Below are 57671 nucleotides of genomic sequence, written 5' to 3'. Positions count from 1 at the left end.
GCATGACGGAGCGCTCCAGCAAATACCTGTTCCATATCGTTGAAGAGCTGGAGCGGCGCGGCATGCCCACCGAACTGGCCCTGCTGCCCTACATTGAAAGTGCCTTCAACCCCCAGGCGGTCTCCAGCGCCAAGGCGGCAGGCATGTGGCAGTTCATGCCGGCCACGGGCAGCTATTTCGATTTGAAGCAGAACGCGTTCCGCGATGACCGGCGCGATGTGCTGGCCTCCACCCGCGCCGCGCTGGACTACCTGCAAAAGCTCTACGGCATGTTTGGCGACTGGCACCTGGCTCTGGCGGCCTACAACTGGGGTGAAGGCAGCGTGGGCCGTGCCATTGCCCGCAACCAGAAACAGGGTCTGGGCACCAGCTACACCGACCTGAACATGCCGGCAGAAACACGCATGTACGTGCCCAAGCTGCAGGCCGTGAAAAACATTGTGGCCAACCCGGAAGCCTTCAAAACCGAGTTGCCGGTGATTGAGAACCACCCCTACTTCCAGACAGTGGACATCACCCACGACATTGACGTTGCACTGGCGGCCAGCCTCGCGGGGATTCGCGAATCAGACTTCCGGGCACTGAACCCCTCCTTCCACAAGCCGGTGATCCTGGCAGCGGGCACGCCGCAGATTCTGCTGCCCTGGGACAACGCCAAGGTGTTCCAGCGCAACCTTGAAGCCCACAAAGAGGGGCAATACGCCAGCTGGACGGTGTGGCCCGTTCCCACCACCATGACCGTGGCCGAGGCTGCGCGGCGCACGGACATGAGCGAAAGCGATCTGCGCAGCGTGAACAACATTCCACCGCGCATGATGATCAAGGCGGGCTCGGCACTGATCGTTCCACGCAGCGCCACCACCCGCCAGGACGTGTCTTCACACCTGGCCGACAACGGACAGGTGGCCCTGGCACCCGAGATCGTCACGCGCCGCGCCTCGGTGCGGGCGGGCAAGGGCGAAACCGTGGCCACACTGGCCAGGCGCTACAAGGTCAGCGCAGCGAACGTGGCCGACTGGAACGATGTGAAACTGAACGCAGCCTTCAAGGCGGGCCAGCAAGTCGTGATGTACCTGCCAGTGCGCCAGGCATCAGCGCCTGCGCCACGGGCACAAGCACGCAGTGCCCCTGGCAAGGTGGTCTCTGCATCCACCCCCAAGCGCCGTGGCGGTACGCCATCAAAGGTGCGGAGGCGCTGACACAGTCGTTCGGGCGGGCTGGCCAGTCACCAGCCTTGCCTTGATTGAGTGTGTGCGGAGCAACAACCCCCACACCGACACCTCTAGGTGCTCAGAGGCGCATGGACGCCATGCCCATCAGGCCCAAAATTCCCATGATGATCAGGTACAGCGCCACGATGGTGCTGAGCAGCCGTGGCATGACCAGGATGAGAATGCCGGCGATCAAGGACACCAACGGGCCGATGCTGATACTGAGCGACATGCGCGGTTCTTTCTGCGAGTGGAAAAACCGCTATCTTGCCCCAGCCCAATCGCCCGGCGGCATCAAACGTTGAATTTTTGCCGCGCCTTGCGCACCCAGTCGTTCGAGAAGGTGCGAGCCAGGTCCACCTTGGTGGCGGCAAGCTCCGGGTAGGCCAGCGTGAGGGCACGCAACGCCACTGCGGGGGCATCGTCCGGCATCATCCCGTTGGGCGAAAACGTTTCGCGGATACGGTGGAACGCTGCCAGATACAAAGGCCGGTCGGTGGCCAAATACGAGGCGGGTAATGCTTTGACGATATCGGCTGGCTCGGCGGTCTGCAGCCATTTGAGGGCGTGGACCATGGCGTTCACCAGGGCCTGCACCTGATCGGGGCGCTTTTGTACAAAAGGCTGCGCGGCATACAGGCAGCTGGCCGGCATGGTGCCGCCAAACAGTTCATGAGAAGCCTTGATCGTTCGCGCGTCCACCACCACACGCAAGCCCTGCTTCTGCTCGGCCTGCGCAATGATGGGGTCGGAGTGGCACAGCGCATGGATCTGCCCTGCGCGCAGCGCGGCCATGGCCGCCGTGGCAGAGGCCATTGACACATACGTCGCACCCTGCGGGTTCAGCCCTTCCCGGGCCAGAATCCAGCGGGCAAACGAGTGGGTGGAGGAACCCGGCGCAGACACGCCAATGCGCTTGCCCGCCAGGTCACGCACCGATTCATACTGGGGCAGCATGCGCGGCAGAATGCCCAGCGCAATCTGCGGCGCCCGTCCGTGCAGCACCACCGAGCGCAATGCGTATCCATTCAGCTGCTGCCGGATGGTGTGCTCGTAAGAGCCCGAGACCACATCTACCGAGCCATCCTGCAACGCCTGCAGGGCCAGAGCACCGGCAGAAAAGTCGCGCAGCACCACATCCAGCCCTTCGGCCTTGAAAAAACCCAGCTGCTCTGCCAGCAGCACGGGCAAGTGGTACATCTCGCCCTGCCCCGCCACCGCCAGTGTCAGGCGATCACCGAGTGCTGCCGCGCGCGAGCGGGCCGCCAGCAGGGGCGCGAACACGCCCGCTGCACAGGCGGCAGACATGATCCCGAGAGTACGGCGGCGAATCAAAGCACGCGGCATGAAGGTAAAGATGTGAAGGGAATGAATTGCTGCACCGCAACAATTGTGCAAACACCCAGCAAATGAAGCATCAGGGAACACCCCTGAGGACTTTTACGTACTGCCGTGCTTTTTCAGCCAGTGAGGGCAGCTAGTGCCCATGGCATGCAAAAAACCTGCCCACCGCAACTCAGCGATAGCCCACGAACAAGATCGCGACATTCACCATGAACGCCCCGGCCCAAACGGCGCTGCGGGCTGTGGGCACGTTGGAGACATACATCATGATGTAGAACATGCGCAGCATGACGAACAGCATGGCCAGCAAGTCCAGCCAGGTCTGCCGCGCCCCAAGCTGGTGCGCAATGATGACGGCGCCAATGAAAAAGGGCAGCGACTCAAAGCTGTTGGCCTGCGCGGCATTGGCGCGGGCGCGCCAGTCACCCTGGCGGGCGAGCCAGCTGCGCGGGTCGCTGTTGTCATAGCCGCCCTGAGCGGGCGGCTTGCCCAGGGTGCCGCTCTTGGCGATCCAGGCGCACACAATGGGCAGCAACGCGGCCACCAAAACGCACCAATAGGCCACGGTGAATCGGGCCACTTGCAGGGATGTATTCATTTGTAAGCCTTTTAGGACCCAAAGCCCCTGTGTATCAGCGCAAGCCGCTATGATTTTGGGAGTATTCTACCTGCGCAAGCGAGGCCAAATGCCCTGCCAATTCAGCGGCGATCGACCAGCGCGTGCGCAATCGTGCCCAGGTCCACATACTCCAGCTCGCTGCCCACGGGCACCCCGCGCGCCAGCCGCGTCACATGCAGCCCCCGGTTCTTGAGGGCCTCGCTCAACACATGCGCCGTGGCCTCACCCTCGGCATTGAAGTTGGTGGCCAGAATCACCTCCTGCACCACGCCATCGCTGGCGCGCTCCATCAGCTTGTGCAGACCAATCTCTTTCGGACCAATGCCATCGAGCGGGCTCAGCCGCCCCATCAGCACAAAGTAAAGCCCTTTGAACGCCCCCGTACGCTCCAGCGCCGACTGGTCAGCCGGGCTCTCCACCACGCACAGCCGCGATGCATCGCGCTCCGGGTCCAGGCAGGTGCTGCAGATATCGTCTTCGGTGAACGTGTGGCAACGCGCGCAGTGGTGCACGTTTTGCACCGCATCATGCAGCGCATTCGCCAACGCCGCCGCCCCCGCCCGGTCATGCTGCATGAGGTGAAACGCCATGCGCTGCGCAGACTTGACCCCCACCCCCGGCAAACGGCGCAGCGTCTGGATCAAGACCTCAAGGGCGTTGGTGGAAGACATGAGAGAGGATTTGAGAAAAAAGTGGAAGCAGTGAACGAACCATCTTCAACAGGCGCAGCCCGAGAGGCAGCAACCCCGGCTTTACTGGCTTTCACACCCCGCCCTCAAGGGCGTAGCGAGCGGGATGAGCTGCTAGGCGGCCGGAGCACAGCAACCGGAACGTACTTGAAGTACGTGAGGATTGCGAGCACCGCCCAACGACGCAGATCGCCCGCTCGGTAGCCAACCCCCTCAGAAAGGGAATTTCATGCCGCCGGGGAGGCCTGGCATCCCTGCTGTGAGTTTGCCCATCTTCTCCGCCGAAGTCTCTTCAGCCTTGCGCACTGCCGCATTGAACGCAGCCGCCACCAGGTCTTCCAGCATGTCCTTGTCTTCGGCCAGCAGGCTGGGGTCGATGGTGATGCGCTTGACGTCGTGCTTGCAGGTCATCACCACCTTGACCAGGCCCGCGCCCGATTCGCCTTCCACTTCGATGAAAGCCAGTTCGTCCTGGGCCTTCTTGAGGTTGTCCTGCATGGCCTGGGCTTGCTTCATCAGGCCGGCGAGTTGTCCTTTATTGAACATGGATGGTTTCCTTTGCTTTCTTTCTGGTTGATCGATTCCCACGTAGGGACGGAAATTCAGTATCCGAAATTCACGGTATTGTGCTTTGCGCCGTTAGCGGCCATCGAAACCGCCGCTGCCCAGACCAGTGCTCCCGCGCAAGGGCCGCCAAGCCGCGTAGGCGGCGCTTCGCTCGCGTGCGCTGGGAGCGTCCCCCTCCCGCGAAGCGAGAGAGGGGGAAGGCGCCGAAGGCGACTCAGGGGGTGTTTCATCTCACGCGGGCTTGATGCTGCCCGGCACGATCTTCGCGCCGTGCTCACGCATCAGCGTCTGCACATAGGGGTCGTTCATCACGGTCTCTTCGGCCACGCGCTGGCGCTCGGCGGCAGCAGCGGCGTTGCGGCGGGCGGGGCTGTCGATGACTCGGCCCACTTCCACGCTGATCTGCGTGGCGTGGCCCGCAGCCTCGAGTGCGGCGCGCAGGCGCTCGCGGGCCGTGGGCTGGTTCAGCGATTCGCGCTCCACCCGCAGCAGCCAATGGGCGCCATCGCGGGCCACCAACTGGGACTGCAAGGCCAGCTCGCGCACCAGGGCCGTAATAGCCTCGGCCGCCACCAGTTGCTGCACCGTGGCGTGCCACACATCGCCCTCTTCCGTGGGCGTGTAGCGCGCGGAAACCGGTGTGGGCGCTGACAGGGGCAAGGGCTGCAGACGCTCGCTGGGCTCGGACGCCTCGCGCACCGGAATTGCTACCAATTCAGGAGCTGCCTGCGCTTTTTCTGCTTGCGCTGGAGGCAGATTTCGCTCTACCTCTTCAGCCATACGCACAGGCGGTACGGCAGGGGTAGCGGGCACCGATCCATCGTCCGCATCGGGCCATGGAGGGGGTTCGTTGCTGTTGTCTTCTTCCCAAGGCGGTACAGACTCTGCCACCGGAGCAGGTGCTGCAGCGGGCTGCACAGGTGCCGGGACCGGGAGAGCGGGTTCGGGTGGCTGCGCAACGGCCGGGGCCACAGCTGCCACCGGGGCTGCAGCAGCAAAGGGAGCTGGCGCCAGGGCAGGCGCCGGTGGCAGCGCCACTGGCAAGGGGGCGGCTACAGGCTGCGCCGCAGTCACCGGAGCCGGTGCGGGCGCAGCCTCAGGCCGCGTCAGAGTTTTTTTTTCAGCCGGGCCTGCAGGGGCTTTGAAGGCCAGCAGGCGCAGCAGCACCATAGTGAGCGCGGCGTACTCGTCAGGCGCCAGGCCCAGCTCGGCGCGGCCATGCAGGCACAGGCTGTAGAGCAACTGGGTTTCGTCGGCGGGCATCTGGGCTGCGAGCCGCGCGGTCTCTACCGCCTCGGGGTCATTGGCATCCACGGCCTGCGCCATCTGCGGCACGGCCTGGTACACGGCCATGCGTTGCAGCACAGCGCTCATTTCTTCCAGGGTCGATGCGGCCGACAGGCCGTTCATGCGCAGGGCATCGGCCGTTTCCACCACGGTTTTGCCATCGCCCTGGGCCAGCGCGTCGATGAGGCGGAACACGTAAGAGCGATCCACCGCGCCCAGCATCTGGCGCACACCCGCTTCCTGCAACTGGCCGCTGCCAAAGGCAATGGCCTGATCGGTGAGAGACAGCGCATCGCGCATGGAGCCCCGCGCGGCGCGCGACAGCAGACGCAGCGCCTGGGGTTCGGCGGGCACGTTTTCGTTGGCCAGCACGCGGGTGAGGTGGTCCAGCACCGTCTCGGGGGCCATGGGGCGCAGGTTGAACTGCAGGCAACGGCTCAGCACCGTGACCGGCACCTTCTGCGGGTCGGTCGTGGCCAGCACAAATTTGAGGTATTCGGGCGGCTCTTCCAGCGTCTTGAGCATGGCGTTGAACGCCGTGTTCGTCAGCATGTGCACCTCGTCGATCATGAAGACCTTGAAGCGCCCCTGCACCGGCTTGTACACGGCCTGCTCCAGCAGGCTTTGCACCTCATCCACGCCGCGGTTGGAAGCCGCGTCCAGCTCGGTGTAGTCCACAAAGCGGCCGCTATCGATGTCGGTGCACGCCTGGCACACGCCGCAGGGCGTGGCAGTGATGCCGCCGTTGCCATCAGGCCCCTGGCAGTTGAGCGACTTGGCCAAGATGCGCGACACCGTGGTCTTGCCCACGCCGCGCGTACCCGTGAACAGGTAGGCGTGGTGCAGGCGCTGCTGGGTCAGCGCATTCGACAGGGCCTGGACCACATGCTCCTGCCCCACCATTTCGGTGAAATTGCGGGGGCGGTACTTGCGGGCGAGCACGAGATAAGACATGGGGCCGGATTCTACGGGCTGGGCAGGGGTCGCCCTTTTCACGGCAGCGATAAATCCCCGCGCTGGTCGATGGGGCCCGGCATCCGCAGTACAATGCGCGGTGACGGGCCTCCCCGCATGGCAAAGCAGCCAACCGGGTCAGGTGGGGAACCAAGCAGCCCTAACTGTGGAGTCAGTGCCGGGGGTAAGGCTCGTCACCTCATTCAATGGGATGCCATTGCATCCACGCCAGAAGGCACCCGTAGGTGCCGAATTTCTCCCCCCACTTCCTGATATCGCGGATACCGCACTTGGTTTCAGGTGCGCTGGGCTCAGCCGCGCCGCACGCCGGACTCGCGCATGAACTTCTCCATCTCCTGCAGCGTGGAGACGATGGTTTGGAGCTCGGTTTCCTTTTCACGCAACTCGGCGATGGCGACTTCGTGGGTGCGGATTTGCTCCTGCAACTGCGCAATCTGCGCCTGCATCTCGGCAATGGCGGGGCCGTTGGACGTGGTCATGCGAAAAATCTCTTTCCGTTGGGCCAGGGACATCGTACCCGGCCATTCTGCTCGCTTGGCTCACCCGCTATCAAATCGATAGCTTCTGGCGCTTCACCATCAAGCGCTGCGCCCCAAAAACGCCAAAACCCCCTGCCCCGCACGCACGCCGCTGGCCAGGCTGGCGGTGAGCAGGTAACCACCGGTGGGGGCCTCCCAGTCCAGCATCTCGCCCGCGCAGAACAGGCCGGGAACGGTCTGGGCCATGAGGTGCCCATCAAGCGCCTCGAAGGTCACCCCCCCGGCGGTGCTGATGGCCTCATCGATGGGCCGGGTGGCCGCCACGGTGATGGGCAGCGCCTTGATGGCGTGGGCCAGGGCCACGGGGTCGTTCATGCCGTCTTTACCCAGGTGTTCGTACAGCACGCCCGCCTTGATGCCATCGAGCCCCAGGCGGCTTTTGAGGTGGCTGGACAGTGAACGCGAGCCACGCGGGTGGCGCACCTCGACCAGCACGCGCTCGGGGCTGTGGTCGGGCAGCAGGTCGAGGTGAAAGGTGGCGTGGCCGTGGGCCTCGATCTCATCGCGCAACAGATGTGACACGGCGTACACCAGGCTGCCCTCGACCCCCGTGACCGTGGCCACAAACTCGCCCCGGCGTTGAAAGTGCTGGCCGGTGCTGCTGGTAAAACTCAGCGCCACCGACTTGAACGGCTGGCCCGCAAAGCGTTCTGCGAAATGCGGCGTCCAGCCCACCGGCACGGCGGGTGTGCGGCCCAGCAGCTCTTGCAAAAAGGCGCGCCGCGTTTCGCCCGCAGGGGCGTTCATGCCCGCCACGTCAAAGCCGCAGTTGGAGGGGCGCAGCGGTGCCACGGCCACGCCTCGCTCGGCCAGCAGGGGCACCCAAGCACCATCGGAGCCGAGCCGCGCCCAGCTGCCGCCGCCCAGGGCCAATACCACGGCGCGGCAGGTCACCTGGCACTCGCCCGCAGGGGTGGCAAAGCGCAGCACCTGGGCTGACGATGGCGTGAAATCAAGCGCTTGCTGCGCAGGCTGCGCGGCTTGCGCGGCATCGTGGTCGTTGGCCCAGCCCAGCCAGCGGTGGCGCATGTGCAGCTGCACGCCCTGCCCGCGCAGGCGGTGCAGCCAGGCGCGCAGCAAGGGGGCGGCCTTCATGTCGGTGGGGAAGACGCGGCCCGACGTGCCCACAAAAGTCTCCACCCCCAGGCCCTGCGCCCAGGCGCGCACCTCGGGGCTGCCGAAGGCGCGGATCAACGGCTCGATCTGCGGCTTGCGCGCGGCATAGCGGCTGGCAAAAGGCTCGTGCGGCTCAGAGTGCGTGAGGTTGAGCCCGCCCTTTCCCGCCAGCAGAAACTTGCGGCCCACCGAGGGCATGGCATCAAACAGATGCGCGGCCACGCCGCTTTGGGCCAGCACTTCTGCCGCCATGAGCCCGGCGGGGCCACCGCCAATGATGGCCACATCGCAAGAGATTGCGGAAACGGCAGAAGTGGCGGGGGCGGAGGATGGGGCTTGGGACACGGGAGGCCTTTGGGTCAACGTCGAGAAGATAGCAAGAGCAGTGCAGATCAGAACAGGGAACCCTGCCTGGAATCGGGCACCGTTGGTGCAGCTTTGGCGGCACCAGGACGAGCGGCAGGCGCTGCGGGCAGCGCGGGCACATCCGTCGCCGCAGTGCCGGGGGCGGGAGTATGCCCCAAGGCGGAGGCGGCAGAGGCTTCGGTGCCACCCGCCATGACCATGCGCCCATCGCCCGTGAGGAACGCGGCATGCACCACCTCGCCGGGCATCAACACAGACACGGCCTCGCGGTAGCGCTGCAGCTGCGCCACCAAAGCCTGCTGGCGCTGGGGCTGCGTGGCGCTTTTGTAGTCCAGCACCCACCAGCCCGCCAGGGCGTCATCGGCCTGGACGGCGCGGCGCTGCACCAGCCGGTCAATGCGCAGGCTCTGGCCCTGGTAATGCAGCGGGGCTTCGTTGATGGCGGTCTGGATCAGTGCCGCATCCCACGCCCAGGCGCCCTCGCCCGCCAGAATGGCCTGCGCCATGCGGGCGGCCTGCTCGGCGGCGGCGGGGGTGATGTCGTGGTCTGCAGCCAGGCGGGCCAAGCGCGCGGCGGGCCAGCCATGGGCACGCACATCGGCCAGCGGGGCACCGGCCACACCGGCCTGCTCCAGCAGCTGGTGCATGGCATCGCCCTGGCGCGACAGCGGGGTCGATTCCGCATCGCCCGGCATGGCCACGGGGGCGTCGCCCTCCAGCCCGGCGGCGGTGTGCACGCGGGCGGTCTGCAGCGCCTCAGGCAGCGCGGGCAGGCTGGGGATGGTGAAGGTTTCCGGTGCATCAGTGGGGGCAGCGGCTTCTGCGCCATGCCCTGCTGTGGCCTGGGCTTGCAGATCGACTTCCGTGACCAGCGGAGCCAGCCGGTTCCACCAGCTGCCGGGGGCCGAGTTGCTGGGCTGCACCGACGACAGCGCCAGGCAGTGCTTGGCGCGCGTCATGGCCACGTAGAGCATGTTCAGCTCCTCGCGGCTGCGGGCCTGCTGCTCGGCGGCCAGCGTGGCCTCGGCGCTGGGGGGCGGGTTGGACTCGCTGGCCAAAAAGATGAACGCTGAGGGCGCAGGCTGCTCGCCCGGCCAGTCCACCAACACGCCCATGGTTTCGGCCTTTTGCGGGCGGGTGTCGGTGTCCAGCAGCAGCACGCAATCGGCCTCCAGCCCCTTGGCCCCGTGCACCGTCAGCAGTCGGATGGCCTGCGCATCGGCCCGGCCGGGGGCGCGCACGCCGCCCTTCTTCATGGCCCGCACAAACGCATAGGGCGTGAGGTAGCGGCCCCCGTCGTGCTGCAGCGATGCCGCCAGCAGCGCCCGAAGGTTGGCCTGCACGGCCTGGCGCTGGGTGGCGGGCGCGGCGGCGGCAAAGCGGGCCAGCACGTCGCCATGTTCGTAGATGGCGTGCAGCGCATCGTGCGGCGGCAGGCGCTGCACCCAACCCTGGTATTGCATCAAAATAGGCCCCAGCGCTTGTAAATCGGGCGCAAGCAGCTCACTTTTCAATAGCAAATCAAACCAGCTGCAGCCCGCATGCTCGGGCTGGCGGCGCAGCACGGCCAGGGCCACCAGCGCATCGTCGCCCAGACCGAACAGCGGCGACTTGAGCGCACGGGCGAGCGACAGGTCGTGCGTGGGCGAGACCAGCACATCGAGCAGCGCCACCATGTCCTGCACCTCGGGTGCGTCGAACAGGTCGGCCTTTTCGGGCTGCACGCAGGGCAGGTGTAGGGCGCGCAGGGCCTCCTGCATGGTGTCCAGGCGGTCGCGCTTGCGGGCCATCACCAGCACCTCCTTGGGCGGGGTGCCGCTGGCGATCTGCGCGGCCACCCAGGCGGCGGCCTGTGCGCATTCACGCATGCGCTGGGTTTCTTCGGCCTCGTGGCGGGGTTCGGTCAGGCTGTCGCGCCAGGCCAGCGGGTCGCGGGCGGTGCTGCTTCCATCGCTCGCATCGTCGTCATCGGTGATGGCGGGCAGGCGCAGCAACTGGCCTGGGTGTTTCGATTCGGTGGTGTGGTCGCGGAAGCCTGTGGTCTCGTGCTGCGCCTGGGCTTGCCCCATGACGGCGTTGACGGCGGCAATCACGCCCTGCGCGTTGCGGCGCGTGTGGTCGCAGCTGAGCAGGTCGCCGCCCAGCCCATCGCGCACAAAGGCCTGCGCGGCGATGAACACCTGCGGCTCGGCCCGGCGAAAGCGGTAGATGCCCTGCTTGGGGTCGCCCACGATGAACACGCTGGGCGCAGCCGAGCCACCGCCCGAGCCCGCATAGCCCGCCAGCCACGCGTGCAGCGCCTGCCACTGCAGCGGGTTGGTGTCCTGAAACTCATCGACCAGCAGGTGGCGAATGCGCGCATCCAGCCGCTCTTGCACCCAGCCAGAAAGGATGGGGTCGGCCAGCATGACCAAGGCCGTGCGCTCCACATCGTTCATGTCCACCCAGCCGTGCTGCTGCTTGACGGCGGCAAACTGCGCAATCAGGCAGCGCGCCAGCCGGGCCATGCGCTGCTGGTGCTGCCAGGCCTCGTGCTGGCGGCGGGCGGTGAGCAGGCGCTGCAGCTCGGGCTCGGCCTCTTGCGCGGCGGGGAACTTCTCCAGGTTCTTCGACAGGCGGTCTTCCTTGGCCACGAACATCGCTTTGCGCAGCATGTCCAGGCGCTGGTTCAGGTCGGGGCAGGCCAGCGCGTCGATGATGGCGTCCGCCGCCTTTTGCGGGGTCTTGTTGGACTCAGCGCCCAAAGCGCTGGCGCGGCTGCGCCAGCGCTGCAGGCAGGCTGCATCCTGCAAGGCCTCGGCAGGCTCGGCCCACGCGGCCAGTTCAGGGTAGGCCTGCTGGAACGGTGGCACCGAGGCATCGACTACGCCCGCGTCGTCGGCCAGATCAAACTCCACCCGCTTGGCCAGTGCCGCCGCCAGCGCCTTGTGCGTTTGCGATCGGCCATGGCGGGCCACCACGGCTTCGTAGTCGGCGCGCAGGCTGGCGCTGTCGGCCACGGCCTGCAAAAACGGGGGCCACACCTCACGCACGGCCTCGGCATCGTCCTCCAGCAACTCAAAGTGCGCGGGCAGCCCTTGCTGCTGCAGCAGCGCCAGCGGGGCCGTGCCCAGCAGCGCGGCAAACCAGCTGTGGAAGGTGCGGATCTGCACCGGGCGGCCCGCCTCCAGCAACTGGCGGTATAAATTTTGTAGCGCCTCGCGCTTTTCCAGTGCGCCTTGGGGGCTGATTCCGCGTGCAATCAGCTCGGCAGTGAGTTCATCGAGCGGCTTGTGGCTGAACTGCTCCAGCCACTCTTGCAGGCGCTGGCGCATCTCGCCCGCGGCCTTTTTCGTGAAGGTGATGGCCAGGATTTCGTGCGGCGCGCAGCCATCGAGCAGCGCCCGCAGCATGCGCGAGACCAGCATCCAGGTCTTGCCAGCGCCTGCGCAGGCCTCCACCGCCACGCTACGGGCAGGGTCGCAGGCAATGGCGTAGAAGGCCTCGCGCGAGACGGGGCGGCCGTTGTGTTCGTAGGCGGCCTGGGTGGCGGGGGAAGTACTGGCGGTCATGGCGTCTCTGGCGCGAGCAATGCCTGCTCGGCATCTGCCCAATAGTCTTTGCGGCACAGGCCGCGCACGGCGCAGAACTCGCACACCGAGCCCTCGCCCAGCGCGGGCAGCGGGGCGCCAGCGGCAATGCGGGCCATGTCGTGCTGGATGCCTTCAATCAGCACATCGCGCAGGTGCACCACCTCGTCCTGTTCGTGCAGTTGCGTCTCGCCGCGCTCGCCCACGTTGACGTAGGCGGCGCGCAGCGTGTCGTGGTGCAGCAGGGCGGCGTAGAACGGCAGCTGCGTGTCTTCCGCGCCGCTTTGGATGCGCTGGCGGGTGACGCTGTCGCTTTCGGTTTTGTAGTCGATCACCAGCACCGTGGGCTCGCCCGTGCTGGAGACGCCGTCGATGCGGTCGATGGTGCCGATCAGCTCCAGGTCGCCCAGCGGTTGCTTGGCCTTGACCTCGGCCTGGCGGAACATTGCGCCTTGCTGTTCGTGCCCGGCCAGCCAGTGCAAATAGCCATCGCGCAGTTGCGCCCAGCCTGCGGCAAAGGGCAGAAAGTCGCCTTCTTGCAGGCGCTGCTCGCGGGTCACGGCTTCTGCAGCGACGTCCATGCGGGCGCTGCGCTCACTGGCGTCGTCGGTGGGCTGATCGCGCAGGTCTTCATGAAAGCGCTGCAGTACCGCATGCAGCCAGTTGCCAAAGTCGCGCTTGTCCACCTCGGCGTCCAGCTCGTCGGCCTCGCGCAGGCCGAGCTGGCGCTGGGCAAAGAAGCGGTAGGGGCAGTGGCGCAGGTCGGAATACGCGGTGGACGAAAGCTGCTGCACGGGCAGGGCCTGGCCCACGGGCAAGGGGCGCAGCGTGGGGGCGGCCTGCACGTTGCGGGGCGGGCGGGCGTCAGCACCCTGGGCCGCGTCGCCTTGCAGTTGCAGGGCCAGCACCAGGGCGCTGGCGAGCAATGGCTCCCCGCCCTCATCGCCGGTGCGCCACAGCACATCGACCACGGGCGTGCGCAGGGCATAGGCCCAGGCGGCCCGCTGCGCGGCCTCCAGCGACTGGCGCGTGGGCAAACCCCAGGCCTCGCGCTGGGCCTGGGACCAGTCTCCGGTGGGCTCTGGAGCGGCCTGCAGGCGTTTCTCATCGCAACCGGGGAGCACGGCGGCCGCAAAGGGACGCCCCAGCAATTGGGGCAGCGGCAACACCACCACGGGCGCATCAGCGGCCTGCGAGGCCACGTAGCGCCCAGCCTCCAGCACGTCCTTCACCCACCGGGTGAACTCCGCCAGCGTCATACGGCGGCCCGCACTGTCACCCCAGCTTTGCAGCTCCGCTTGCTGGCCGTCTTGCAGGCGCAGCGCCGCCAGCACGCGCATGCCTGCGGGGTCGGCCTGCAGGCCCTGCCATTGCCCCGCTTGCTCCAGCACGGCGCGCAGAGCGGGCAGCCACTGCGCCAAGGGACGCGCAGCGCGCAAGGCGTCGCGCCAGGTCTCCACCGTGGCCACGGTGCGGGCCAGGTGGGGTTGCGCGCTCAGGTCCTGGGCAGAGGCTGCGCTCCAGTGCTGTAACACGCCTTTGCGCAGCCACAACTCCAGCCGGTTGATCTCGCCCGGCGTCAGCGCTGGCGTGTGCTTGAGCCAGTCCAACACTTCGTTGGACGAGGCATTCCACGCGGCGGCCTGCAGCGCGGCCATGACGCGAGACGCCGCACGGGTGGTGGACAGAATCCATCCACTTTCATCACGCACCAGCACACCGCTGCTGTCCAGATGGGCCAGCACACGGCGAATGAGCGCGCGGTCGGTGGCTGCCAGGGCCACAGGTACCCGGCCATGGCGGATGTGGCTGAGGACACAGGCGGCTGCGCGGTGGGCTTCGTCTTCGGCGTCGGTGGCAGCATGCAAGGCCCATTGGGGTGGCGCCGAAGCATCTTCCAGCAGCGATGGCAGCACGATGCAAGCGCCCCGTTCGCCCCAATGGGCCAACAGGGCCTGGGGCAAAGCGTCGAACTGAGAGCCCTCCAGCACCACCAGCGCGTCCACGGCCTCCCGCACACCGGGCTCAAACAACACATCGGTGGCATGCCGTGAGGCCAGCACCCATTCCAGCGCCAGGCGCGCTACCAGGGCCTCGTAGTGCAGGCTGCTGCCTTCATCCGCAGTGGCCAAGAGTTTGCGGGCCTCATCGCCCCAGGTCGCCCGCTGCGCCGGGGGCACGGCCGCCACGGCGGGTGCCAGCTGGGCGGCGGCTTCTTGCAGTGGCGTGGCCAGCATTTCACGCAGGGCGCCCTGCCCCACGCGGTCCAGCAGGGCGCGGGCTGTGAGGGTGTCGCGCGCAGCGTCGCCCGCAAAATCATCGGCCGACGGCTCAAAACCCTGCAGCTGGCGCGCCCAGTTGCGGGTCGTCTCGAAACGCGGAGCAAAGCCCTGCGGAAACTGCTGCCCCCACAGGCGCTGCCCCCAGGGCATGAGCTGGGCATAGGGCACCAACACCACGGTGCGGGCCAGATGAGCGCCCCGGGCACTGGCATGGGCCGCCACCTGGGCCAGAGCGCGTTGCCACAGGTGCAGGCTCCAGCCTGCGCCATCATCGCTTTTCGCTATGACAGTCATAGCGTCGCAGGCCCCGGCCATACCGGTGAATGGGGGATTGGTTTCTGTCACAATGCCCAGACTTTATACGTACACCGGTCCCAACCTGATCAAAAACAAGGAATCCGCCATGGCCAGCGAACTCATCAAACATGTCTCTGACGCCAGCTTCGAAGCCGACGTGCTGAAAACAGGCACCCCCGTGCTGGTGGACTACTGGGCCGAGTGGTGCGGCCCCTGCAAGATGATTGCCCCCATCCTCGACGAAGTCGCAGGCACCTACCAGGGCAAGCTGCAGATCGCGAAGATGAATGTGGACGAGAACCGCGAGATCCCCGCCAAGTTCGGCATTCGCGGCATTCCCACCTTGATGCTGTTCAAGGACGGCCAACTCGCCGCCACCAAGGTCGGCGCGATGAGCAAGGCCCAATTGACCGCCTTCATCGACCAGCAACTGGCCTGACCCCCTCTCCAAAGCCCCTCGGCAACACCGCCGCTGGGGCTTTTTTCGTTGAGCGATAGACCTGCGGGTAAATAACAAGCGGACAGCCGTGCAAGGCAAGGCGTTGCGCATCTGAAGCCCCCGCATTTTTCCTGTCATAATTCCCACAGATCACCGGGCTGCATGCATTGGCAGCCGGACCAAGATCCCTGGCGAGCCGGACCTGCAAACAGCAGCCCATCCGGCATCAGCCCACCTCCCCCAAGATTCATACCAGCTCCGCCAAGGAGTCAATCCATGCACTTAAACGAACTCAAGGCACTGCACGTGTCTGAAGTCCTGAAGCAGGCCGAAGAACTCGAAATCGAAAACACGGGCCGCATGCGCAAGCAGGAGTTGATGTTTGCGATCATCAAGAAGCGCGCCAAGGCGGGTGAGCAGGTGTTTGCGGATGGTGTGCTGGAAATCCTGCCCGACGGTTTTGGCTTCTTGCGCAGCCCTGATACCAGCTTCACGGCCAGTACGGACGACATCTACATCAGCCCCAGCCAGGTGCGCCGCTTCAACCTGCACACCGGCGACATGATCGAAGGCGAAGTGCGCACGCCCAAGGACGGCGAGCGCTACTTTGCCCTGACCAAGCTGGATTCGGTCAACGGTGGCCCGCCAGAGCAGAACAAGCACAAGGTGATGTTCGAAAACCTGACGCCCCTGTTCCCCAAGGAACAGATGCGCCTGGAGCGCGACATCAAGGGCGACGAGAACATCACCGGCCGCATCATCGACATCATCGCGCCCATCGGCCGCGGCCAGCGCGCGCTGATCGTGGCCCCGCCCAAGAGCGGCAAGACGGTGATGATGCAGCACATCGCCCACGCCATCACCGCCAACAACCCCGACGTGCACCTGATGGTGCTGCTGGTGGACGAGCGCCCTGAAGAAGTGACCGAAATGCAGCGCACGGTCAAGGGCGAAATCATCGCCTCGACCTTCGATGAGCCCGCGGCCCGTCACGTTCACGTGGCTGAAATGGTGATCGAGCGCGCCAAGCGCCTGGTGGAGCTGAAGAAGGACGTGGTGATCCTGCTGGACTCGATCACCCGCCTGGCCCGCGCCTACAACAACGTCGTGCCGTCGAGCGGCAAGGTGCTGTCGGGCGGTGTGGACGCCGCTGCTCTGCAGCGCCCCAAGCGCTTCTTTGGCGCAGCCCGCAAGGTGGAAGAAGGCGGCTCGCTCACCATCATTGCCACGGCGCTGGTCGATACCGGCAGCCGCATGGACGAAGTGATCTTTGAAGAATTCAAGGGCACTGGCAATTGCGAAATCCACCTGAACCGCCGCCTGTACGAAAAGCGCGTGTTCCCCGCCATCGAGCTGAACAAGAGCGGCACACGCCGCGAAGAGTTGCTGCTGGCGCCCGAGATCTTGCAGAAGACCCGCATCCTGCGCCAGTTCATGTACAACATGGACGAAATCGAGTCGATGGAGCTGATGATCAAGAACATGAAGGCCACAAAAACGAATGTGGACTTCTTCGACATGATGCGTCGGGGCGGCTGATTTTTAGTGCCCTGCCTTGCACCCCGACTTGCTTCAAAGCGATGAACGGGGCATCTGAAAACAAGGCAAACAACAGTCTGTGCAATAATGGCGGGCTTTTTCTTGCGGAAAGTACATCGGACTGGCCGATGCGGCTCCCGCAGCTGACTCAAGGAAGATCATGAAAGAAGGCATTCACCCCAATTACCGCGAAGTGCTGTTCGTGGACCTGTCCAACGGCTTCAAGTTCGTGACCCGTTCCTGCGTGAACACCAAGGAAACCGAAACCTTCGAAGGCAAGGAATATCCTCTGTTCAAGCTGGATACCTCCTCTGAATCGCACCCCTTCTACACTGGCACACAAAAGTCGGTGGACAACATGGGTGGCCGCGTGGAGCGCTTCCGCAACCGTTTCGGCAAGACCGCAGCGAAGTAATTCGCGGCAATCCGCCAAAAAGGCAGCCCGGGCGACCGCGCTGCCTTTTTCTTTGGTTTTCCCTATATTCTTGGCAACCGCTCTGCCCGTTGCCCCGCCCTCCCCGTGACTCCACCCAACCCCGCCATCGTCAGCCAAAAAGCCGTACAGGCATTGCCACGCTGGGCGCTGTTGCTGCTGTGCCTGGCGTATGTGGTGCCCGGTTTTGTAGGGCGCGACCCGTGGAAAAGCGCAGACGTCACCGCGTTCGGCTACATGCTGGAGCTGGCCCAGGGCAAGACCTCCTGGTGGAACCCTCTGCTGGGCGGCATGGCGCCAGAGACAGACGGGCTGCTGCCCTATTGGCTGGGAGCGCTGGCAATCCAATGGGCGCCTGCAGGGCTCACCCCCGATATGGCGGCACGGCTGCCCTTCGCAGGGATGCTCGTACTCACGCTCATAGCCACCTGGTACGGGGTGTATTACCTGGCCCGAAGCCCTGCGGCGCAGCCCGTGGCGTTTGCTTTTGGCGGCGAGGCCCAGCCTACCGACTACGCCCGCGCGATGGCCGACGGAGGGCTGCTGGCCCTGCTGGCCTGCCTGGGGTTGGCCCAGCTGTCGCACGAAGCCACCAGCTACCTGGTGCAACTGTGCTGCACCACGCTGGTGTTCTTCGGATTTGCCGCGCTGGGCTTCCATACCGTAGCCCCTGCCCTGGCGCTGGCCGCCGGGCTGGCCGGGCTGACCCTGGCGGGTGCCCCTGCCCTGGCGGCCATGCTGGGCCTGGGCGGCGCTTGGCTGGTATGGCGCAGTGCCAGTGTGGACATTGCCCACCAGCGCAGATGGGTCGCAGCAACTTTGATTCTGGTGGCGGCTGCAGCGCTGATGGCGTGGCAGCTCGACCTGTGGCGCTGGCGACTGGTGGGCACGGATGCGGGCGGCAAAGAGTGGGCTAGCCTGGCCCGGCTGCTGCTGTGGTTTGGCTGGCCTGCGTGGCCCCTGGCCATCTGGACACTGTGGCGCTGGCGCAAGCAGATTGCCAGCACCCAATGGCACCGCCACCTGTGGTTGCCACTGTGGTTCTCGCTGGTATCGGTGGGCGCCACCATCAGCACAGCACCGGCAGACCGGGCTTTGCTGCTGGGCCTGCCCGCCATGGCCACGCTGGCAGCTTTTGCCCTGCCCACACTGAGCCGGGCGGTGGCTGCATTGATTGACTGGTTCACCCTGCTGTTTTTCAGCATCTCCACCTTGGCCATCTGGGTCATCTGGATCGCCATGCAGACCGGTGTACCAGCCAAACCAGCGGCCAACGTGGCCAAGCTGGCGCCTGGGTTCAGCCCATCGTTCTCGCTGTTCGCATTGCTGGTGGCGCTGGCAGCCTCGGTAGCGTGGTGCAGTTTGGTGTGGTGGCGTGCATCGCGCGACCGTGCCCCGATCTGGAAGAGCCTGGTGCTGCCCGCCAGCGGCGCTACCCTGGGTTGGCTGCTGCTGCTGACGTTGTGGCTGCCCTTGCTCAATTACGCGCGCAGCTACGCACCGCAGGTGCAAAACGTGGTGCGCTTGATGAATAACGCGCCCCAAGGCTGCGTACAAACCTACGGCCTGAGCCGTGGACAGATCGCGGCTTTCCAGTACCACGGCGGCATGAACCTGCAAGCGGCAGACCCCCAGGCCCACTGCGACTGGCTTCTGGTGGATTTGAACGCCTGGCCCGCCCCCCCAGGCATTGCCAAGACCAGCGACTGGGCAGAAGTGGCCATCGTGCCGCGCCCCACGGACAAGAACGACCAGCTTGTGCTGCTGCGCCGCGCGCAGGCCCCGCAATAAGCCGGGGCAGCTGCCAATCTGTAGCGCGGTAGCCCCATGGGCGCGTCTGCGCCGGCATTGCGCTGAAAATCAGCTGCTGCCATTCGCCATTGAGAACACAACCAACGCGCACCTTTCCGCAGCCCAGTGGGCTGCCAGCGCCGCCATTGAACCAACGCATGACCACGCCCCATCCGCGCCTTACCGACCAGTCTGCCGACCTGCCCAGCATTGCGCGCCATGCGGGCACCGTGCTGGCAGGCCAGTTGGCGGTGATGGCCTTTGGCGTAACGGACACCCTGGTGGCAGGCCGCGATGGAGAAGCCTCGCTGGCGGCGCTTTCGGTGGGCTCGGCCATCTTCATCAGCATCTATGTCGGGCTGATGGGTGTCTTGCAGGCGCTGATGCCCGTGTGGGCCCAGCAACGGGGTGCGGGCGATCTGCAGGGCATGGGTTTTTCGGTGCGGCAGTCGCTCTACCTGTGCATGGGGGCGTCGGCACTGGGCATGGCGGTACTGCTGTTTCCCGCACCGCTGCTGCGCTGGACGGAAATCCCTCCTGCCCTGCGTGCCGAGGTGGAGCAATACCTGGCCGTACTGGCCTTTGCGCTGCCTGCGGCGCTGCTGTTTCGGGTGTACAGCACCCTCAACCAGGCGTTGGGCAAACCCCAGCTGGTGACCTGGCTGCAAGTGGCATCGCTGTTCATCAAGGTCCCTTTGTCCATCTGGTTCACGCTGGGCGGCGCAGGCTTGCCCGCACAGGGCGTAGTGGGCTGCGCCTGGGCCACGCTGGTGGTCAACTACACCATGCTGGCCTTGGCGATATGGCTGCTGCGCACCCAAAGCATCTACACACCCTTGCAGCTCTGGCGCCCGCTGGAGCGGCCCCATGCCTCAACGCTGTCCGGCTTTTTGCAACTGGGCGTGCCCGCAGGGCTGGCCATCATGGTGGAAGTCACTTCCTTCACGCTGATGGCCTTGTTCATTGCACGCCAGGGCACCACGGCCGCCGCAGCACACCAGATTGCAGCCAACATGGCCGCATTGCTGTACATGGTGCCGCTGTCGCTGGCCATCGCCACCAGCACCCGCGTGAGTTACTGGCTGGGCGCTGGCCAGGCTCTGCGTGCGCAGCGCGTGGTTTATATAGGTTTTAGGCTTGCAGCGCTTACTGGAATTGCGCCAGCAGCTATATTATTTATAGCAAACCAAGAAGTTGCGTCTGTTTATTCCGACAGCCCCGCCGTGGCAGGTGTGGCGTCAGGGCTGCTGCTGTGGGTGGCGGCCTATCACCTGGCGGATGCATCGCAAACGCTGTGCGTCTTCGTGCTGCGAAGCTATCGCATCACCGTCGCCCCCTTGGCGGTGTATTGCGTATTGCTGTGGGGGCTGGGGCTGGGCGGCGGCTACCTGGTGGCCTACAGCGACACGGGGGTGTGGAGCAGCATGGCAGCATCACCCGCTGCGTTTTGGGCGTGCAGCGCCTTGGCACTGCTCGTCACCGCAGCGGCGTTTATGGTGATGCTGGCCAAGGCAGCAGCGCGTTCAACGCACCATGCATCAGCGTAGGCGGTTTGCGGGAAAGGTGACCGAAAAGGTGGAGCCTTTGCCCAGCTCGCTGGTGATATCGAGCGATGCGCCATGGCGTTGCAGTACATGCTTCACGATGGCCAGCCCCAGGCCAGTGCCACCCGTTTCGCGGGAGCGGCTGCGGTCCACGCGATAGAAGCGCTCCGTCAAACGCGGAATATGCTCGGGCGCAATGCCCGGGCCTGTGTCGCGCACGGAAAACCGCACCGCTCCGTCATGGGCCCGCTCCCAGGCCACGGTGATGGTGCCACCCGCAGGTGTGTAGCGAAGCGCGTTGCTGATGAGATTGGACAGCGCACTTTGCAGCTCTGTTGGAACGCCAGCGATCTCTCCCAGCGCACGCAGCTGTTCGGCTGGCGGAAATTCCAGCACATGCGGGCGCGCCTGGCTTTGTGTGAGCAATGCGGACAGCCCACGCGCCTCGTCCTCGCAGCGCTGCATCAGCGCCTGCACGGGCGTCCATTCAGTCATGCCCGGCAACGGGCTGCCTTCCAGCCGGGAGAGCGTGAGCAAGTCCTGCACCACGCTTTGCATGCGCGAGGCTTGCTGCGACATCATGCCCAGGTAGCGGTTGCGCTCCTGCGGGGAAAGCGGCAGCGTCTGAAGGGTTTCGATGAAGCCGATGAGCACCGTCAGAGGTGTGCGAATCTCGTGGGACACGTTGGCCACGAAATCGCGGCTCATGGCGTCGGCCTGCTCCAGTGCAGTGACGTCGCGTGAGAGCAGCAGCTTGCGCCCGTCGCCATACGGATGCAGGTGCACCGAAATGCGAACCGGTCTGGAAGGCTTGCTGTCGCGCCCCTGCAGCACCACGTCACGAGAAAAATCATGCGCCGCGTAATAGGCGCTGAAGTCAGGATCGCGCACCAGATTGCCAATGGACTGCATCACATCGCGCTGGGCGTCGATGCCAAACTGGCTGGCAGCAATCTGGTTGCACCACTCGATGTGGCCTTCGCTGTCGAGCAGCACCACCCCGTTGGGCGTGGCCTGCAGGGCCGCCAGAATCTCTTGCAAGCGGCTGTGGCTGTCTTGCTCCTTGGCCTCGCTCTGGCGCAGCAAGCGGCGAGCGCGGTCTGCAGCCTCACCCCACATGCCGCGCATGGAGGGCGCCGTAGCCAAGTCACCCGTCCGCAGCCACCGCAGCACCCGGGCGCCGCGCGACAAGTCCCACAAAAACCAGGCCCATGCGGCCACGGCAGCCCCCAGGGCCGCACCCCAAGGCCCCGCGCGCCACCAGCCCAAAGCACCACCTGCCAGCTGCCAAGTCAGAAAAAATACGAAACGCCAGAACATGGGGGACGCACAGCTTTCTCAAAAATACGCACAACCTCTACAGGGGCGCTTCCACCGTCCAATACTCAGGCCCGCAAGCACCACCGCGCCGAGAGGCCATGCCCCTGGCAAGCCATGCGCCCAACCGTGGTGATGAAGCACCCCAACAAAGGCCGCTGGGCCTGCTCAGGCGCGCAATAACGCCTGGGGTTGGGCGGTCAAACGATAACCCGCGCCCCGCACGGTCTCCACCATGGCCCCTGCGGCACCCAGGGCCTCGCGCAGACGCTTGACGTGAACGTCCACCGTGCGCTCTTCAATGAAAACGTGGTCGCCCCACACCTTGTCGAGCAACTGCGAACGGCTGTGCACACGCTCGGAGTGCTTCATCAGAAAGTGCAGCAGTTTGAACTCCGTGGGGCCCACCTTGAGGGGCTGTCCCTGGTAAGTCACGCGGTAGGTGGCCGCATCCAGCACCAGCTCACCAATCGTCATACTGTCGTTGACCTGCTCAGGCGCACGGCGGCGCAACACCGCGCGGATGCGGGCGAGCAATTCCTGCGTGGAAAACGGCTTGGTGATGTAGTCGTCCGCACCCGCATCGAGCCCGGCCACCTTGTCGGGCTCATCACCGCGCGCGGTGAGCATCAGGATGGGAATGGGCTTGAGGCGGCTGTCAGCACGCCACTTGCGGGCCAGCTGCAGCCCGCTTTGGCCGGGCAGCATCCAGTCCAGCAGGATGACGTCGGGCAGCACGGCGTCCAGCTCACGCTGGGCCGATTCGCCATCTTCTGACCAGATGGGCTGGAACCCGTTGTGCCGCAGGTTCACGGCAATCAACTCGGCAATCGCAGGTTCATCCTCAACGATCAAGACCCGGGGCATTTTCTTCATGGCTCTGCCCTTCCCTTACTGCAGCACAGCCGATTCAATATCGTTCATCGCGACGTGGCGCACGTCCTTGCCCTTGACCAGATAAATGATGAGTTCGGCCACATTTTTCGAGTGGTCACCGATGCGCTCAATGGCCTTGGCCAAAAAGAGCAGGTCCAGGCTGGCCGAGATGGTGCGGGGGTCTTCCATCATGTAAGTGACCAGCTTGCGCACAAACCCGTCGAACTCCTTGTCAATGAGGTCGTCTTCTTTCAGGATGTCCAGCGCCGCCTTGGTGTCGAGGCGAGCAAAGGCATCGAGTGCCTTGCGCAGCAGGCCGGAGGCAAGATCACCTGCCATGCGCAGGTCGCTGGAGGGCAACGAACGGGCTGCACCGCTTTCGATGATGGACTTGACCATGCGGGCCATCTTGTGCGCCTCGTCGCCCATGCGCTCCAGGTTGGCCGTGGCCTTGGAGAAGGCAATCAGCAAACGCAGATCGCGCGCAGTGGGCTGACGGCGGGCAATGATGGAGGAGAGTTCGTGGTCGATCTCCACTTCCATCGCGTTCACACGCTGCTCTATGGAGGCCACTTGCTCCACGGCTTCCATGCTGAATTGGGACAAGGCGTAAATCGCCTGGCGAATTTGCGACTCCACCAGGCCGCCCAGCTCCATCACGCGGGAAGAAACGCTGTTGAGCTCGCTGTCAAACTGGGTGGAGAGATGTTTTTCTGGCATGGTGTCTCCTCAGCCGAAACGGCCGGTGATGTAGTCTTCGGTTTCCTTGCGCTGGGGCTTGAAGAACATCTGCTCTGTTTCTCCAAACTCCACCAGATCGCCCAGGTACATATAGGCGGTGTAGTCACTGCAACGGGCTGCTTGCTGCATGTTGTGCGTCACGATGACCACGGTGTAGTCGTTCTTCAGCTCGGCAATCAGCTCTTCCACCTTGGCGGTAGAGATCGGGTCCAGCGCCGAGCAAGGCTCGTCGAGCAGCAACACTTCGGGCTTGATGGCAATGCCGCGCGCAATGCACAGGCGCTGCTGTTGGCCGCCCGAGAGGCTGGAGCCGCTCTGGTTGAGCTTGTCCTTCACTTCATTCCACAGCGCCGCCTTGCGCAGGGCCCACTCCACGCGGTCATCCATGTCGGTGGCGTTGAGGCTTTCGAACAGCTTCACACCAAAGGCAATGTTGTCGTAGATGGACATGGGGAACGGCGTGGGCTTCTGAAACACCATGCCCACCTTGGCGCGAACCAAAGCTACGTCTTGCTTGCTGGTGAGCAGGTTTTCGCCGTCCAGCACGATCTGGCCTTCAGCGCGCTGCTCGGGGTACAGCTCGAACATGCGGTTGAACGTACGCAGCAAGGTGGACTTGCCGCAGCCTGATGGACCGATGAAAGCCGTGACCTTGTTTTCGGGGATGTCCAGGTTGATGCCCTTGAGGGCGTGGAACTTGCCGTAATAGAAATTCAGATCACGAACCGTGATCTTGGCGTTGGCAGGAGCGGATGCTTGGATGGTGGAGGGCATGAATGTCTTCCTTGTTTATTTCTGGCGGGTCAAGACGCGCGCCAGTATGTTGAGACCGAGAACCGCAACCGTGATCAGGAACACGCCGGCCCATGCCAGCTCCTGCCAGTTCTCATACGGGCTCATCGCAAATTTAAAAATCGTGACCGGCAAGCTGGCCATGGGTTTGGACAGGTCAGCATTCCAGAACTGGTTGTTGAGGGCAGTAAACAGCAAAGGCGCTGTCTCGCCCGCAATACGTGCCACAGCCAGCAACACCCCAGTGATCACGCCAGCGCGTGCGGCACGCAAAGTGACCATGGTGATAACGCGCCACTTGGGTGTGCCCAGGGCGTAAGCCGCTTCGCGCAGGCTGGCAGGCACCAGCAACAGCATGTTCTCGGTGGTGCGGATGACCACCGGAATCACGATCAGCGCCAAGGCGAGAACGCCTGCGTAGCCTGAGAAGCTCTTGAAACGGGCTACCACCACGGCGTAGACGAACAGACCGATCACGATACTGGGAGCAGACAGCAGAATGTCGTTCACAAACCGGGTCGTGGCCGCCAGCCAGCTGCGCGACTCGTATTCAGCCAAGTAGATGCCGGCCATGATGCCGATGGGCGTGCCCACGAATGTGGCCAGCAACACCATGACCACGGAGCCGAAGATCGCATTGGAGATACCGCCGACCTCATTGGGCGGCGGCGTCATCTGCGTGAACAGCGCCACGCTCAGGCCACCCAGACCCAGGCGAATCGTCTCCCACAAAATCCACACCAGCCAGAACACGCCGAACAGCATGGCGGCCAGCGACAAGGTCAAGGCGATCTGGTTGACACGCTTGCGGCTGTTATAGCGAGCCAAGCGCGTTTGCGACAGCTCTGCCGCAGAAATCAGACGTTGAGAAGTACTCATGAGCGTGCCCCTTCACCCTTCTTGAGCTGCGAGAGCAACAACTTTGACAAAGACAGCACCACAAAGGTGATGAAGAAAAGAACCAGACCCAAGTAAATGAGCGAGGCTTGGTGGAGGCCCTCGCCAGCTTCCGCAAACTCATTGGCCAGCGCCGACGTGATGCTGTTGGCGGCTTCAAACACAGACAAGGAATCGAGCTGGTTCATATTGCCGATGACGAACGTCACGGCCATGGTCTCACCCAATGCGCGCCCCAGCCCCAGCATGATGCCGCCGAGCACGCCAGTCTTGGTGAAGGGAAGCACCACCTTCCACACCACTTCCCAGGTGGTCGCACCCAGACCGTAGGCAGATTCTTTGAGAAGCGCAGGCGTGACCTCGAACACATCACGCATCACCGACGCAATGAAGGGGATGATCATGATGGCCAGAATGATGCCGGCCGACAAAATGCCGATACCCACAGGTGGACCAGAGACAAAGGCACCCAAATACGGAATGCCGCTGAAAGCGGCTTGCAATGGCTGCTGGACAAAGCGCGCCAAAATCGGGCCAAACACCATGAGCCCCCACATGCCATACACGATGGAGGGCACCGCCGCCAGCAATTCAATGGCCGTGCCCAGGGGGCGCTTGAGCCAGGCGGGCGAGAGTTCTGTCAAGAAAAGCGCGATACCGAAACTCACCGGCACCGCAATCAGCAAAGCAATGGCCGAGGTGGCCAGGGTGCCGTAAATCATCACCAGGCCGCCGTACTCATTTTGTACGGGGTCCCAGACGCTTCGGGTCAAAAAGCTCAGACCATATTTTTCAATCGATGGCCAGGCCCCAAGCACCAACGAGACAAGAATGCCAATCAGCAGCAACAGGGTCAGCACGGCAGCGCCACGGGCCAACCAGCCAAAAATGCGGTCGGCCAGCATGCCAGAAATCAGAGGACGTGGGCGAGGTGGAGTGGTCCGTTGAGTACCACGTTCCGCCTGAGACGGGGGGGTTTGCGGGACCGGCAAGATAGTGGACACGTTGAGAGCCTTCTATGAACGCAATCAAGGGACTGGCTGGGCTCAATGCCCAGCCAGCCCGCACAGATCACTTGTAAGCGATAGCCTTGCCGGAAGTATCCTGGATAGCTGCCCAAGACTTCAGTATGGTTTCCTTCACGCTGTCAGGCATGGGCACATAGTCCAGGTCAGAAGCGGTCTTGTCACCTGTCTTGTAAGCCCATTCAAAGAACTTCAACGATGTAGCGGCTTGCACAGGCTTTTCTTGTGACTTCTGCATCAGAATGAACGTAGCACCAGTGATGGGCCACGATTCCTTGCCAGGCTGGTTGGTCAGGATCTGATAGAAGCTCTTGGCCCAATCAGCGCCCGCAGCGGCAGCCTTGAATGCGGAGTCATCAGGCGAAACAAACTGGCCTTCAGCATTTTGCATCTGCACGTAAGTCATCTTGTTCTGCTTGACGTATGCGTACTCCACATAGCCAATGGAGTTGGGCAGACGGCCCACAAATGCAGCCACGCCTTCGTTGCCCTTGCCACCCGCGCCGGTAGGCCAGTTCACAGCCGTGCCCTCACCCACTTTGGACTTCCACTCAGCGTTTACCTTGCTCAGGTAGTTCGTGAAGATGAAGCTGGTGCCGGAGCCGTCAGCGCGGCGAACCGGAGCGATCGAAGCGTCTGGCAGAGCCACGCCAGGGTTGAGCGCCTTGATAGCAGGATCACTCCAGTTGCTGATCTTGCCCAGGTAAATGTCACCCAGCACTTGGCCGCTGAGCTTGATCTGACCAGGAGCAATGCCCTTGATGTTGACCACGGGCACAACACCACCGATCACCGTAGGGAACTGAACCAGGCCCTTCTTGTTCAGGTCTTCGTCCTTCAAAGGAGCGTCAGAGGCACCAAAATCCACTGTCTTCGCCTCGATTTGACGCAGACCAGCGCCAGAGCCCACCGATTGGTAGTTGATCTTCACACCGGTGGCCTTGTTGTAATCAGAAGCCCACTTGGAATACAGAGGGGCAGGAAAGCTGGCTCCCGCGCCTGTTGCCTCTTGTTGCGCGAATGCGCTGGAAAAAGCACCTGCAGCAACCACACCGGCAACCAGAACTCGAATCGCGGACAGTTTCATGGATAAACCTCTAGAGTAGGTAAGTTGGGATATCCGTACTCTAGGAGCGCTCTATGACAGTGTTGTGACACAAAAAATGGATGTCACAAACTTTCGCTGCCGCATATTGCCCTGCAGCCCCCTCCTTCGAAAGCTTGCATCCTATCCAACCGAGCACCGTCAGCCCTCTTCCACAGCCGGCAGGCGTCACGCTACTGACACAAAGCCTCACTAACCTGCCGCCTATAGCCAAGCCCTCCCGCAGCGGAAGGCGTTGTGCCCCCCCAACCCTCCTTCGGCTCTTCCAAAGCACGCCACCCCATGCCCCACGTTGAGCACCCTCTTCCTCGCGCCGTCGCGCAGAACACTGCATCGCAAAAAACCTTGAACAACCGGAACACCCCCGCACCCAAGGGAAAAGACGCAGGCACCCGCGCACCCCTTTGGGGACGACGAGACTGGCTGCGCAGCACTTTAGCGATAGGAACCACCACTTTTGGCAGCAGTGCCTGGAGCCAAAGCGATAGCACCCGCAGTATTACCGTGGCGCAGGTGGTGGATATGTCGGCCACCCAGCAGGACATCAGTCGTGACTTTCTGACGGGTTCGCGTGCCGCGTGGGTGGACCTCAATGCCCGAGGCGGGGTACAGGGCAAGCCCGTGCAGCATCTGGTGCTAGAAACCGACGGCACCACAGCCCAACTGCAATCGGCATGGAAAACGGCACACCAGCAAGCCTCATGCGTTGCCTTGTCGGGCTGCGTGGGTAACGCAGCAACGCAGACGTTGGCACGCTATCAACTCGCGAGCGAAACCGCCTCCCCCCTGCCCTTGGTTGCCCCCTGGTTGCACCAGGCCGTGGAGGAAAAATCGACAGACACTGTTTTCGATGTCTTTGCCGACCTGCGGGCCCAAATCACCCATGCATTGAAGTCTCTGGCCTCCATGGGCGTACCAGAACTGGGCGTGGCCTATGCGACAGGCCAGGATACAGCCCTGGCGCAGGCAGCCGTTCGGCAGGCGGCACAGGAGCAGTCTGTCAAGGTCCAGCGCGTCCACAGCGCAGCTCAACTGACGCAGCCCATCGTGCTCTTTGTCGGAGGGACCCCAGAACTGCATGCTTTTGTGGGGCAACTGAAATTGCCAGCAGGGCGGCAGTGTTACGTGATTGCGCTGGCCGACGTCAATCTGCAGGTGCTGGCGCAGATGGGCAACCTGCCAAAGCGGGTGTCAATCATCGCCACACAAGCCGTTCCTCTGGTCTCGGCCAGCCTGCCCGTGGTACGCGCCTACCGCGAAGCACTGGCCAAGTTGTACGACGAACCCCCCTCGCCCCAAGGCTTGGCAGGTTTCATTGCAGCGCGGTACACGGCGGAGGTGCTGCAACAAATGACAGCACCTCTTACCAGGGCGAATGTTCTGGCTGCCTTGCAGCAACGTAAAGCACTCAATGTGGGCGGGTGGATACCCCCTTACCAAGACAAAAAACGCTCGGCGGCATTTGTCACCCAAAGCATGCTGTCGTCTGACGGCCGCATCGTAGGCTGAGCCAGGGACGCTCGTACGACCCAGGTGCTATGCTGGCTGACATCAACGCCAGAGAGACTTCGCGCACTGCGCCACCCCATGCAAAACGGAACACTGCTCGCCGCTGTGGATCTTGGATCCAACAGCTTTCGCCTGGAAATTGGCCGCTTCGAGCACGGTCACATACAACGTGTGGAATACCTCAAGGAAACCGTTCGCCAGGGCAACGGACTGGATGAAAACCGCAACCTGACGCAAGACGCCATGGAGCGTGGATGGGCATGCCTCGCAAGGTTCGCGGAGCGACTGGCAGGTTTTCCCCGCGAGCACGTCCGCGCCGTGGCCACGCAAACCCTGCGCGAAGCACGCAATCGCGAGGAATTTTTGACACGCGGCAGCGCCCTTCTGGGCTACCCGATTGATGTGGTTTCGGGTGTGGAGGAAGCACGCCTGATCTACCAAGGGGTGGCCCACATGCTGCCCCAGTCTGACGAGCGCCGTCTGGTGGTGGACATCGGGGGACGCTCCACGGAGTTCATTCTGGGACAGCAGTTCTCAGCCAATGCCGTTGCATCCTACCGGGTGGGTAGCGTGGCATGGTCTTCGCGGTATTTTCCTGACGGAGCATTCACGCCGCAGGCCTTCCTGGCTGCAGAAATTGCTGCCAAGGCGGTAATGGACGAAGCACTTTCCGTTTTCCAGAGAGATGCCTGGGAGGTTGCTTACGGATCTTCGGGCACAGCAGGTGCGGTTGGGGACATCCTGACGGCCATGGGTGGCCCCAAGGGACTGATCACCCGAGCGGGGTTGAATGCTCTGCAAGAAAAGCTCCTGCGCGCCCAAAGTGCCGACCGCGTGCGCATGGAGGGGCTGAAAGAAGATCGACGTGCGGTGATTGGAGGGGGTATTAGTGTGCTCCGCGCCGTGTTTGATTTGCTCGAAATCGAAGAAATGCAAGTGGCTCAAGGAGCATTGCGCCAAGGCGCACTCTACGACTTGCTGGATCGCGAGCAACCGGAAACAGACCTGCGCACCGCCACCGTGAATGCGCTCATGCAGAGATTCGCAGTAGATACCGCCCATGCCGAGCGCGTGGCAGCCACGGCCTGCGCGCTGTTCAGGCAAGCCGCCGCCCCAGACAGCGAAAGGGCCGAAAGAAAACTGGAGTGGGCAGCCAAGCTCCACGAAGTGGGGTGTCGTATTTCGCACAGCGACTACCACCGGCACGGCGCTTACATACTGGACAACACCGATGCGGCAGGCTTTGCCTTGCCGGAACTGCACCGTTTGGGCATCCTGGTGCTGGGGCAGCGCGGCAAGGTGCGCAAGCTGGAAGCAGATCTTTCGGACGCCTCCTTTGCTTTGCAATTGATCTGCCTGCGACTGGCAGTAGCGCTGTGCCACGCCAGGCGCGCGCCCGACATCACAGAGATGCAGTTGCGCATGGAGCCAGGGACCTTCACCCTGAAGATACCTTCGCGATGGCCCCAGGCATTCCCGCAGTCAGCGCATTTGTTGCAGGAAGAAATGGTGGCCTGGCAAAAAACGCCGTGGGAGCTGCGCGTGCAGGCTGATTGATGCGAAGCTTTAAACGGTATAAACTGTTTATACCGTTTAAGGAGAACCTAATGACCACTGCACCCGCTACAACGCCAACTGTTGCTGACAAGGAGCCCGTCAAGGCGGCAAAGCCCGTCGCTGCTGCCAAGCCCAAGAGCACTCCACTGACCACGACGACACCCAAGGTGGTCAAGGCAGAAGGCAGCAAAGTGACTGCCGTCAAGAAGCCTGCGGTTACCCCCAAGCCAAGCCCCGCCAAAGATGTGAAAGCCAAGAAGCCCAAGCTAGTGCGGGACAGCTTCACCATTCCCAAAGACGAATACGCGGTCATCGATGCTTTGAAAGAGCGCGCAGTGCGTCTTTCCCGCCCCGTCAAAAAAAGCGAACTGCTTCGCGCTGGACTGAAGCTGCTGGCAGGCCTTTCAGACACAGCGCTGTTTACCGCACTGGAGTCTGTGCCATCCATCAAGACCGGTCGCCCTACCAAAGAACCAGAGGCCACAGCGCAAGTCAAGCCTGGCAAGGCCCCCGCCAAAGCCAAGGCGCCATCCAAAGCGCGCTCGAAGTAACAAGGGCTGGACTGGGCCAGTTAAGAAGCTGGCCCGGCACTCCAGTCCTGTTCACGCACTGACGGGCGTTGGGCGAAAAAGAGGACTCACCGGCCTTCGAGGTCTTTCCAGGCCCTTTGCACTCAAAGATACTCTGGCGACTGCACTGTCATCAGCACGGTCTGGCTCTGCTCCAGGCGCTGCCGCTGGCGCAGCCACCACACCGCCCCCTTTCGCACAGCGCATTCTGGCGCTTGCATGCCCAGCAACTGCGCAATCACCTGCCCGAGCATAGGCTGATGGCCCACAACGAGAATTGAGCTCCGGGCGTTGGGCCATTGGGTCAGATCGAGCAGGTCTTGCGCGGTGCCACCTGGCAACAGTTCTGCACGCATTTTGAATTTACGGCCTAGTGCGGCCGCGGTTTGCTCCGTACGGCGTGCAGGGCTTGCAATGACCCTCAGGCCTTCTGGCAACTGCCGATCCAGCCAAGCCGCCACCTTCGCCGCCTGCTTTTCACCGCGAGGTGTCAACGCACGGGTCAGGTCATCCATTCCCTCACTCAACTCTTCAGCTTCGGCATGGCGCCACAAAATCAGATCCATTCGCGCTCCTTCATGCTGCAGCAGACGCTGCAGGGCCGTAGCGCCCCATCAGTGCGTTCTGCGCCCCGCGCCCTGTCGTTGGATGTGGCGCCCGTTGGTAAACACCGTTGGCAGCCTGTGTCCAGGCATCGCGGTCATCGTGCAAATAGGCCACCAAACACTCGTCAATGATCTGCTGGCGCAAGGCTGGATCGTTGACAGGCCACGCCAGTTCCACCCGCCGCATCATGTTGCGGTTCATCCAGTCAGCACTCGAAAGGTACAGGTCTTCTTGCTGAGCCACCCTGAAATAGAACACCCGGGTGTGTTCAAGAAAACGGCCAATGACAGATCGCACGCGGATGTTGTCGGTCAGGCCCGGAACCTGGGCCGCCAGCATGCAGGCCCCCCGCACAATGAGATCAATGCGGACCCCGCATTGCCCCGCCTTCACCAAAGCACGGATCAAGGCCTCGTCCGTCAAGGCGTTCATCTTGACGACTATGCGCGCATCCTCGCCACGGCTGGCAGCCTGGGCCACTTGGTCAATTTTCTCCAGCATGCGCCGCTGCAGATGAAAAGGCGCCAAGATCAGCTGGCGCAACTTGGGCGGACGGTTCTGACTGGCCAGATGGCTGAAGACACCATCCATGTCCGCAGTGATTTCCTCATCGGCAGTCAAGAAGCTCAGGTCCGTATACAGACGCGCCGTGCGCACGTTGTAGTTGCCGGTAGACAGGTGCCCATACCTGCGCAAACGGTTGCCCTCGCGGCGGGTCACCAGCAGCATCTTGGCGTGCGTCTTCAACCCGACAACACCGTAGACCACCTGGGCGCCCACCGACTCCAAAGCCTCTGCCCAGTTGATGTTGGCTTCCTCGTCAAAACGCGCCTTGAGCTCCACCACCGCCATGACTTCCTTGCCCCTGCGCACCGCTTCCGCCAGCAACTCCATCAGTTCGGAATCAGCACCCGTTCTGTAGATAGTCTGCTTGATCACCAGCACATGGGGGTCGTTCACCGCCTCGCGAAGGAAGGCTAACACCCCATCAAAGCTCTCGAAGGGCTGGTGGATAAGCACGTCCCGCTGACGCAATTGCTCCAGAATCGACACACCCGATTGCAATTGGCGAGGCCATGAGGCGCTCCAGGGCGGAAACAGCAATGCCGGATCGTTGACCAAATCCACCAGCTGACTCAGTCGCACCAAATTGACAGGCCCAGGGACGCGAAACAGAGTAGCTGGTGGCAGCGCAAATTGCTCTAGCAAAAAGTCTGACAGAAAGGCGGAGCAGCCTGCCGACACTTCCAGGCGCACGGCCTGACCGTAGTGCCGCTGCTGCAGCCCTTGCCGCAAAGCGGTTCGCAGGTTGCGCACGTCTTCTTCGTCCAGCGCCATGTCTGAATGACGGGTCACACGGAACTGTGAAAACTCGGTCACCTCACGTCCAGGGAACAGATCATCCAGATGGGCGCGCACGATGCTGGACAGACTGACAAAGCACATGCCAGTCGGTGTCACCTTGTCAGGCAGACGAACCAGCCGCGGCAGGGAGCGAGGCACTTTCACAATGGCGACCTCGTTCTCGCGCCCAAAAGCATCAGGGCCTCGCAGGCGCACGATGAAATTCAAGGACTTGTTGGCAACCTGCGGGAAGGGATGGGCGGGATCCAGCCCCACCGGAATCAGCAGAGGACGCACCTCTTTTTGAAAGTACTCCTGCACCCACCGCCGCTGCACTGCGCTGCGCTCCCCGTGGGGAACGATGCGAATTCCCTGGGCCGCAAACGACGGGCTCAATACATCGTTGTACAGCGCATATTGACGCATGACCAGTTGGTGAACAGCTGCCGAAAGCGACTCCAGAGAAGCCGGGCTGTAGATGCCTTTGGTGTCACCGGTCTTGGCCGCCGTGACATGCGGGGCCACCCGCACCTCAAAAAACTCATCCAAGTTGGATGAAACTATGCACAGATAACGCAGCCGTTCCAAAAGCGGTACGTCGGCACGCGCTGCCCAATCGAAGACACGTTCATTGAACGCCAGAATGCTCTGATCCCGATCCAAGAGCACATGCAAAAGATCGGAAGTTTTACGGCTTGCCGCTGGTATACCTCCACCGCGCGACACCCCTGCCTCTACCTCACCTGTGTGTCCGGGTTGATTCAAAGGCTTGTCCAAAGGCAGAGGAAGCATGGCGAAAGTAATCGGAAGCAGTCAATCCAGTGCAGGATAGGCTATTCAGATGACAAAGGTGTGACAGGTTTTGTGACGAATTTTTTAGGTGTCACAAAGCCATTTGCTGGCACGAGATGATCCAAAAACTGCTCTGCCGCAGTCTCCCAGGTGAAATGCATGGCACGCTGACGGGCTTCATGGCGCGGTACTCGCAGCGCTTGTTGACATGCTTGAAGCAGGTCTTCGTCTAACACCCCACCCTGGGGTTTGGCGCCTTCGTGAGCGCCAAGGACTTCCCTGGGCCCTTCTACGGGAAAAGCTGCCACAGGCGTTCCGCAGGCCATGGCCTCCAGCATCACCAAGCCGAAGGTTTCAGACCGACTCGGAAAGACAAAGACATCGGCGCTCGCGTACACCTCAGCCAGCGCTGTCCGATCAAGAATTCCCAGCCACCGCACGTGGGGGTAACGGGCACGCAACCCAGCTTCAAGTGGCCCCACACCACACACCACCTTCGTACCGGGCGTCTCCATTTGCAAAAAAGCTTCAATGTTCTTTTCGTACGAAACCCGCCCAACATACAAACAGACTGGATGTGCGAGCGGGCCAGTCAGCGTAGACACCTTGGTAGCTGGCTCAAAAGGAAACAACTGGGTATCTACCCCATGCGTCCATGAACGCAAGTGGCGAAAGCCGCGCCGCGCCAACATGTTCAGTACCTCCCGTGTGGGAACCATAACCCCTGCAGACGGACGGTGAAAATGTCGAAATAACGCATAGCCCCAGGCAAGCGGAATCCGCAAAGCAGCGTGCAAAATTTCGGGGAATCGGGTGTGGAAAGCCGTGGTGAACGAAAGCCCGTTGCGTATACAGTACTTGCGCCCGGCCCACCCCAAGGGGCCTTCTGTGGCCAGGTGGATGGCATCAGGGTGCCACTGCTCCAATTGCATGGCCAATTTTTTGAAAGGTCGCACGGCAAGATCAATTCCCGCGTAGCCTGGGCAGGGGCGCGTACGAAAGAGACCCGGATGAATGACCCGCACCTCATGCCCACGCTGCTCTAGCTGCCGCACCAACTCCACCAGCGTGGTCACCACGCCGTTGACCTGGGGCATCCATGCGTCTGTGACCAGGGCGATTTTCATGCCGACACCCCTTCTTGCCCCACAGGGGCTGTGAATCCGGCCGCGAGGTGCTGATGCCAATGCACCAACTCCAGGCGTCCATCACGGTGCTCGACCAAAGCCGTACAGCTCTCGACCCAGTCGCCATCATTGCAATAGAGCACACCGCCAATTTCGCGCATCTCCGCGCGGTGAATATGGCCGCAAACGACCCCCTGGTGACCTCGGCGAAGCGCTTCGGCAGCAACGGCTTCCTCAAAATCAGTCACGTAGTTCAACGCCTTCTTTACCTTGCCTTTGAGGTACGCAGACAAGGACCAATAAGGTAAGCCCGCCCTTGCTCGCAAGCTATTGAGATAACGGTTGAGCTTGAGAGAAAACTCGTAAAGGTTGTCACCGAGATAGGCCAGCCACTTCGCGCACTGGATTACCCCGTCGAAATAATCGCCATGGATGACCCACAGGCTGCGCCCATCGGCAGTGGTGTGTACGGCTTCGTTGACCACCTGGATGCCCCCAAAGGAGTGCCCCTCGAACGCACGCGCAAACTCGTCGTGGTTTCCGGGCACAAATACGATGCGACAGCCTTTTCTGGCTTGCCTGAGCAACTTTTGTACGACATCGTTGTGCAACTGCGGCCAAAACCAGCGACGCCGCAGCTGCCAGCCATCCACAATATCTCCTACCAAGTACAGAGAATCACAAGTGTGGTGGCGCAAAAACTCCAGCAATGCTGCCGCCTGACAGCCGGGCGTTCCCAGATGCAAGTCTGAGATGAACACGGCCCGATATCGGGGACCCGTTTCGCACTCTTTGCTCGACTCGTCCGGGAGCTGGTGCAGCCGAAATGCCATACCCGAATCCCAGCCACCCAGCAAATCCCAGGGCGCACGCATCAAGCACCCAGAAAGTGCTTGCGATACCGGGGATGCAGATCGCCCAAGCGCATGAGCATGGGCAAATCGGCGGTGTTGAAATCGGGGTCCCAGGCAGGAGCTCCCAGCACACGAGCGCCCAGGCGCAAGTACCCTTTGATCAATGCGGGAGGTTCTGTGGCAATGGAGCTGTCAAGCCGCTCCACCGGCAGCGGCAGGCGAGGCCGAACGTGGTATTCGATGGGGGCCAGATGGGTTTGGCGTAATTGGTGCCAGATGCTAGCGGCCACATCCCCGCTGACCACACCGTTGTGCAGCATGGGAATGCTGGCGCACCCAATCATGGTGTCCAGTTGGTTGCGGACCATAAAGTCAGCCAGCGCACCCCACAAAGCCATGATGACACCCCCATGGCGATGGTCTGGATGCACACAGCTACGCCCAAGCTCCACCATCCGGGAACGCAGACTGCGCAAGCGTGTCAGATCAAACTCGGTGTCGCTATAGGTACTGCCCACCCGCTGGGCCTGCGCTGGAGTCAAGACGCGATAGGTGCCAATCACCGCCTGGCTGGCTTCGTCGAGCACCAGCAGGTGCTCGCAAAAGTCATCGAACAAATCGACGTCATGCCCCGGGACAGTGGTGGACAACCGGGCGCCCATTTCCAGTCCGAAGACCTCAAAACGCAACTTTTGGGCCTGCCTCACCTCATCAAGGTGACGGGCCCACCGGACCTGGATACCTGCAGACGCCGGTTTTGCAATACCCCATGTGGCACTACTGGATCCAGAGGAAGCAACGGAGCCACTGGTGGCTGTATCTGAAATAGACAATAAGCCTTTGAGTGAGGGCTCTTGCATGAGTAGGCTCCTTCGTTCAACCCGAGAATCTGAAGCCAGGCTGGAGTACCAACCTGACATGTCTAAACTTGAGTGTGAAAGAGCCTCGTGACATCGCTGTTGCAATATCGAGGCGGAATGATGACAGACTGAACTGCGAGCAGGAGCGAAGCTGCCGACTAGGGTCTGTTGAGAATCAATCTGAGAGGCGTGAATGGATGTGATGCAATAGGAGCATGAGCATTCGATGGGTACTGACAGACGAGCAATGGGCCAAGATGGAGCCGCACTGCCTTGGCAAGCCAAGTGATCCGGGGCGCAGCGGCACCGACAACCGCCGCTTCGTTGAGGCAGTGCTGTGGATTGCCCGCACAGGCAGCCCCTGGCGAGACCTGCCGCCAGAGTTCGGCAAGTGGAACACGGTGTTCAAACGCTTTAGAGACTGGGTTAAGGCCGATGTGTTCCAACGTCTGTTCGATGCAGTGAGCGAGCAGCCAGACATGGAATATGCGATGGTGGATGCCACGATTGTGAAAGTGCACCGGCACGGCCAGGGGGCAAAAGGGGGACTTCGGGCCAGGCCATAGGCCACTCGAGGGGCGGCATGACCACGAAGATACTGGCGCTGACGGATGCATTGGGCAATCTGGTGAAGTTCGTCTTGATGCCAGGGCAGCGCCACGACACCAAAGGGGTCAGAGAGCTGCTTGCCGATGTGCGCTTTGATGCCTTGCTTGCCGACAAGGCCTTCGATGTGAACTGGCTGATCCAGGAGTTGGGTAAGCGCGGGGCGCAGGTGGTGATCTCACAGATGCCCCGCAGGAGAGCGCCACTGGAGATTGACCTGGAGGTCTACAAATGGCGCCACTTGATCGAGAACTTCTTTTGCAAGCTCAAGGAGTTCAAGCGCATCGCCATGCGTAGCGACAAGACGGATACCAGCTTCGCAGCGATGATCTATCTCGCGGCTGGGGTTATCAACTCTCGGTGATTCTCAACAGCCCCTACAGCAAGAAGAGAATTTTCATGCGGTCGGTGGTCATCCCTGAAGCATTGCAATACTGCGTTAGCGGTATATGGTCACGACTTGCTTTGAGAGCGCAGCCGCCATGTCCAAACCTCCAGCAGCGTACGCCCATTGCGTGTCCCAGTCCAGCTCACTCACCCAGCCTTCGCCGCATCGGCGAGTTTCTGGGCGCAACGGTTGGCCTGGTCCGCATCACGCGCCTCAACCATTACGCGCAGCAGGGGCTCGGTTCCACTGGCACGAATCAGAACCCGCCCTGATTCGCCCAATTCGTTTTCCACTTCGCGAATGGCAGCGGATAACAATGGGTTGCTCTTCCAGTCCTGCCCAGGCAAAAGTCGAACGTTAAGAAGCACTTGCGGAAAAAGGACAACCTCCCGCAAAAGCTGGGGCAGGCTGCTGCCGCTACGAACGCAGGCCTGCAGTACCTGCAAAGCACTCACCAAGCCGTCTCCGGTGGTGTGCTTGTCCAGCGCCAGCAAATGACCCGAGCCTTCGCCGCCCAGAATCCAACGGTGTTTAGCCAATTTTTCCAAAACGTAGCGGTCACCCACCTTGGCTCGTTCCAGACGAACGCCACGCTGCTTTAACGCGACCTCAACCGCCATGTTCGTCATCAATGTACCGACAACCCCTGGCACGTGCTCGTCACGCCCCATACGGTCAGCAGCCATCAGGTAGAGCAGTTCGTCACCGTTGTAAAGCCGCCCCGTTGCGTCCACCATCTGCAGCCGATCCGCATCGCCGTCCAGTGCCACACCGTAATCTGCATGATTCGCGCGCACGGAGCGTACGAGTGCATCAGGGTGGGTTGCACCGACTTCGTGGTTGATGTTCAAGCCATCGGGTGCACAGCCGATGGAGATCACCTCGGCACCCAACTCGTGGAACACCTTGGGAGCCACTTGGTACGCGGCGCCATGCGCGGCATCCACCACAATTTTGAGACCCTTGAGGGTGAGGTCTTGAGGAAACGTGCTTTTGCAGAACTCGATATATCGCCCTGCTGCATCGTCCAGTCGGCGCGCTTTGCCCAGGCTGGAAGAATCTGCCCACACAGGCGCCTCATCCAGCGCAGCCTCTACGTCCAGTTCCCAGGCGTCGGGCAACTTGGTGCCTTGGGCGCTAAAGAATTTGATACCGTTGTCGGGATAGGCGTTGTGGCTGGCACTGATAACCACACCTAGGCTCGCACGCTGCGCACGCGTCAAGTAAGCAACTCCAGGGGTCGGCAACGGCCCCAGCAACACGACGTCCACGCCAGCGGAGTTGAATCCAGACTCCAAAGCACTTTCCAGCATGTAGCCAGAAATACGGGTGTCTTTTCCGATGAGCACCGTTGGGCGCTCTTCCGTGCGGCGCAGTACACGGCCCACAGCGTGGGCGAGCCGCAATACAAAATCTGGGGTGATGGGGTACTGGCCCACCGTTCCACGAATACCGTCAGTGCCGAAATACTTGCGTGTCATTTTTTTGCTTTCCTTGTGCTTGAAGGCATTGTGCAATGCATTCCCCTCACCTCGCCAAACTCGCTGACGGACGCGCGGCCGTCCATACAGACAGGGCAGCGACAGTCTCCCGGACATCATGCACGCGAACAATGTGCGCGCCACGCTCGACCGCCAGCAGGGCTGCGGCAACGCTGGGCACCATTCTCTGATCAACCTCCAGGCCAGTCACGGCGCCCAACGACGATTTGCGCGACCACCCGGCCAGCAAGGGGTAACCGTCAACCAAAAACTCCGCCTGATGTGCCAGCAGCGAGAAGTTTTGCTCCACTGTTTTACCGAAACCCACTCCAGGATCCAGCACGATGCGACTTGGCTGTACGCCCATCGCGCACAGTGACTCCGCAGAGTCCCGCAGGAAGCGCTTCACCTGAAGAACAATATCGCCATCCATGGGCGAGGCTTGCATGGTTTGGGGATCGCGGTGCATGTGCATCAGGCAGACACCGCAGGCAGGGTGCGAAGCCACGACCGCCTGTGCACCCGGCTGACGCAGCGCCCAGATGTCGTTGATGATGTCGGCGCCCAGGTCAAGCACCGCCTGCATCACCTCGGGCTTGTAGGTATCAACGGAAACGGGAACACCCATCGATACAGCACCGCGCACCACAGGCAATACCCGCGCCAACTCTTCTTCCAAACCCACTGCTGGACTGCCGGGTCGCGTGGACTCGCCTCCAATATCCAAGATATCGGCGCCGTCCTTGATCAATTGCTCGCAATGCTGCAACGCCCGAGCGGAATGTGCGTAACGCCCCCCGTCCGAAAAAGAGTCAGGCGTCGCGTTGACAATCCCCATGACCAAGGGGCGATCCAGAGCAATGGAGAAGCGGGAAGTTTGCCAGTTCATGCGTTCACGACTGTGATGTAACAACCAAAAAAGAAACGGGGCAAAAGCCCCGTTCTTGGAATCAGTAGCCCGTCAGGCTACGGTGGGTGCCGTGTCTGTCGCTACAGCAGGAGTGCCGCCTCCAGACCCATCACCGCCCGAGGAGGGAGTGCGGGGAGTCCAGTCCTTCGGGGGACGCGGTTCTTTGCCTGCCATGATGTCATCCAGTTGTTCGCTGTCGATGGTTTCCCAATCCAACAGGGCCTTGGCCATAGCATGCATCTTGTCGCTGTGCTCTTCAATGAGACGACGGGCAAGGTTGTATTGCTCGTCAATGATGCGACGCACCTCGCTGTCCACCTTTTCCATGGTCTGCTCGCTCATGCTGGTGGTCTTGGTCACCGAGCGGCCCAGAAACACTTCGCCTTCGTTCTCGGCATAGACCATGGGGCCCAGCGCTTCCGTCATACCGTAACGGGTCACCATGTCACGCGCGATGTGGGTGGCTCGCTCGAAGTCGTTACTGGCACCAGTGGTCATCTGGTTCATGAACACTTCTTCGGCGATACGACCACCAAACAGCATGCTGATCTGGTTGAGCATGTACTCGCGGTCATAGCTGTAGCGGTCCTGGGCTGGCAGGCTCATCGTCACGCCCAGCGCGCGACCACGGGGAATGATGGTGACCTTGTGCACGGGGTCGCACTTGGGCAGCAGCTTGCCGATCAGCGCGTGGCCCGCTTCGTGGTAAGCCGTGTTACGGCGCTCTTCCTCTGGCATGACCATGCTCTTGCGCTCTGGTCCCATGAGGATCTTGTCCTTGGCCTTTTCAAAGTCCTGCATTTCCACCGTGCGCGCATTGCGACGCGCAGCCATGAGGGCCGCTTCGTTGCAGAGGTTGGCCAAATCGGCACCGCTCATACCGGGAGTGCCGCGGGCGATGATGGCAGGCGCCACATCTTGGCCCACTGGAATCTTGCGCATGTGCACGTTCAAGATCTGCTCACGGCCCCGAATATCAGGCAGCGTGACATAGACCTGGCGATCAAAACGACCTGGGCGCAGCAACGCGGCATCGAGAATATCGGGGCGGTTGGTCGCAGCCACGACGATCACGCCGAGGTTGGTTTCAAAACCGTCCATCTCGACCAGCATCTGGTTCAGAGTCTGCTCACGCTCGTCATTGCCACCACCCAGACCCGCGCCACGCTGGCGACCTACGGCATCGATTTCATCGATGAAGATGATGCAGGGCGCATTTTTCTTGGCGTTTTCGAACATGTCGCGTACGCGGGCAGCACCCACACCGACGAACATTTCCACGAAATCAGAGCCCGAGATACTGAAGAACGGCACTTTGGCTTCACCAGCGATGGACTTGGCAAGCAAAGTCTTACCGGTACCAGGAGGGCCCACCAGCAGCAAACCGCGTGGAATACGACCGCCCAGCTTTTGGAATTTTTGCGGGTCTTTCAAGAAGTCCACCACTTCTTTGACCTCTTCCTTCGCCTCGTCGCAGCCAGCCACATCGGCAAACGTGACCTGATTGGTGTTCTCGTCCAGCATACGGGCTTTGCTCTTGCCAAAGCTGAAAGCACCACCCTTGCCACCGCCCTGCATCTGGCGCATGAAGTAGATCCATACGCCGATCAACAACAGCATTGGCCCCCAGCTGACCAGCAACGTCATCAAGAGGGAACCCTCTTCGCGAGGCTTCACGTCAAACTTGACCTTGTGCTCAATGAGATCACCCACAAGCCCGCGATCCAGCACGGAAGCATTGGTGCGGATCTTTCGATCATCGGTGGTGGTGGCGATGATTTCGCCGCCGCTCAGTCCCTCCGGGATGACGGCGCTCTTGATGCGGTTATTGCGAACTTCATCCAGAAATTCGGAATAGCCCACCGTCGTCGCACCGGCGCTGCCTCGGGTATCAAACTGTTTGAATACCGTGAACAACACCATGGCGATGACCAGCCACACGGCAAATTTCGAAAACCACTGATTGTTCAAGCGGAACTCCAATTACAAGGGAGAAGAATGGCCAGTTGCCAGTACGGCAGTAGCTTTGGGTGATTTTAGGTCTTTCAAGGCGCTGCCACCTGTTTATCCCCCCCTGGACCCATGGGCGCCGTGTGGAAATTGGGTGAAGTCTGCGTCCTGAATTGACCTGAGGCAAGTTGGAGCTCGATTTTGTTCCCAAGCCCATGCTCCGAGACCGGAAATGCACCAAATGCTATGACTTGGCTTTGAGCCCCATGCCCACCAAGAAAGTTTCGGAGGATTTATCCCGCGATGCTTTCGGCTTCAAGGGCTTCACCGCCTTGAAGGTCTGCTTGAACAAGTTCACCAGATCGCTGTACCCACTGCCATGAAACAGCTTCACCACCAATGCGCCATCGGGCTTGAGGTGGGCACAGGCAAAATCCACCGCCAGCTCCACCAGATGCGCAATGCGCGCCGCGTCTGCCGACTCGATGCCGGACAGATTAGGGGCCATGTCAGACACCACCACATCCACCACGCGCCCGGCCAGCGCCTGCTCCAGCCGCTCCAGCACTTCGGGCTCACGAAAATCGCCGTTCAGAAACGTGACGCCTTCGATGGGCTCCATGGGCAAGATATCCAGCGAAATAATGCACCCATTGAGTTGCCCTGCCGCTGCACCTGAGGGGGACAAGCGGCGGCGCACATATTGACTCCAGGCCCCGGGGGTGGAGCCCAGATCGACCACGGTGTAACCGGGTTTGATCAGGCCAAGCTGCTCGTCAATTTCCTTGAGTTTGTAGGCTGCACGGGCACGGTAACCCTCTTTCTGGGCCAATTTGACATAGGTGTCGTTGACATGGTCGTTGAGCCATGCCTTGTTGACCTTCTTGCTTTGGGTTTTTACTTTCATTGCATTTTTCTTCCTGCCTCGATAATACGGCCATGCCCCAAATTCAATTGACTCCCGCAGAGCGCCGGGAACACCGCGCCAATGCCCACCATCTGGACCCTGTGGTCCTTGTCGGTGGAGATGGCCTGACCCCTGCGGTCAAAAAAGAAATCGATGCAGCCCTGAATGCGCATGGTTTGATCAAGGTTCGCGTGTTTGGTGATGACCGCGCCGCCCGCGAACTGATGTACCAGGAACTGGCTGCGGAACTCAACGCCGCCCCCATCCAGCACATCGGCAAGTTGCTGGTGTTTTGGCGCCCCATTCCTCCCAAGGAACGCACCGTGGACGAAGACCGCATGCCCGGCCCCCGCGATGTGAAGGTGCTCAAGTTCAGCAAACGTGGCGGTCAGCGCCCTGAAATCAAGCAGCTGCGCGTGCTGGGCAACCAGCGCCTGACGTCCGGCGGGCAGATCAAGCGCGCAAAGCCCAAGCAAAAGTCCATCAAAAAGCGCCAAGCCGACTGACCCCATGCCAGGACACGGACAAGCGGGTCACGAGCGCCACATCATCTGCATGAAGTGGGGCAAGAAGTACGGCCCCGAATACGTCAACCGGCTGTACGCCATGGTACGCCGCCACCTAAGCGGCGACTTTCGGTTTGTATGCCTGACCGATGATGCCAGCGGCATTCGCAGCGAAGTGGAATGCAAGCCCATTCCTCCTCTGGATTTGCCCCCCGGCATTCCAGAGCGTGGCTGGACCAAACTCGTCACCTTCAGCGCCGACCTTTACGGCCTGCGAGGCACCGCCTTGTTCCTGGACGTGGACGTGGTCGTCACCGGAAGCCTGGATGACTTTTTTACCCAGCCGGGCGAGTTCCTGATCATTCACGATTACAAGCGCCCATGGCGCATTACCGGCAATTCGTCGGTGTACCGTTTTGAATTGGGCGCGCACCCCGACGTGCTTGAATACTTTCGCGGCCACTTTGCCGAAATTCGCCAGAAGTTCCGCAACGAGCAGGCCTACCTGTCGGACTTTTTGCACAAGCAAGGCAAGCTGCAGTACTGGCCCGCAAGCTGGTGCCCCAGCTTCAAATACCACGGCATTCCTGCCTGGCCCACCAACTATTGGAAGGCGCCGTTTGTGCCACCCGATGCGCGCATCGTGATCTTTCATGGTGAATGCAACCCGCCTGACGCACTGGCAGGGCGACGCAACCGCAGGTTCCGCTACATCAAGCCAGCCACCTGGGTTGCAGAGCACTGGAAAGAATGAGTTGATGAAACTCACCAAAAAAAACCGCCTGAACGGCGGTTTTTTTATGGAACCAAGCTGACTTGGCCAAAGCTGTCTTCAAACATCTGCCGGGTCATCGGGGCTGCCCGACGGCAGCGCTGCACTGTCATGCGATACCGCACCCAGCAGTCGCATCTTCAGTAGCACCACCAAAGCACACACCCACTGCAAGCCATACAGCACCGAACCCACGGTGTGCCAAAGTCGCAAATCCTGCCTCGCCACGATGCGGGGAGCCACGCCGTATTGGGACACCAAGGCGAGCAGCATGCCGGCCACTATGAAAAGCATAGCTGCTTGCGCCCATGGATAGAGCGCTACAGCCCCTTTTGGTCTTGAAAGCAGTAACAGGAGCAAGGCGCAGCAGACAGACACCCAGGTCTGCGCCGCAAACAGCTTGGCAGCCATGGTTCCCGCCATGGCGGGCGTGGGCAGGTGTGCAAACAACATGGGCACCACCAGCAGCCCCACCGTGGTGAGGCTCCCCCACCACAAGGCGGCAGCAAGGAATGAAAGGCGCCCTGTCACAGCCCTGGCCTCACACGTAGCTGACCGCGACGACCTCGTAGCGGCGGATACCGCCGGGCGCCTGCACTTCAGCGGTGTCACCCTCTTCCTTGCCGATCAACGCGCGGGCAATGGGGCTGGAAATGTTGATGAGACCCTGCTTCAGATCCGCCTCGTCTTCCCCAACGATCTGGTACTTCACCAGGTCGCCCGTATCTTCATCCTCCAGCTCGACCGTGGCACCAAACACCACCTTGCCGCCGCCATCCACGGCACTGGGGTCGATCACCTGGGCGACCGAGAGCTTGCCTTCAATCTCCTGGATGCGGCCTTCAATGAAGCCTTGGCGATCCTTGGCGGCATCGTAGTCGGCGTTTTCGCTCAAATCGCCTTGCGCACGGGCTTCGGCAATGGCCGTGATCACGGCAGGACGCTCGATGGTCTTGAGGCGGTGCAGCTCTTCCTTGAGCTTTTCAGCGCCGCGCTTGGTAATTGGAATGGTGGCCATTCTTGTCACTCTCCATAAGTCGAATGCAGCCCAATTCAAAGGGCTGCAGCAATAGGTTCTGCCCGCAAGGCCCAACAGCCTGTAGACATGGACGACCCTAAAAAGGAAACCGCCGCACGTTGCCGCGCGGCGGTGTTTGTTCAGCGGCGATTATGCCGTGTTTGCGGCGGCAAAAGCCACCGCGAAAACCCGGTCAGGCTGCCAGCTGGGCGTGCAGTTCCTGCACCGAATACACGTCGAGCTTGTCCAGGTACTTCATGCCCTCGACAGCCGCCTCGGCACCAAAAATGGTGGTGAAGGTGGTCACACGGGCCAGCAGCGAAGAGGTACGGATCGCGCGCGAATCCGCAATCGCATTGCGACGCTCTTCCACCGTGTTGATGACCATGACAATCTCGTTGTTCTTGATCATGTCCACGATGTGCGGACGGCCTTCGGTCACCTTGTTCACCACTGCCACAGGCACGCCAGCCTCGGCAATCGCGGCTGCTGTACCCTTCGTGGCCACCAGTTCAAAGCCCAGGGCCACCAAGTGGCGGGCGATGTCCACCGCGCGTGGCTTGTCGCTGTTCTTCACCGTGAGGAACACCTTACCCGAGGTGGGCAGCTTGGTGCCCGCGCCCAGCTGACTCTTCACGAAGGCTTCGCCAAAGGTTTTGCCCACGCCCATCACTTCGCCGGTGGACTTCATCTCGGGGCCGAGGATGGTGTCCACGCCAGGGAACTTGACGAAGGGGAACACGGCTTCCTTCACGCTGAAATAAGGCGGTGTGACTTCCTTGGTGATGCCTTGCGAAGCCAGGGTTTGGCCGGCCATGCAGCGTGCCGCCACCTTGGCCAACTGGATGCCCGTAGCCTTGGAAACGAACGGCACCGTGCGCGAGGCGCGGGGGTTCACTTCCAGCACGTAGATCACGTCCTTGCCGTCCACTTCCTGGATAGCGAACTGCACGTTCATCAGGCCCACCACATTCAGGCCGGCCGCCATCGCCGCAGTCTGGCGCTTGATCTCGTCGATGGTCGGCTGCGACAGGTAGTACGGGGGCAGCGAGCAGGCGGAGTCGCCCGAGTGCACACCAGCTTGCTCGATGTGCTCCATCACGCCACCGATAAAGGTGACGCCGGCCGAGTCGCGCACACAGTCCACATCGCACTCGATGGCGTTGGACAGGAAGCGGTCCAGCAGCACGGGCGAATCGTTGCTTACCTTGACGGCTTCGCGCATGTAGCGCTCCAGGTCGCGCTGCTCATGCACGATTTCCATCGCACGGCCACCCAGCACGTAGCTGGGGCGCACCACGAGGGGGTAGCCCAAAGCGGCTGCCTTTTCCAAGGCTTCGGCTTCGGTGCGGGCCGTGGCGTTCGGTGGCTGCTTCAGACCCAGGTCGTGCAACAGCTTCTGGAAGCGCTCGCGGTCTTCGGCGGCGTCAATCATGTCGGGCGTGGTGCCGATGATTGGTACGCCTTCGGCTTCGAGCCCCAAAGCAAGCTTGAGCGGCGTCTGGCCGCCATACTGCACAATCACGCCGACCGGCTTTTCCTTGTCCACGATCTCCAGCACGTCTTCGAGCGTGACGGGCTCGAAATACAGGCGGTCGGAGGTGTCGTAGTCGGTGGACACGGTCTCGGGGTTGCAGTTGACCATGATGGTTTCATAGCCGTCTTCGCGCATGGCAAGCGCGGCATGCACGCAGCAGTAATCGAACTCGATGCCCTGACCGATGCGGTTCGGGCCACCGCCCAGCACCATGATCTTCTTGTTGCCGGTGGGTGCGGCTTCGCATTCCGCAGCGGCACCGTAAGGCGCAGCCTCGTAGGTCGAGTACAGGTATGCCGTGTTGGTGGCGAACTCTGCGGCACAGGTGTCCACGCGCTTGTACACAGGGCGTACTTGGTGTGCACGGCGTGCTTCACGTACCGCTTTTTCGGTGGTCTTGAGCAGCTTGGCCAAGCGGCGATCCGAGAAGCCCTTTTGCTTGAGGGTGAGCAACGTGGCAGCGTCCAGCGCAGCCAGGGCGCCCTCACCCTTCTCGGCGACGAGCTTGTCGATATCGAGTTCGATCTTCACGATCTGCTCGATCTGCACCAGGAACCACTTGTCAATCTTGGTGAGGTCATGCACCTCGTCCACCGACAGACCCATGGCAAACGCGTCGCCCACGTACCAGATACGCTCGGGGCCGGGCTCGCCCAGTTCCTTTTCCAGCGTCTCGCGGTCCTGGGTCTTCTCGTTCATGCCGTCCACGCCCACTTCCAGGCCGCGCAGGGCCTTCTGGAAGGATTCCTGGAAGGTGCGGCCCATGGCCATGACCTCGCCCACGGACTTCATCTGCGTGGTCAGGCGGCTGTCGGCCGTAGGGAATTTTTCGAACGCAAAACGTGGGATCTTGGTGACCACGTAGTCGATCGAAGGCTCGAACGACGCAGGCGTGGCACCGCCCGTGATTTCGTTCTTGAGCTCGTCGAGCGTGTAGCCCACGGCCAGCTTGGCCGCGACCTTGGCAATCGGGAAACCCGTGGCCTTGGAAGCGAGCGCCGACGAACGCGACACGCGCGGGTTCATCTCGATGACGATCATGCGGCCGTCCTTCGGGTTCACCGAGAACTGCACGTTGGAGCCGCCGGTATCCACACCAATTTCACGCAGCACCGCCAAAGAGGCGTTGCGCATGATCTGGTATTCCTTGTCGGTCAGCGTCTGCGCGGGGGCCACCGTGATGGAGTCGCCCGTGTGCACGCCCATCGGATCCAGGTTCTCGATGGAGCAGATGATGATGCAGTTGTCCGCCTTGTCGCGGACCACTTCCATCTCGTACTCCTTCCAGCCAAGCAGCGACTCCTCAATCAGCAGCTCGTTGGTGGGCGAGGCCTCCAGGCCGCGCTTGCAGATGGTCTCGAACTCTTCGGGGTTGTAGGCAATGCCGCCACCGGTGCCACCCAGCGTGAAGCTGGGGCGGATCACCGTGGGGAAGCCCACGTTCTTCTGCACCGCCCAGGCTTCGTCCATGCTGTGGGCGATGCCCGAGCGGGCGGAGCCCAGACCGATCTTGGTCATGGCGTCCTTGAACTTCAGGCGGTCTTCGGCCTTGTCGATGGCTTCGGGCGTGGCGCCGATCAGCTCGACCTTGTATTTGTCGAGCACGCCGTTGCGCCACAGGTCCAGCGCGCAGTTCAGCGCGGTCTGGCCGCCCATGGTAGGCAGGATGGCATCGGGGCGTTCCTTGGCGATGATCTTCTCGACCGTCTGCCAGGTGATGGGCTCGATGTAGGTGACGTCGGCCGTGGCCGGGTCGGTCATGATCGTCGCGGGGTTGCTGTTGATCAGAATGACCTTGTAGCCTTCTTCGCGCAGGGCCTTGCAGGCCTGCACGCCGGAGTAGTCGAACTCACAGGCCTGGCCGATGATGATCGGGCCAGCGCCGATGATGAGAATGCTTTTTATGTCGGTACGTTTTGGCATGGTGCGGCGTTCATTGGCCCTGGGAGGCAGGGGCCTCCGGGCTGGTGGTGGAGGCGGCGGCAATCGCGTCGCGCCGCAGTGTCAGCTTGTCGAGAAGGGCCTGTACGCGCTCGGGCGGCAGGTTCTTTTGCATCAACTGCAGAAGACCGTCGCCCTGAATCAGCGGGCGCAGCACCTCGGTTTCGGCCTCATAAAAGGTGACGTCCCAGTCCTGCATGGCTTCGGCAAACGTGGCGTCGTCCCAGGTTTTGCCTTTGGCCACCAAGGTCACGAGCGGCATCGCCTTGTTTTCCACAAACGCCTTTTTGTAGGGCTTTTGCGCCCAGCGTTCGGTGAACCACTCCTTGTGAGGAGAGGGCAAGGTCAGAACGCGCTTGTGGATCGCTTTTTCAAGCGAAGCCGCCGGAAAACTGAACAACTTCATAGAACAGGACCTTCTCGGAGCGATCCGCTTACGCGGCTTTTGCAGCCTGCATCGCGCGGGTGAAGCGGTCAAACAGGTAGGCGATATCGTGCGGGCCGGGCGATGCTTCGGGGTGACCCTGGAAGCAGAAGGCAGGCTTGTCGGTGCGCTCCAGGCCTTGCAGCGTGCCGTCAAACAGGCTGATGTGGGTGGGGCGCAGCGTGGCGGGCAGCGAATCCATGTCCACCGCAAAACCGTGGTTCTGGCTGGTGATGCTGACACGGCCAGTATCCAGATCCTTCACAGGGTGGTTGGCACCATGGTGGCTATTGGCCATCTTGAAGGTCTTGGCGCCGGAGGCAAGGGCCATGATCTGGTGGCCCAGGCAGATACCGAAGGTGGGCACTCCGCTGTCCATCAGCGTACGAGCAGCTTCAATGGCGTAGTCGCAAGGCGCTGGGTCGCCGGGGCCGTTGGAGAGGAACACGCCATCGGGGTTCAGCGCCAACACATCGGCAGCGGGCGTCTTTGCAGGCACCACGGTCACCTTGCAGCCGCGTTCGGCCAGCATGCGCAAGATGTTCTTCTTCACGCCGAAGTCGTAAGCGACCACGTGAAACTGAGGGGCAGTCAGCTCACCGTAACCCGAGCCGAGCTTCCACTCGGTCTGCGTCCACTCGTAGCGCTGGGCAGTAGTGACCACCTTGGCCAAGTCCAGGCCCGCCATGTTGGGAGCAGCCTTGGCTTTGGCAACCGCTTCGTCAATCAACGCCTGAGTGACTGCCTGACCGGCAGCCAAGCCAACAATGGCGCCGTTTTGCGCGCCCTTGCTGCGCAGCAAGCGGGTGAGCTTGCGGGTGTCGATGTTGGCGATGGCAACGGTGTTCTCGCGCACCAGGTACTGCGACAGCGTTTCCGACTGGCGGAAGTTGCTGGCCAGCAATGGCAGATCTTTGATGATGAGGCCTGCGGCGTGGACCTTGTCAGCTTCGACGTCCTCTGCGTTGACCCCGTAATTGCCGATGTGCGGGTACGTCAGGGTGACGATCTGCTGGCAGTAGCTGGGGTCGGTGAGGATTTCCTGGTAGCCGGTGATAGCGGTGTTGAAAACCACTTCGCCGACGGTGGTGCCGGTGGCACCGATCGAATTGCCGATAAAGACCGTGCCGTCTGCGAGCGCCAGGATGGCGGGCGGGAAGGTTCCCTGGATAGACAAAAGCACTGGGTTCTCCGGATGGTTACGGTCGCCCGGCGCCTGCTAGCCACTCGCAGGGCGAGTGCCAATGGCTGCTCTCAGATGGTTTATTGCTTTGGGTGCGGTCGGGCGACGCTGTTGCGAGAAAAGCCCCCGATTATACCCGCACACCTCTAAACCACGATGCAAAATGATGCGCCGCAACATGGATTTCCGGTAACAAAGCCGTGATTTGCCCCGCGCGGTGCCTGGGCAAAGTCCGTTACCTCAACGCGCAGCCCCGCTGGCGTGCAGGCAGATGGCTGCCGCCGCCGCCACGTTCAAAGACTCTTCACCGCCAGGTTGCGCGATGCGGATGCGCAAGGATGAGCGGGCCTCCAGCGACGGGGCCACGCCCTGCCCTTCATGCCCCATGACCCAGGCACAAGGCCAGGGCAGATCGGCCTGGTGCAAGTAGCTGCCGCCGTGGGAGCTGGTCACCACCAGCGGTATCTGCAGCGCAGCCAGATCTTCCTCGCTCACGCCTTCGACCAGGTTCAGTGCAAAGTGGGCCCCCATGCCGGCGCGCAACACCTTGGGCGACCACAGGGCCGCACTGCCTTTGACGGCCAGCACCTGCCGAAAGCCAAACGCAGAGGCGCTGCGCAAGATGGAGCCCACATTGCCCGCGTCCTGCACCCGATCCAGCACGACCGTGGCGGCCAGCGGGTCCAGCGGCTGCGCAGCGGGCAGATCCCACAGAAAGCCCATGCCCGCCGGCGATTCCAGCCCGCTGATGTCCTTGAAAAGCGCATCTGGCATCACTATGATTTTGATAGCTGCCAGCGCTTTCTCGTGCTGCCATTGCGGCCAATATGACTCTGAAAATACGGCCATGGCTGGGCGTACGGCACGCTCCAGCGCGGCGCGGCAGAGGTGGTCACCCTCCAGCCAGACCCGGCCTTGCTTGCGGTAAGCCGTGGTGTCTTGCGCCAGGCGGCGCAGGTCTTTGACCAACGCGTTGTCGCGCGACTGGATCAGGGTGACGGCGGAGGATGTCATGCAGGCGTTCTTTCTGCGGCCGAAGCCAGCACCTTGGCCACTGGCGCAAAGGAGCGACGGTGATAGATCGATGCCCCATGGGCTTGCAGCGCCGCCATGTGGGCCGCGGTGCCGTAGCCTTTGTGTCCGGCAAAACCATATTGCGGGTATTGCTCGTGCACCTGGCGGCACCAGCGGTCACGGTGCACCTTGGCCAAGATGGACGCCGCAGAAATGGACTGCACCAACGCATCGCCTTTGACGATGGCCTCGGCCGGAATGTCCAGGGTGGGAATGCGGTTGCCATCGACCAGCACCATCACGGGCTTCAGGCGCAGGCCCTGCACCGCACGGCGCATGGCCAGCATGGTGGCTTGCAGGATGTTGAGCTGGTCGATTTCTTCCACGCTGGCCTCGGCGATGCTGCAGCACAAGGCCTTGGCACGGATTTCATCGAACAGCTTTTCGCGCCGGGCTTCGGTGAGCTTTTTCGAATCCGCCAGGCCGGCAATCGGACGCAGATCGTCCAGGATGACGGCCGCCGCGACCACGGGGCCCACCAGCGGACCGCGCCCAGCTTCGTCCACACCCGCAACCAGGCCAGGCGGGTGCCAGGGCAAACTGACCTGCTCAGGCAGCGAGGACTTTTTCGATCGCATGGGCGGCTAGTTGGGAGGTGTTGCGTTGCAGGCTTTCGTGCAGGGCATCAAAGCGCTGCTCCAGGGCCAGGATTTTTTCGGGTTGGTTTTCTCGGGCCTGCAGCCATTGCAGGGTGGCCGCGCACAGGGCCTCGGGAGTGGCAGCGTCCTGGATCAACTCAGGCACCACGAATTCACCGCACAGGATGTTGGGCAAGCCCACCCAAGGCTGCAGCTGCTTGCGGCGCATGAGACACCAGCTCAAAGGGTGCATGTGGTAGCCAATCACCATGGGGCGCTTGAACAGCGCGGCCTCCAGCGTGGCCGTGCCGCTGGCAATCAGGGTCGCATCGCATGCCGCCAACACCGTGTGGGATTGCCCGGTGACGACGCGCACGACCCCCTCCAGCCCGGCAGAGCGCACCAGTTGCTCGATACGCGCCTGCAACAACGGAACGGCAGGCACTATGAATTTTGTAGCTGGCCGCGCTTGATGGATAAGCGCTGCAGCCGAAAAGAACGGTGGAGCGATGTACTGCACCTCGGCCGAGCGGCTGCCCGGCAAAATGGCCAGCACCTCGTCTTCAGGGGCAAAGCCCAGCGCGGCGCGCGCACCAGCGCGGTCTGGCACCCGGGGGATGACATTGGCCAGCGGATGCCCCACGTAGGTCGCCGCAATACCGTGCTTGGCCAGCAATTCAGGCTCGAACGGGAAGATGCACAAGACATGGTCGGCGCTGCGCCGGATTTTCTCCACGCGCTCCGCGCGCCAGGCCCAGATCGAGGGGCACACAAAGTGCACCGTTTTGATGCCCGCGGCGCGCAGGTCTGCCTCCAGCCCCAGGTTGAAATCCGGGGCGTCCACGCCAATGAACACCCCTGGGCGTTCGCGCAGCAATTGGTCACGCAGTTGTTTGCGAATACCCAACAGCTCGCGCAATCGGCGCAGGACTTCCATGCTGTAGCCGTGCACGGCCAGCTTTTCGCTGGGCCACAGGCATTCAAAGCCCCGGCGGGCCATCTGGGGCCCACCAATACCTTTGGCTTGTAATTCGGGCCAGCGGGCCTGCAGGCCATCGAGCAGCAGGCCTGCCAGCAAATCGCCAGAGGCCTCGCCCGCCACCATTGCGATGCGAGGATGGGATGCCATCAACACCCCCTCAGCGGGCAATGCCTGCGCTGGAGCCCGCGATGAAAGCGTCCATCAACGCCACATCGTCCCGCGCCTGCGGCATCTTCTCGGGCAGCGCCATGATGGCGGCGCGCGCCTGCTCCAGCGTCAGGCCCTGGCGGTACAGCAGCTTGTGCATTTCGCGGATGGCCGCAATGCGCTCATCGGAGAAAGCGCGGCGGCGCAAACCCACCAGATTGACACCGCGCACAGCCAGCGGATTGCCATCCACCACCATGAAGGGCGGCACATCTTTGCCCACGTGGCTTGCAAAGCCGATCATGGTGTGGGCGCCAATGCGCATGCGTTGCAGCACGCCCGTGAGGCCGCCCACCGTGGCCCAGTCGCCCACGTCCACATGGCCTGCCAAGGTCGTGTTGTTGGCGAGGGTGGTCTGGTTCCCCACCTGGCAATCGTGCGCAATGTGCACGTAGGCCATGATCCAGTTGTCGTCTCCCACCCGCGTGACCGCACGGTCTTGCACAGTGCCGGTATTGAACGTGCAGAACTCGCGAATGGTGTTGCGGTGGCCGATGACCAGTTCGGTCGGCTCACCTGCATATTTTTTGTCTTGAGGTTGCGCGCCCAGCGAAGCGAACTGGAAGATCCGGTTGTCCTCACCGATGGTGGTGCGCCCCTCGATCACACAGTGGGCACCCACCGTAGTGCGCGCGCCGATGGAAACCTCAGGGCCGATCACCGCATAGGGCCCAATCGTCGCCGTCGGATCAATACGGGCGGCGGGGTCAACGATGGCGGTTGCGTGGATATTGCTCACGGTCGGTCAACATCAACCCACGGCACGCATGGTGCACATCAGCTCGGCTTCGCAAGCCACTTCGTCGCCCACGCGGGCCACGCCCTTGAACTTCCAGATACCGGCGCGCACGCGATCAATGGTGATCTCAAGGTGCAGCTGATCACCGGGCTCCACGGGCCGCTTGAAGCGCGCACCATCAATGCCGACGAAGTAGTAGATGTTGTTCTCATCCGGCACCTGGCCCATGGCATCAAACGCCAGCAGGCCCGCAGCCTGGGCCAGGGCTTCCAGAATCAGCACCCCGGGCATCACAGGGCGGCCTGGGAAATGGCCCATGAAATATGGCTCGTTGAAGGTCACATTCTTGATGGCCAGAATGCGCTCATTGCGCTGGAGCTCAAGCACACGGTCCACCAGCAAAAACGGGTAGCGGTGGGGCAGTTGCTTGAGAATTGCGTGAATATCCATCATCGAGTTGTTCTTCCGTTCATGCTGCTTTAAGAGCCTGCTCAAGCGCCTTGATGCGCTCGCGCAGACTGTGCAGTTGTTTCAGTGTTGCAGCGTTCTTTTCCCACTTCGCATTGTCGTCGATGGGGAACATGCCCGTGTACTGGCCTGCCCGCGTGAGCGAGCGGGTCACCACCGTTGCCGCCGACACGTGCACGTTGTCCGCCAGCTCCAGATGCCCCAGCACGATGGCGCCGCCACCCACGGTGCAATGAGCGCCAATCGTTGCACTGCCCGCCACCCCCACGCACCCGGCCATGGCCGAGTGGCGACCGATGCGCACGTTGTGCCCGATCTGGATCAGATTGTCGAGCTTCACACCGTCTTCAATCACCGTGTCCTGCAGAGCTCCACGATCAATGCACGTGTTGGCGCCGATTTCCACATCGTCACCAATGCGCACGGCCCCCAGCTGTTCGATCTTGACCCAAGCCCCCTGGTGGGGAGCAAAGCCAAAACCATCTGCGCCGATGACCACCCCCGGATGCAGCAGGCAACGCGCACCGACCTGGCAGTTTTCGCCCAGCGTGACCCGGGACGTGAGCACCGAGCCTTCACCTACCACAGCGCCGCGTTCGACCACGCACAGAGGCCCGACAGTCGCCGTAGGGTGAATCTGCGCCGAGGGATCTACCACAGCACTGGGGTGGACCCCCGCGCTACGCGCAGGCATGTGCCGCTGCTTCCAAAGCTGCGTGACCCGTGCGAAGTACACGTAGGGGTTGTCCACCACAATGCATGCGCCACGCGCCAAGGCAGCATCGCGCATGGCGGGCGCCACAATGACACAGGCCGCCTGTGAGGCGGCCAGTTGTTGTTGGTAGCGCGGGTGACTCAGAAAACTGATGTCACCCGGCCCCGCAAACTCCAGTGGCGCTATGCGGTGGATGGCGGTGTCACTTGCACCGCCTTCCAGCGAGCCCCCCAGCACATCAACGATGTGCCCCAGTAGCAAGCTCACGCCACCACCTGCTGCGTCCAATTATTTGGCCGCATTCAAAGCCTTGATCACCTTGTCGGTGATGTCGTGCTTGGGGTTGATGTAGACGGCTTCTTGCAGGATGACGTCGTACTTCTCAGCCTCGGCCACTTGCTTGACAACCCGGTTGGCGCGTTCCAGCACCTGTGCCAGCTCTTCATTCTTGCGGGCGCTCAGGTCTTCCTGGAACTCACGGCGCTTGCGCTGAAAGTCGCGGTCTTGGTCCACCAGCTGGCGCTGGCGCGTCGTGCGCTGGCTCTCAGCCATCGTGGGCGCTTCACGCTCGAACTTCTCGGTGGCGGACTTCAGGGAATTGCCGATGTCCACCAGTTCTTTCTCGCGGCGGGCGAATTCCTGCTCCAACTTGGCTTGCGCTGTCTTGGCTGTGTTGGCTTCACGGAAGATACGATCCGTATTGACAAAACCTGCCTTGAACTCTTGCGCCTGAACCGAGGGGGCCAACGCAGCAGTACCGATCAACAGGGCCAAAGATGTCTGACGAAAAAGGGATTTCATTAGAAAGACGTTCCAATCTGGAATTGCAGTTTCTGGATTTTATCGCCAGCGAACTTACGCACTGGCTGGGCAAAGGCAAGGCGCAGCGGCCCCATGGGCGAGATCCAGCTCAAACCGAGCCCTGCAGAGGCTCGCATGTCGCTGAAAGTCACCTTCTGGTTTTCACCGTACACATTGCCCACGTCCACGAATGTGAACACACGCAGCGTACGGTCGTTGCCAGCGCCTGGGAATGGCGCGATCACCTCGGCATTGAGGGTCACCTTCTTCGGGCCACCCAAGGAAGCGCCGGTCACGTCACGCGGACCCAGGGTTCCCTGGTCGAAGCCGCGCACCGAACCCAAGCCGCCCGAATAGAAGTTCTTGAACACCGGGAATGGGCGGCCATTCAGCCCCTTGCCGTAGCCCAGTTCCCCGTTAAACGCCACGGTGAAGCGCTTGTTCAGCGGGATGTACTGCTGGTACTGGTAGTTACCCCGCACGTAGCGCGCATCACCCGCCACCGACCACTCCGAGTTCAGACGTTGGTAACGCCCGGAGTTGGGAGCCAAGGCGCTGTCACGGTCGTCGCGCGACCAGCCAACGGTCAGGGGAATGGAGTTGCTGGTAGCGCCATACGTATTGGCATAGGCCAGATAGGTGGCGGGGATATTGGTACCTGCCTTGATCTGGGTCTGTTCAAAACCACCACCAAAGAAGACCGTGTCCGTCTCACTGAACGGGATACCAAAGCGCATCGACGCACCCGTGGTCACCAGCTCGTAGTTACCACCCTGGACTTCGTAAGGCTTGTCGGTGCGGTAATACAAATCCACCGTGCGCGAAATGCCGTCCTGGGTGAAGTAGGGGTTGGTGGTGCTGAACACCAGGGTACGGCGGTACTTGCTGGTGTTGACGTCGATACCCAGGTAGTTGCCCGAGCCAAAGAAGTTTTCCTGCTTGATACCGAACGACAGCGCGACCTTTTCGGCACTGGAGAAACCTGCGCCCAATTGCAGCGAACCGGTGGGCTTCTCGGTCACGTTGACCACGAGATCCACCTGGTCGGGAGAGCCAGGTACATCCTGGGTCTCCACATTCACTTCGGTGAAAAAGCCCAGACGGTCCACGCGGTCGCGGGACAAGCGAATGCGCTCACCGTCGTACCAGGCTGCTTCATATTGGCGGAATTCACGGCGAATGACTTCATCACGCGTGCGGTTGTTGCCGCTCACGTTGATCTTGCGCACATAGGCACGGCGTGAAGGCTCGGCCTGCAATACCAGCGTCACGCGGTTGTTTTCACGGTCAATTTCCGGCACCGCCTCGACACGCGAAAATGCAAACCCAAAACGGCCGAAGTACTCCGAAAACGCCTTGGTGGTTTCTGCGACCTGGTCAGCGTTGTAAGGTTCGCCCGCACGGATGGAAACCAGCGACTTGAACTCGTCTTCACGCCCCAAGTAATTGCCTTCGAGCTTGACGCCTGCTACCACAAACCGCTCACCTTCCGTGACGTTGACGGTGATGGTGATGTCCTGCTTGTCGGGAGAAATCGCCACCTGTGTGGAATCCACGCGGAACTCAAGATAGCCGCGCTGCAGATAGTAGGAACGCAGCGTTTCCAGGTCAGCATTGAGCTTGGTGCGCGAGTAGCGGTCAGACTTGGTGTACCAGCTGAGCCAGCCGCCCGTATCCTGGTCAAACAAACCCTTCAGGGTGGACTCACTGAAAGCCTTGTTGCCGTTGATGCGGACTTCCTTGATGCGTGCTGGCTCGCCTTCCACCACCGTGAATGTCAGGTTCACCCGATTGCGCTCAATGGGCGTGACGGTGGTGACGACTTCAGCGCCGTACAGGCTGCGGTTGATGTACTGGCGCTTGAGCTCCTGCTCCGCGCGGTCGGCCAGCGCCTTGTCGAATGGAC

At 62.0% G+C, this 57671-nt stretch carries 51 protein-coding genes and 1 other RNA gene (2 of these 52 only partly in view); 13 read left to right on the top strand and 39 right to left on the bottom strand.

Going from position 1 to position 57671, the window contains the following annotated elements; translation table 11 throughout:
• Positions 1 to 1199: the 3' portion of a transglycosylase SLT domain-containing protein gene (locus PQV96_RS05800; RefSeq protein ID WP_207373246.1), read on the top strand. Its footprint begins 322 nt before the window's first position; the window shows 1199 of its 1521 coding nt (coding positions 323–1521); its start codon lies beyond the left edge, outside the window; its stop codon occupies positions 1197 to 1199.
• A 91-nt stretch (positions 1200 to 1290) separates the two neighbouring features.
• On the opposite strand, the gene PQV96_RS05795 is transcribed toward PQV96_RS05800, so the two are convergent.
• The 6 genes from PQV96_RS05795 to dnaX all read right to left on the bottom strand — a co-directional run bounded on the left by PQV96_RS05795 (position 1291) and on the right by dnaX (position 6671).
• The gene (locus PQV96_RS05795; protein WP_082758696.1) at positions 1291 to 1443 is read right to left on the bottom strand and encodes a DUF3096 domain-containing protein; all 153 of its coding nucleotides are present in this window, start codon (positions 1441 to 1443) and stop codon (positions 1291 to 1293) included.
• Between the two features lie 62 nt (positions 1444 to 1505).
• The gene (locus tag PQV96_RS05790) at positions 1506 to 2558 is read right to left on the bottom strand and encodes an ABC transporter substrate-binding protein (RefSeq protein ID WP_207373247.1); all 1053 of its coding nucleotides are present in this window, start codon (positions 2556 to 2558) and stop codon (positions 1506 to 1508) included.
• 169 nt (positions 2559 to 2727) lie between these two features.
• The gene (locus PQV96_RS05785; protein WP_066694006.1) at positions 2728 to 3153 is read right to left on the bottom strand and encodes an MAPEG family protein; all 426 of its coding nucleotides are present in this window, start codon (positions 3151 to 3153) and stop codon (positions 2728 to 2730) included.
• Positions 3154 to 3254: 101 nt separating this feature from the next.
• Entirely contained in the window at positions 3255 to 3845 is a 591-nt protein-coding gene (gene recR / locus PQV96_RS05780) for a recombination mediator RecR (protein ID WP_273624804.1), read from the bottom strand.
• 231 nt (positions 3846 to 4076) lie between these two features.
• Positions 4077 to 4409, bottom strand: coding sequence for a YbaB/EbfC family nucleoid-associated protein (locus PQV96_RS05775; protein WP_015013601.1), 333 nt, complete (start codon positions 4407 to 4409; stop codon positions 4077 to 4079).
• Between the two features lie 252 nt (positions 4410 to 4661).
• Positions 4662 to 6671: a DNA polymerase III subunit gamma/tau gene (dnaX, locus tag PQV96_RS05770; protein ID WP_273624803.1), complete on the bottom strand. Its 2010-nt coding sequence runs from the start codon at positions 6669 to 6671 to the stop codon at positions 4662 to 4664.
• 102 nt (positions 6672 to 6773) lie between these two features.
• Here dnaX and ffs point away from each other — a divergent pair.
• Positions 6774 to 6870: signal recognition particle sRNA small type (ffs, locus tag PQV96_RS05765), an RNA gene on the top strand.
• A 112-nt stretch (positions 6871 to 6982) separates the two neighbouring features.
• On the opposite strand, the gene PQV96_RS05760 is transcribed toward ffs, so the two are convergent.
• The 4 genes from PQV96_RS05760 to PQV96_RS05745 form a co-directional block, all read right to left on the bottom strand.
• Positions 6983 to 7171 (bottom strand): hypothetical protein, encoded by a 189-nt coding sequence (locus PQV96_RS05760; protein WP_044396823.1) that lies wholly within the window; start codon positions 7169 to 7171, stop codon positions 6983 to 6985.
• A gap of 99 nt (positions 7172 to 7270) precedes the next feature.
• Positions 7271 to 8692 (bottom strand): TIGR03862 family flavoprotein, encoded by a 1422-nt coding sequence (locus PQV96_RS05755; RefSeq protein WP_273624802.1) that lies wholly within the window; start codon positions 8690 to 8692, stop codon positions 7271 to 7273.
• A 47-nt stretch (positions 8693 to 8739) separates the two neighbouring features.
• The gene (locus PQV96_RS05750; protein ID WP_273624801.1) at positions 8740 to 12264 is read right to left on the bottom strand and encodes a UvrD-helicase domain-containing protein; all 3525 of its coding nucleotides are present in this window, start codon (positions 12262 to 12264) and stop codon (positions 8740 to 8742) included.
• The gene (locus tag PQV96_RS05745) at positions 12261 to 14858 is read right to left on the bottom strand and encodes a PD-(D/E)XK nuclease family protein (RefSeq protein WP_273624800.1); all 2598 of its coding nucleotides are present in this window, start codon (positions 14856 to 14858) and stop codon (positions 12261 to 12263) included. Before PQV96_RS05745 ends, PQV96_RS05750 begins: the two co-directional genes overlap by 4 nt.
• A gap of 109 nt (positions 14859 to 14967) precedes the next feature.
• Here PQV96_RS05745 and trxA point away from each other — a divergent pair, with 109 nt between their 5' ends.
• The 5 genes from trxA (at position 14968) to PQV96_RS05720 (ending at position 20610) form a co-directional block, all read left to right on the top strand.
• Positions 14968 to 15300, top strand: a complete 333-nt coding sequence (gene trxA, locus PQV96_RS05740; protein ID WP_015013596.1) for a thioredoxin TrxA — start codon at positions 14968 to 14970, stop codon at positions 15298 to 15300.
• Between the two features lie 276 nt (positions 15301 to 15576).
• Complete coding sequence (rho, locus tag PQV96_RS05735; protein WP_207373253.1) at positions 15577 to 16839, top strand: transcription termination factor Rho; 1263 nt, start codon at positions 15577 to 15579, stop codon at positions 16837 to 16839.
• A 160-nt stretch (positions 16840 to 16999) separates the two neighbouring features.
• Positions 17000 to 17254, top strand: coding sequence for a type B 50S ribosomal protein L31 (locus PQV96_RS05730; protein WP_044396829.1), 255 nt, complete (start codon positions 17000 to 17002; stop codon positions 17252 to 17254).
• 105 nt (positions 17255 to 17359) lie between these two features.
• The gene (locus PQV96_RS05725) at positions 17360 to 19063 is read left to right on the top strand and encodes a hypothetical protein (RefSeq protein ID WP_207373254.1); all 1704 of its coding nucleotides are present in this window, start codon (positions 17360 to 17362) and stop codon (positions 19061 to 19063) included.
• 158 nt (positions 19064 to 19221) lie between these two features.
• Complete coding sequence (locus tag PQV96_RS05720) at positions 19222 to 20610, top strand: MATE family efflux transporter (protein WP_207373255.1); 1389 nt, start codon at positions 19222 to 19224, stop codon at positions 20608 to 20610.
• Here the strand turns inward: PQV96_RS05720 and phoR are convergent.
• The 7 genes from phoR to pstS form a co-directional block, all read right to left on the bottom strand.
• Complete coding sequence (phoR, locus tag PQV96_RS05715) at positions 20602 to 21927, bottom strand: phosphate regulon sensor histidine kinase PhoR (RefSeq protein ID WP_207373256.1); 1326 nt, start codon at positions 21925 to 21927, stop codon at positions 20602 to 20604. The two genes, PQV96_RS05720 and phoR, sit on opposite strands and share 9 nt — an antisense overlap.
• Positions 21928 to 22092: 165 nt before the next feature.
• Entirely contained in the window at positions 22093 to 22800 is a 708-nt protein-coding gene (phoB, locus tag PQV96_RS05710) for a phosphate regulon transcriptional regulator PhoB (RefSeq protein WP_273624799.1), read from the bottom strand.
• 15 nt (positions 22801 to 22815) lie between these two features.
• Positions 22816 to 23520 (bottom strand): phosphate signaling complex protein PhoU, encoded by a 705-nt coding sequence (phoU, locus tag PQV96_RS05705; protein ID WP_273624798.1) that lies wholly within the window; start codon positions 23518 to 23520, stop codon positions 22816 to 22818.
• A gap of 9 nt (positions 23521 to 23529) precedes the next feature.
• The gene (pstB, locus tag PQV96_RS05700) at positions 23530 to 24315 is read right to left on the bottom strand and encodes a phosphate ABC transporter ATP-binding protein PstB (protein ID WP_066694838.1); all 786 of its coding nucleotides are present in this window, start codon (positions 24313 to 24315) and stop codon (positions 23530 to 23532) included.
• 15 nt (positions 24316 to 24330) lie between these two features.
• Entirely contained in the window at positions 24331 to 25212 is an 882-nt protein-coding gene (gene pstA / locus PQV96_RS05695) for a phosphate ABC transporter permease PstA (RefSeq protein ID WP_044396838.1), read from the bottom strand.
• A complete protein-coding gene (gene pstC / locus PQV96_RS05690) occupies positions 25209 to 26135 on the bottom strand; it encodes a phosphate ABC transporter permease subunit PstC (RefSeq protein WP_244938975.1) in 927 nt (308 codons plus the stop codon). The genes pstA and pstC overlap by 4 nt, the downstream gene beginning before the upstream one ends.
• Positions 26136 to 26301: 166 nt before the next feature.
• Positions 26302 to 27342 carry a phosphate ABC transporter substrate-binding protein PstS gene (pstS, locus tag PQV96_RS05685; RefSeq protein ID WP_273624797.1) on the bottom strand — a complete coding sequence of 347 codons (1041 nt, stop codon included), beginning with the start codon at positions 27340 to 27342 and terminating at the stop codon, positions 26302 to 26304.
• 363 nt (positions 27343 to 27705) lie between these two features.
• Here pstS and PQV96_RS05680 point away from each other — a divergent pair, with 363 nt between their 5' ends.
• From PQV96_RS05680 to PQV96_RS05670, 3 genes are all read left to right on the top strand, one after another.
• Entirely contained in the window at positions 27706 to 28869 is a 1164-nt protein-coding gene (locus PQV96_RS05680; RefSeq protein WP_273625227.1) for an ABC transporter substrate-binding protein, read from the top strand.
• 78 nt (positions 28870 to 28947) lie between these two features.
• The gene (locus PQV96_RS05675) at positions 28948 to 30426 is read left to right on the top strand and encodes a Ppx/GppA phosphatase family protein (RefSeq protein WP_273624796.1); all 1479 of its coding nucleotides are present in this window, start codon (positions 28948 to 28950) and stop codon (positions 30424 to 30426) included.
• 50 nt (positions 30427 to 30476) lie between these two features.
• Positions 30477 to 30977 carry a hypothetical protein gene (locus tag PQV96_RS05670; RefSeq protein WP_207373259.1) on the top strand — a complete coding sequence of 167 codons (501 nt, stop codon included), beginning with the start codon at positions 30477 to 30479 and terminating at the stop codon, positions 30975 to 30977.
• Between the two features lie 122 nt (positions 30978 to 31099).
• Here the strand turns inward: PQV96_RS05670 and PQV96_RS05665 are convergent, their stop codons facing one another.
• The 5 genes from PQV96_RS05665 to PQV96_RS05645 are packed head-to-tail and all read right to left on the bottom strand — an operon-like array spanning position 31100 to position 36578.
• Entirely contained in the window at positions 31100 to 31561 is a 462-nt protein-coding gene (locus PQV96_RS05665; protein ID WP_273624795.1) for a SixA phosphatase family protein, read from the bottom strand.
• Between the two features lie 10 nt (positions 31562 to 31571).
• A complete protein-coding gene (gene ppk1 / locus PQV96_RS05660) occupies positions 31572 to 33737 on the bottom strand; it encodes a polyphosphate kinase 1 (protein ID WP_273624794.1) in 2166 nt (721 codons plus the stop codon).
• Positions 33738 to 33778: 41 nt separating this feature from the next.
• Positions 33779 to 34864, bottom strand: coding sequence for a glycosyltransferase family 4 protein (locus PQV96_RS05655; RefSeq protein WP_273624793.1), 1086 nt, complete (start codon positions 34862 to 34864; stop codon positions 33779 to 33781).
• Positions 34861 to 35697 (bottom strand): UDP-2,3-diacylglucosamine diphosphatase, encoded by an 837-nt coding sequence (locus tag PQV96_RS05650; protein WP_420482188.1) that lies wholly within the window; start codon positions 35695 to 35697, stop codon positions 34861 to 34863. The genes PQV96_RS05655 and PQV96_RS05650 overlap by 4 nt, the downstream gene beginning before the upstream one ends.
• A 41-nt stretch (positions 35698 to 35738) precedes the next feature.
• The gene (locus PQV96_RS05645) at positions 35739 to 36578 is read right to left on the bottom strand and encodes a GNAT family N-acetyltransferase (protein ID WP_273624791.1); all 840 of its coding nucleotides are present in this window, start codon (positions 36576 to 36578) and stop codon (positions 35739 to 35741) included.
• A gap of 215 nt (positions 36579 to 36793) precedes the next feature.
• On the opposite strand from PQV96_RS05645, the gene PQV96_RS05640 reads away from it, so the two are divergent.
• Positions 36794 to 37548 (top strand): IS5 family transposase gene (locus PQV96_RS05640; protein WP_207373263.1). Its coding sequence is split into 2 segments (ribosomal slippage): positions 36794 to 37127 and positions 37127 to 37548, totalling 756 coding nucleotides; the frame shifts between segments, so codons are not numbered across the junction.
• A 170-nt stretch (positions 37549 to 37718) separates the two neighbouring features.
• Here the strand turns inward: PQV96_RS05640 and glmM are convergent.
• From glmM to PQV96_RS05620, 4 genes are all read right to left on the bottom strand, one after another.
• A complete protein-coding gene (gene glmM, locus PQV96_RS05635) occupies positions 37719 to 39053 on the bottom strand; it encodes a phosphoglucosamine mutase (protein WP_207373301.1) in 1335 nt (444 codons plus the stop codon).
• A gap of 46 nt (positions 39054 to 39099) precedes the next feature.
• Entirely contained in the window at positions 39100 to 39942 is an 843-nt protein-coding gene (gene folP, locus PQV96_RS05630; RefSeq protein ID WP_207373264.1) for a dihydropteroate synthase, read from the bottom strand.
• A gap of 72 nt (positions 39943 to 40014) precedes the next feature.
• On the bottom strand, positions 40015 to 41934 hold the full coding sequence (gene ftsH, locus PQV96_RS05625; RefSeq protein ID WP_066695197.1) for an ATP-dependent zinc metalloprotease FtsH: 1920 nt from the start codon (positions 41932 to 41934) through the stop codon (positions 40015 to 40017).
• 223 nt (positions 41935 to 42157) lie between these two features.
• Positions 42158 to 42820: an RlmE family RNA methyltransferase gene (locus tag PQV96_RS05620; protein ID WP_273624790.1), complete on the bottom strand. Its 663-nt coding sequence runs from the start codon at positions 42818 to 42820 to the stop codon at positions 42158 to 42160.
• Between the two features lie 32 nt (positions 42821 to 42852).
• On the opposite strand from PQV96_RS05620, the gene PQV96_RS05615 reads away from it, so the two are divergent.
• Together PQV96_RS05615 and PQV96_RS05610 are read left to right on the top strand one after the other, a co-directional pair.
• Positions 42853 to 43326: a YhbY family RNA-binding protein gene (locus PQV96_RS05615; RefSeq protein ID WP_044396853.1), complete on the top strand. Its 474-nt coding sequence runs from the start codon at positions 42853 to 42855 to the stop codon at positions 43324 to 43326.
• A gap of 4 nt (positions 43327 to 43330) precedes the next feature.
• Positions 43331 to 44080, top strand: coding sequence for a glycosyltransferase (locus PQV96_RS05610; protein ID WP_066695193.1), 750 nt, complete (start codon positions 43331 to 43333; stop codon positions 44078 to 44080).
• 78 nt (positions 44081 to 44158) lie between these two features.
• Here the strand turns inward: PQV96_RS05610 and PQV96_RS05605 are convergent, their stop codons facing one another.
• From PQV96_RS05605 to bamA, 13 genes are all read right to left on the bottom strand, one after another.
• Complete coding sequence (locus PQV96_RS05605; protein WP_273624789.1) at positions 44159 to 44596, bottom strand: DUF4149 domain-containing protein; 438 nt, start codon at positions 44594 to 44596, stop codon at positions 44159 to 44161.
• Between the two features lie 43 nt (positions 44597 to 44639).
• A complete protein-coding gene (gene greA, locus PQV96_RS05600; protein WP_044396857.1) occupies positions 44640 to 45116 on the bottom strand; it encodes a transcription elongation factor GreA in 477 nt (158 codons plus the stop codon).
• A 193-nt stretch (positions 45117 to 45309) separates the two neighbouring features.
• Complete coding sequence (gene carB, locus PQV96_RS05595; protein WP_207373266.1) at positions 45310 to 48576, bottom strand: carbamoyl-phosphate synthase large subunit; 3267 nt, start codon at positions 48574 to 48576, stop codon at positions 45310 to 45312.
• Positions 48577 to 48586: 10 nt separating this feature from the next.
• Positions 48587 to 49000, bottom strand: a complete 414-nt coding sequence (locus PQV96_RS05590; protein ID WP_207373267.1) for a hypothetical protein — start codon at positions 48998 to 49000, stop codon at positions 48587 to 48589.
• A 28-nt stretch (positions 49001 to 49028) separates the two neighbouring features.
• Entirely contained in the window at positions 49029 to 50201 is a 1173-nt protein-coding gene (gene carA, locus PQV96_RS05585) for a glutamine-hydrolyzing carbamoyl-phosphate synthase small subunit (protein WP_142081490.1), read from the bottom strand.
• Positions 50202 to 50441: 240 nt separating this feature from the next.
• On the bottom strand, positions 50442 to 51215 hold the full coding sequence (locus PQV96_RS05580; RefSeq protein WP_273624788.1) for a TrmH family RNA methyltransferase: 774 nt from the start codon (positions 51213 to 51215) through the stop codon (positions 50442 to 50444).
• Positions 51212 to 51853, bottom strand: a complete 642-nt coding sequence (gene rnhB, locus PQV96_RS05575; protein WP_044396863.1) for a ribonuclease HII — start codon at positions 51851 to 51853, stop codon at positions 51212 to 51214. Before rnhB ends, PQV96_RS05580 begins: the two co-directional genes overlap by 4 nt.
• Positions 51825 to 52982, bottom strand: a complete 1158-nt coding sequence (gene lpxB / locus PQV96_RS05570; protein WP_273624787.1) for a lipid-A-disaccharide synthase — start codon at positions 52980 to 52982, stop codon at positions 51825 to 51827. Before lpxB ends, rnhB begins: the two co-directional genes overlap by 29 nt.
• A gap of 10 nt (positions 52983 to 52992) precedes the next feature.
• Positions 52993 to 53781 carry an acyl-ACP--UDP-N-acetylglucosamine O-acyltransferase gene (lpxA, locus tag PQV96_RS05565; protein WP_044396866.1) on the bottom strand — a complete coding sequence of 263 codons (789 nt, stop codon included), beginning with the start codon at positions 53779 to 53781 and terminating at the stop codon, positions 52993 to 52995.
• 12 nt (positions 53782 to 53793) lie between these two features.
• Entirely contained in the window at positions 53794 to 54234 is a 441-nt protein-coding gene (gene fabZ, locus PQV96_RS05560) for a 3-hydroxyacyl-ACP dehydratase FabZ (RefSeq protein ID WP_044396868.1), read from the bottom strand.
• Between the two features lie 16 nt (positions 54235 to 54250).
• Positions 54251 to 55231: a UDP-3-O-(3-hydroxymyristoyl)glucosamine N-acyltransferase gene (gene lpxD / locus PQV96_RS05555; RefSeq protein ID WP_207373270.1), complete on the bottom strand. Its 981-nt coding sequence runs from the start codon at positions 55229 to 55231 to the stop codon at positions 54251 to 54253.
• A 21-nt stretch (positions 55232 to 55252) separates the two neighbouring features.
• The gene (locus PQV96_RS05550; protein ID WP_066787123.1) at positions 55253 to 55765 is read right to left on the bottom strand and encodes an OmpH/Skp family outer membrane protein; all 513 of its coding nucleotides are present in this window, start codon (positions 55763 to 55765) and stop codon (positions 55253 to 55255) included.
• On the bottom strand, positions 55765 to 57671 hold the 3' portion of the coding sequence (bamA, locus tag PQV96_RS05545; protein ID WP_207373271.1) for an outer membrane protein assembly factor BamA. The gene runs 391 nt beyond the window's last position; 1907 of the gene's 2298 nt are visible here — the last part of the coding sequence; its start codon lies beyond the right edge, outside the window; its stop codon occupies positions 55765 to 55767. Before bamA ends, PQV96_RS05550 begins: the two co-directional genes overlap by 1 nt.

The organism is Acidovorax temperans (assembly GCF_028596105.1).
Taxonomy (GTDB): Bacteria; Pseudomonadota; Gammaproteobacteria; order Burkholderiales; family Burkholderiaceae_C; genus Acidovorax; species Acidovorax temperans.
This window is presented reverse-complemented; position numbering and strand designations above follow the sequence as displayed.

Bases quoted from the DNA above. Each gene is read 5' to 3' on its own strand.
- PQV96_RS05795 (WP_082758696.1), bottom strand. From the start codon at position 1,443: ATGTCGCTCAGTATCAGCATCGGCCCGTTGGTGTCCTTGATCGCCGGC.
- PQV96_RS05790 (WP_207373247.1), bottom strand. From the start codon at position 2,558: ATGCCGCGTGCTTTGATTCGCCGCCGTACTCTCGGGATCATGTCTGCC.
- PQV96_RS05785 (WP_066694006.1), bottom strand. From the start codon at position 3,153: ATGAATACATCCCTGCAAGTGGCCCGATTCACCGTGGCCTATTGGTGC.
- recR (WP_273624804.1), bottom strand. From the start codon at position 3,845: ATGTCTTCCACCAACGCCCTTGAGGTCTTGATCCAGACGCTGCGCCGT.
- PQV96_RS05775 (WP_015013601.1), bottom strand. From the start codon at position 4,409: ATGTTCAATAAAGGACAACTCGCCGGCCTGATGAAGCAAGCCCAGGCC.
- dnaX (WP_273624803.1), bottom strand. From the start codon at position 6,671: ATGTCTTATCTCGTGCTCGCCCGCAAGTACCGCCCCCGCAATTTCACC.
- PQV96_RS05760 (WP_044396823.1), bottom strand. From the start codon at position 7,171: ATGACCACGTCCAACGGCCCCGCCATTGCCGAGATGCAGGCGCAGATT.
- PQV96_RS05750 (WP_273624801.1), bottom strand. From the start codon at position 12,264: ATGACCGCCAGTACTTCCCCCGCCACCCAGGCCGCCTACGAACACAAC.
- PQV96_RS05745 (WP_273624800.1), bottom strand. From the start codon at position 14,858: ATGACTGTCATAGCGAAAAGCGATGATGGCGCAGGCTGGAGCCTGCAC.
- trxA (WP_015013596.1), top strand. From the start codon at position 14,968: ATGGCCAGCGAACTCATCAAACATGTCTCTGACGCCAGCTTCGAAGCC.
- rho (WP_207373253.1), top strand. From the start codon at position 15,577: ATGCACTTAAACGAACTCAAGGCACTGCACGTGTCTGAAGTCCTGAAG.
- PQV96_RS05730 (WP_044396829.1), top strand. From the start codon at position 17,000: ATGAAAGAAGGCATTCACCCCAATTACCGCGAAGTGCTGTTCGTGGAC.
- PQV96_RS05720 (WP_207373255.1), top strand. From the start codon at position 19,222: ATGACCACGCCCCATCCGCGCCTTACCGACCAGTCTGCCGACCTGCCC.
- phoR (WP_207373256.1), bottom strand. From the start codon at position 21,927: ATGTTCTGGCGTTTCGTATTTTTTCTGACTTGGCAGCTGGCAGGTGGT.
- phoB (WP_273624799.1), bottom strand. From the start codon at position 22,800: ATGAAGAAAATGCCCCGGGTCTTGATCGTTGAGGATGAACCTGCGATT.
- phoU (WP_273624798.1), bottom strand. From the start codon at position 23,520: ATGCCAGAAAAACATCTCTCCACCCAGTTTGACAGCGAGCTCAACAGC.
- pstB (WP_066694838.1), bottom strand. From the start codon at position 24,315: ATGCCCTCCACCATCCAAGCATCCGCTCCTGCCAACGCCAAGATCACG.
- pstA (WP_044396838.1), bottom strand. From the start codon at position 25,212: ATGAGTACTTCTCAACGTCTGATTTCTGCGGCAGAGCTGTCGCAAACG.
- pstC (WP_244938975.1), bottom strand. From the start codon at position 26,135: ATGCTGGCCGACCGCATTTTTGGCTGGTTGGCCCGTGGCGCTGCCGTG.
- pstS (WP_273624797.1), bottom strand. From the start codon at position 27,342: ATGAAACTGTCCGCGATTCGAGTTCTGGTTGCCGGTGTGGTTGCTGCA.
- PQV96_RS05675 (WP_273624796.1), top strand. From the start codon at position 28,948: ATGCAAAACGGAACACTGCTCGCCGCTGTGGATCTTGGATCCAACAGC.
- PQV96_RS05670 (WP_207373259.1), top strand. From the start codon at position 30,477: ATGACCACTGCACCCGCTACAACGCCAACTGTTGCTGACAAGGAGCCC.
- PQV96_RS05665 (WP_273624795.1), bottom strand. From the start codon at position 31,561: ATGGATCTGATTTTGTGGCGCCATGCCGAAGCTGAAGAGTTGAGTGAG.
- ppk1 (WP_273624794.1), bottom strand. From the start codon at position 33,737: ATGCTTCCTCTGCCTTTGGACAAGCCTTTGAATCAACCCGGACACACA.
- PQV96_RS05655 (WP_273624793.1), bottom strand. From the start codon at position 34,864: ATGAAAATCGCCCTGGTCACAGACGCATGGATGCCCCAGGTCAACGGC.
- PQV96_RS05650 (WP_420482188.1), bottom strand. From the start codon at position 35,697: ATGGCATTTCGGCTGCACCAGCTCCCGGACGAGTCGAGCAAAGAGTGC.
- PQV96_RS05645 (WP_273624791.1), bottom strand. From the start codon at position 36,578: ATGCAAGAGCCCTCACTCAAAGGCTTATTGTCTATTTCAGATACAGCC.
- glmM (WP_207373301.1), bottom strand. From the start codon at position 39,053: ATGACACGCAAGTATTTCGGCACTGACGGTATTCGTGGAACGGTGGGC.
- folP (WP_207373264.1), bottom strand. From the start codon at position 39,942: ATGAACTGGCAAACTTCCCGCTTCTCCATTGCTCTGGATCGCCCCTTG.
- PQV96_RS05620 (WP_273624790.1), bottom strand. From the start codon at position 42,820: ATGAAAGTAAAAACCCAAAGCAAGAAGGTCAACAAGGCATGGCTCAAC.
- PQV96_RS05615 (WP_044396853.1), top strand. From the start codon at position 42,853: ATGCCCCAAATTCAATTGACTCCCGCAGAGCGCCGGGAACACCGCGCC.
- PQV96_RS05610 (WP_066695193.1), top strand. From the start codon at position 43,331: ATGCCAGGACACGGACAAGCGGGTCACGAGCGCCACATCATCTGCATG.
- greA (WP_044396857.1), bottom strand. From the start codon at position 45,116: ATGGCCACCATTCCAATTACCAAGCGCGGCGCTGAAAAGCTCAAGGAA.
- carB (WP_207373266.1), bottom strand. From the start codon at position 48,576: ATGCCAAAACGTACCGACATAAAAAGCATTCTCATCATCGGCGCTGGC.
- PQV96_RS05590 (WP_207373267.1), bottom strand. From the start codon at position 49,000: ATGAAGTTGTTCAGTTTTCCGGCGGCTTCGCTTGAAAAAGCGATCCAC.
- PQV96_RS05580 (WP_273624788.1), bottom strand. From the start codon at position 51,215: ATGACATCCTCCGCCGTCACCCTGATCCAGTCGCGCGACAACGCGTTG.
- rnhB (WP_044396863.1), bottom strand. From the start codon at position 51,853: ATGCGATCGAAAAAGTCCTCGCTGCCTGAGCAGGTCAGTTTGCCCTGG.
- lpxB (WP_273624787.1), bottom strand. From the start codon at position 52,982: ATGGCATCCCATCCTCGCATCGCAATGGTGGCGGGCGAGGCCTCTGGC.
- fabZ (WP_044396868.1), bottom strand. From the start codon at position 54,234: ATGATGGATATTCACGCAATTCTCAAGCAACTGCCCCACCGCTACCCG.
- PQV96_RS05550 (WP_066787123.1), bottom strand. From the start codon at position 55,765: ATGAAATCCCTTTTTCGTCAGACATCTTTGGCCCTGTTGATCGGTACT.